This is a genomic window from Acetobacter senegalensis (assembly GCF_001580995.1).
Lineage (GTDB): Bacteria > Pseudomonadota > Alphaproteobacteria > Acetobacterales > Acetobacteraceae > Acetobacter > Acetobacter senegalensis.
Window position 1 is genome coordinate 1 of the sequence record NZ_LHZU01000132.1, and the last position, 57,671, is coordinate 57,671.

Annotated in this window: 48 protein-coding genes (1 of these 48 running past the window's edge); 22 read left to right on the forward strand and 26 right to left on the reverse strand. The window is 58.1% G+C overall.

The genetic code is table 11. From position 1 onward, the window contains the following. Window positions 1-120: 120 nt before the first annotated feature. The 3 genes from AD948_RS09380 to AD948_RS09390 form a co-directional block, all read right to left on the reverse strand. On the reverse strand, window positions 121-564 hold the full coding sequence (locus AD948_RS09380) for a hypothetical protein (protein ID WP_248845983.1): 444 nt from the start codon (window positions 562-564) through the stop codon (window positions 121-123). 265 nt (window positions 565-829) lie between these two features. Then, a complete protein-coding gene (gene mfd, locus AD948_RS09385) occupies window positions 830-4,312 on the reverse strand; it encodes a transcription-repair coupling factor (protein ID WP_061471642.1) in 3,483 nt (1,160 codons plus the stop codon). After that, window positions 4,309-4,632 (reverse strand): FAD assembly factor SdhE, encoded by a 324-nt coding sequence (locus tag AD948_RS09390; RefSeq protein ID WP_035381754.1) that lies wholly within the window; start codon window positions 4,630-4,632, stop codon window positions 4,309-4,311. The genes mfd and AD948_RS09390 overlap by 4 nt, the downstream gene beginning before the upstream one ends. A 68-nt stretch (window positions 4,633-4,700) precedes the next feature. Between AD948_RS09390 and recG the strand changes: the two genes are divergently transcribed. Next, window positions 4,701-6,842 carry an ATP-dependent DNA helicase RecG gene (recG, locus tag AD948_RS09395; RefSeq protein ID WP_061471690.1) on the forward strand — a complete coding sequence of 714 codons (2,142 nt, stop codon included), beginning with the start codon at window positions 4,701-4,703 and terminating at the stop codon, window positions 6,840-6,842. A gap of 297 nt (window positions 6,843-7,139) precedes the next feature. Here recG and AD948_RS09400 read toward each other — a convergent pair whose 3' ends face one another. The 5 genes from AD948_RS09400 to AD948_RS09420 form a co-directional block, all read right to left on the reverse strand. Further along, window positions 7,140-7,763 (reverse strand): thiamine phosphate synthase, encoded by a 624-nt coding sequence (locus AD948_RS09400; protein ID WP_061471644.1) that lies wholly within the window; start codon window positions 7,761-7,763, stop codon window positions 7,140-7,142. After that, a complete protein-coding gene (locus tag AD948_RS09405; protein ID WP_061471646.1) occupies window positions 7,760-8,536 on the reverse strand; it encodes a thiazole synthase in 777 nt (258 codons plus the stop codon). The genes AD948_RS09400 and AD948_RS09405 overlap by 4 nt, the downstream gene beginning before the upstream one ends. 3 nt (window positions 8,537-8,539) lie before the next feature. Then, window positions 8,540-8,737 (reverse strand): sulfur carrier protein ThiS, encoded by a 198-nt coding sequence (gene thiS, locus AD948_RS09410; RefSeq protein ID WP_006559437.1) that lies wholly within the window; start codon window positions 8,735-8,737, stop codon window positions 8,540-8,542. A gap of 210 nt (window positions 8,738-8,947) precedes the next feature. Continuing rightward, a complete protein-coding gene (gene thiO / locus AD948_RS09415; RefSeq protein WP_061471649.1) occupies window positions 8,948-9,934 on the reverse strand; it encodes a glycine oxidase ThiO in 987 nt (328 codons plus the stop codon). A 116-nt stretch (window positions 9,935-10,050) separates the two neighbouring features. Then, on the reverse strand, window positions 10,051-10,527 hold the full coding sequence (locus AD948_RS09420) for a DUF3429 domain-containing protein (protein WP_045541984.1): 477 nt from the start codon (window positions 10,525-10,527) through the stop codon (window positions 10,051-10,053). A 182-nt stretch (window positions 10,528-10,709) separates the two neighbouring features. Here AD948_RS09420 and eno point away from each other — a divergent pair, with 182 nt between their 5' ends. Beyond that, complete coding sequence (eno, locus tag AD948_RS09425) at window positions 10,710-11,987, forward strand: phosphopyruvate hydratase (RefSeq protein ID WP_035382013.1); 1,278 nt, start codon at window positions 10,710-10,712, stop codon at window positions 11,985-11,987. A gap of 170 nt (window positions 11,988-12,157) precedes the next feature. After that, the gene (locus AD948_RS09430) at window positions 12,158-12,487 is read left to right on the forward strand and encodes an FtsB family cell division protein (protein ID WP_039904995.1); all 330 of its coding nucleotides are present in this window, start codon (window positions 12,158-12,160) and stop codon (window positions 12,485-12,487) included. Window positions 12,488-12,536: 49 nt separating this feature from the next. On the opposite strand, the gene AD948_RS09435 is transcribed toward AD948_RS09430, so the two are convergent. Next, window positions 12,537-13,427, reverse strand: coding sequence for an AraC family transcriptional regulator (locus AD948_RS09435; RefSeq protein ID WP_248845984.1), 891 nt, complete (start codon window positions 13,425-13,427; stop codon window positions 12,537-12,539). A 440-nt stretch (window positions 13,428-13,867) separates the two neighbouring features. Next, complete coding sequence (rpmG, locus tag AD948_RS09440) at window positions 13,868-14,035, reverse strand: 50S ribosomal protein L33 (protein ID WP_003623017.1); 168 nt, start codon at window positions 14,033-14,035, stop codon at window positions 13,868-13,870. Between the two features lie 141 nt (window positions 14,036-14,176). Here rpmG and AD948_RS09445 point away from each other — a divergent pair, with 141 nt between their 5' ends. After that, window positions 14,177-15,376, forward strand: a complete 1,200-nt coding sequence (locus AD948_RS09445; RefSeq protein WP_061471653.1) for a molybdopterin molybdotransferase MoeA — start codon at window positions 14,177-14,179, stop codon at window positions 15,374-15,376. 20 nt (window positions 15,377-15,396) lie between these two features. Here the strand turns inward: AD948_RS09445 and AD948_RS09450 are convergent, their stop codons facing one another. Further along, window positions 15,397-16,659, reverse strand: coding sequence for a carbohydrate porin (locus AD948_RS09450; protein ID WP_248845985.1), 1,263 nt, complete (start codon window positions 16,657-16,659; stop codon window positions 15,397-15,399). Window positions 16,660-17,022: 363 nt separating this feature from the next. Between AD948_RS09450 and lexA the strand changes: the two genes are divergently transcribed. Beyond that, window positions 17,023-17,688 carry a transcriptional repressor LexA gene (lexA, locus tag AD948_RS09455; RefSeq protein ID WP_006559428.1) on the forward strand — a complete coding sequence of 222 codons (666 nt, stop codon included), beginning with the start codon at window positions 17,023-17,025 and terminating at the stop codon, window positions 17,686-17,688. Between the two features lie 354 nt (window positions 17,689-18,042). On the opposite strand, the gene bioD is transcribed toward lexA, so the two are convergent. Genes bioD through AD948_RS09470 form a run of 3 tightly spaced genes read right to left on the reverse strand, consistent with a single transcriptional unit; the run spans window position 18,043 to window position 21,330 of the window. Continuing rightward, window positions 18,043-19,455, reverse strand: coding sequence for a dethiobiotin synthase (gene bioD, locus AD948_RS09460; RefSeq protein WP_248845986.1), 1,413 nt, complete (start codon window positions 19,453-19,455; stop codon window positions 18,043-18,045). A gap of 1 nt (window position 19,456) precedes the next feature. Then, window positions 19,457-20,146 carry an alpha/beta fold hydrolase gene (locus tag AD948_RS09465; RefSeq protein ID WP_061471655.1) on the reverse strand — a complete coding sequence of 230 codons (690 nt, stop codon included), beginning with the start codon at window positions 20,144-20,146 and terminating at the stop codon, window positions 19,457-19,459. Further along, entirely contained in the window at window positions 20,143-21,330 is a 1,188-nt protein-coding gene (locus AD948_RS09470) for an aminotransferase class I/II-fold pyridoxal phosphate-dependent enzyme (RefSeq protein WP_061471698.1), read from the reverse strand. Before AD948_RS09470 ends, AD948_RS09465 begins: the two co-directional genes overlap by 4 nt. Before the next feature lie 60 nt (window positions 21,331-21,390). On the opposite strand from AD948_RS09470, the gene AD948_RS09475 reads away from it, so the two are divergent. Further along, window positions 21,391-22,686: an adenosylmethionine--8-amino-7-oxononanoate transaminase gene (locus AD948_RS09475; protein WP_248845987.1), complete on the forward strand. Its 1,296-nt coding sequence runs from the start codon at window positions 21,391-21,393 to the stop codon at window positions 22,684-22,686. A 370-nt stretch (window positions 22,687-23,056) separates the two neighbouring features. Here AD948_RS09475 and AD948_RS09480 read toward each other — a convergent pair whose 3' ends face one another. From AD948_RS09480 to AD948_RS09505, 6 genes are all read right to left on the reverse strand, one after another. Then, entirely contained in the window at window positions 23,057-23,509 is a 453-nt protein-coding gene (locus AD948_RS09480) for a molybdenum cofactor biosynthesis protein MoaE (RefSeq protein ID WP_039904161.1), read from the reverse strand. A 3-nt stretch (window positions 23,510-23,512) separates the two neighbouring features. Beyond that, entirely contained in the window at window positions 23,513-23,773 is a 261-nt protein-coding gene (gene moaD / locus AD948_RS09485) for a molybdopterin converting factor subunit 1 (RefSeq protein ID WP_061471657.1), read from the reverse strand. A 46-nt stretch (window positions 23,774-23,819) separates the two neighbouring features. Further along, window positions 23,820-24,350 (reverse strand): hypothetical protein, encoded by a 531-nt coding sequence (locus AD948_RS09490; protein ID WP_006558423.1) that lies wholly within the window; start codon window positions 24,348-24,350, stop codon window positions 23,820-23,822. Between the two features lie 177 nt (window positions 24,351-24,527). Next, window positions 24,528-25,097: a CDP-diacylglycerol--glycerol-3-phosphate 3-phosphatidyltransferase gene (pgsA, locus tag AD948_RS09495; protein WP_006558424.1), complete on the reverse strand. Its 570-nt coding sequence runs from the start codon at window positions 25,095-25,097 to the stop codon at window positions 24,528-24,530. A 98-nt stretch (window positions 25,098-25,195) separates the two neighbouring features. Next, the gene (gene uvrC, locus AD948_RS09500) at window positions 25,196-27,118 is read right to left on the reverse strand and encodes an excinuclease ABC subunit UvrC (protein WP_081473554.1); all 1,923 of its coding nucleotides are present in this window, start codon (window positions 27,116-27,118) and stop codon (window positions 25,196-25,198) included. 265 nt (window positions 27,119-27,383) lie between these two features. After that, window positions 27,384-28,466, reverse strand: a complete 1,083-nt coding sequence (locus AD948_RS09505) for a dipeptidase (RefSeq protein WP_061471700.1) — start codon at window positions 28,464-28,466, stop codon at window positions 27,384-27,386. 269 nt (window positions 28,467-28,735) lie between these two features. Here AD948_RS09505 and AD948_RS09510 point away from each other — a divergent pair, with 269 nt between their 5' ends. Continuing rightward, a complete protein-coding gene (locus AD948_RS09510) occupies window positions 28,736-29,542 on the forward strand; it encodes an exodeoxyribonuclease III (protein ID WP_061471658.1) in 807 nt (268 codons plus the stop codon). Between the two features lie 433 nt (window positions 29,543-29,975). Here the strand turns inward: AD948_RS09510 and AD948_RS09515 are convergent, their stop codons facing one another. Beyond that, on the reverse strand, window positions 29,976-34,367 hold the full coding sequence (locus AD948_RS09515) for a translocation/assembly module TamB domain-containing protein (RefSeq protein ID WP_061471660.1): 4,392 nt from the start codon (window positions 34,365-34,367) through the stop codon (window positions 29,976-29,978). Then, window positions 34,367-36,292 carry an autotransporter assembly complex protein TamA gene (locus AD948_RS09520; protein WP_039904179.1) on the reverse strand — a complete coding sequence of 642 codons (1,926 nt, stop codon included), beginning with the start codon at window positions 36,290-36,292 and terminating at the stop codon, window positions 34,367-34,369. Before AD948_RS09520 ends, AD948_RS09515 begins: the two co-directional genes overlap by 1 nt. 295 nt (window positions 36,293-36,587) lie before the next feature. Here AD948_RS09520 and AD948_RS09525 point away from each other — a divergent pair, with 295 nt between their 5' ends. From AD948_RS09525 to AD948_RS09560, 8 genes are all read left to right on the forward strand, one after another. Then, a complete protein-coding gene (locus tag AD948_RS09525; RefSeq protein ID WP_061471662.1) occupies window positions 36,588-37,667 on the forward strand; it encodes a lysophospholipid acyltransferase family protein in 1,080 nt (359 codons plus the stop codon). A gap of 164 nt (window positions 37,668-37,831) precedes the next feature. Beyond that, complete coding sequence (gene miaB / locus AD948_RS09530) at window positions 37,832-39,253, forward strand: tRNA (N6-isopentenyl adenosine(37)-C2)-methylthiotransferase MiaB (RefSeq protein WP_061471664.1); 1,422 nt, start codon at window positions 37,832-37,834, stop codon at window positions 39,251-39,253. Next, the gene (locus AD948_RS09535) at window positions 39,250-40,359 is read left to right on the forward strand and encodes a PhoH family protein (RefSeq protein ID WP_006558436.1); all 1,110 of its coding nucleotides are present in this window, start codon (window positions 39,250-39,252) and stop codon (window positions 40,357-40,359) included. The genes miaB and AD948_RS09535 overlap by 4 nt, the downstream gene beginning before the upstream one ends. Next, a complete protein-coding gene (ybeY, locus tag AD948_RS09540; RefSeq protein WP_061471666.1) occupies window positions 40,343-40,882 on the forward strand; it encodes an rRNA maturation RNase YbeY in 540 nt (179 codons plus the stop codon). The genes AD948_RS09535 and ybeY overlap by 17 nt, the downstream gene beginning before the upstream one ends. After that, window positions 40,879-41,814, forward strand: coding sequence for a hemolysin family protein (locus AD948_RS09545; RefSeq protein WP_039904173.1), 936 nt, complete (start codon window positions 40,879-40,881; stop codon window positions 41,812-41,814). The genes ybeY and AD948_RS09545 overlap by 4 nt, the downstream gene beginning before the upstream one ends. An 84-nt stretch (window positions 41,815-41,898) precedes the next feature. Continuing rightward, window positions 41,899-42,522, forward strand: a complete 624-nt coding sequence (locus AD948_RS09550; protein ID WP_039904184.1) for a thioredoxin domain-containing protein — start codon at window positions 41,899-41,901, stop codon at window positions 42,520-42,522. Between the two features lie 41 nt (window positions 42,523-42,563). Then, window positions 42,564-47,117 (forward strand): AAA family ATPase, encoded by a 4,554-nt coding sequence (locus AD948_RS09555; RefSeq protein ID WP_061471667.1) that lies wholly within the window; start codon window positions 42,564-42,566, stop codon window positions 47,115-47,117. Further along, the gene (locus tag AD948_RS09560; protein WP_006558441.1) at window positions 47,104-47,862 is read left to right on the forward strand and encodes a hypothetical protein; all 759 of its coding nucleotides are present in this window, start codon (window positions 47,104-47,106) and stop codon (window positions 47,860-47,862) included. Before AD948_RS09555 ends, AD948_RS09560 begins: the two co-directional genes overlap by 14 nt. A 482-nt stretch (window positions 47,863-48,344) precedes the next feature. Here the strand turns inward: AD948_RS09560 and AD948_RS09565 are convergent, their stop codons facing one another. Beyond that, the gene (locus AD948_RS09565) at window positions 48,345-49,862 is read right to left on the reverse strand and encodes an acetyl-CoA hydrolase/transferase family protein (protein WP_035381715.1); all 1,518 of its coding nucleotides are present in this window, start codon (window positions 49,860-49,862) and stop codon (window positions 48,345-48,347) included. Between the two features lie 286 nt (window positions 49,863-50,148). Here AD948_RS09565 and AD948_RS09570 point away from each other — a divergent pair, with 286 nt between their 5' ends. From AD948_RS09570 to gltA, 4 genes are all read left to right on the forward strand, one after another. Next, a complete protein-coding gene (locus tag AD948_RS09570; protein ID WP_035381710.1) occupies window positions 50,149-50,877 on the forward strand; it encodes a metallophosphoesterase in 729 nt (242 codons plus the stop codon). 69 nt (window positions 50,878-50,946) lie between these two features. Beyond that, window positions 50,947-51,264: a chorismate mutase gene (locus tag AD948_RS09575; protein ID WP_006558973.1), complete on the forward strand. Its 318-nt coding sequence runs from the start codon at window positions 50,947-50,949 to the stop codon at window positions 51,262-51,264. Next, window positions 51,261-51,788 (forward strand): SixA phosphatase family protein, encoded by a 528-nt coding sequence (locus tag AD948_RS09580; protein ID WP_061471668.1) that lies wholly within the window; start codon window positions 51,261-51,263, stop codon window positions 51,786-51,788. Before AD948_RS09575 ends, AD948_RS09580 begins: the two co-directional genes overlap by 4 nt. A gap of 150 nt (window positions 51,789-51,938) precedes the next feature. Further along, entirely contained in the window at window positions 51,939-53,249 is a 1,311-nt protein-coding gene (gene gltA, locus AD948_RS09585; protein WP_006558971.1) for a citrate synthase, read from the forward strand. Window positions 53,250-53,432: 183 nt separating this feature from the next. Here the strand turns inward: gltA and AD948_RS09590 are convergent, their stop codons facing one another. The 3 genes from AD948_RS09590 to AD948_RS09600 form a co-directional block, all read right to left on the reverse strand. Then, the gene (locus AD948_RS09590; protein WP_039904665.1) at window positions 53,433-53,831 is read right to left on the reverse strand and encodes a hypothetical protein; all 399 of its coding nucleotides are present in this window, start codon (window positions 53,829-53,831) and stop codon (window positions 53,433-53,435) included. A gap of 94 nt (window positions 53,832-53,925) precedes the next feature. Beyond that, window positions 53,926-54,162: a hypothetical protein gene (locus AD948_RS09595; RefSeq protein ID WP_035381706.1), complete on the reverse strand. Its 237-nt coding sequence runs from the start codon at window positions 54,160-54,162 to the stop codon at window positions 53,926-53,928. A 116-nt stretch (window positions 54,163-54,278) separates the two neighbouring features. Next, window positions 54,279-55,202 carry an ELM1/GtrOC1 family putative glycosyltransferase gene (locus AD948_RS09600; RefSeq protein WP_157765210.1) on the reverse strand — a complete coding sequence of 308 codons (924 nt, stop codon included), beginning with the start codon at window positions 55,200-55,202 and terminating at the stop codon, window positions 54,279-54,281. A gap of 101 nt (window positions 55,203-55,303) precedes the next feature. On the opposite strand from AD948_RS09600, the gene AD948_RS09605 reads away from it, so the two are divergent. The 3 genes from AD948_RS09605 to AD948_RS09620 form a co-directional block, all read left to right on the forward strand. Beyond that, a complete protein-coding gene (locus AD948_RS09605) occupies window positions 55,304-56,056 on the forward strand; it encodes an orotate phosphoribosyltransferase (RefSeq protein ID WP_006558967.1) in 753 nt (250 codons plus the stop codon). A 13-nt stretch (window positions 56,057-56,069) separates the two neighbouring features. Then, on the forward strand, window positions 56,070-56,921 hold the full coding sequence (locus AD948_RS09610) for a glutamate racemase (RefSeq protein WP_061471670.1): 852 nt from the start codon (window positions 56,070-56,072) through the stop codon (window positions 56,919-56,921). 561 nt (window positions 56,922-57,482) lie between these two features. After that, window positions 57,483-57,671: the 5' portion of an MFS transporter gene (locus tag AD948_RS09620; protein WP_061471674.1), read on the forward strand. 1,044 nt of this gene lie beyond the right edge of the window; the window shows 189 of its 1,233 coding nt (coding positions 1-189); the start codon lies at window positions 57,483-57,485; its stop codon lies beyond the right edge, outside the window.

Sequence of the window (57,671 nt, forward strand, 5' to 3'; positions counted from 1 at the left end):
CTTCGGGGCAGACACGAAGTCCAAGGGCCGAGGGAGAACACCGCCGCTACTGGTGACGATGGCCACCGGCACCAGCCAGGGCAACTTACAAGAATACGGTGGCGGCCACCTTATGCACCACTACCACCCAATCGGCCCCATGCCCGGGTCCCAGTTCCCCCATGCGGGGTTCCAGGCTCCCCATGCGCTCCAGTTCCATTGGGCATCATCATACATCTGAGCCGTCATTTCCTGCTCATCAGCTAACGCCTGTGCCTGCACATATTGCTGGTAACGGCTATAGGCCGCCTCATCCCCCACATACAGGCAATCACACACCAGCGGGTCTGAATACACGTAGAACACGTGATCATTCTTCACGCGCCTTACAAAATGATGAGCGGGCAAACGGTTCAGCATGGCCTGCCGTTCAGGCGTATCTGCCGGTTTCTGAAAAAAGCCCGCCGCGGCCAGATGGTCTTCCTTCCCTTCAATCTGTTGGGACGCCGTCTCACAAGATGGAAGCATCATCAGGAGCCCAAAAGACAGAACAGCCAGAAATCCGACAGGCGGGCGATGCATCATCCTGTTTCCTTTTCCTTTGGCAGACCCAAAAGATCTGATAGGGCCGCCCCTTGCCCCACATCTAAAGACGGAAATGAGCCCCTGTGATACAGGCTGGAAGGCCGCATGGTCGTCTGGCGGCCTCTTTATGCCTAACAGCCCCCTGCTTTTGTGCCAGAAAACTCTTTTTTAAAGATGGTTTGAAGCAATCAACACGTCAGCCCCATCAAGCCATCCAGCAGCTTCTCCTGTTTTCCCGCCAAAACCTTGCCGGAGCAGAGAGGACTCAAACCCTCTCTGCTACAGGTGCTCTCTCCACCAGCTTGACCAGATCACGCAATACCCGGCGTGCCAGATCAATACGCTGCACATTCGTCAATTCGCGCACCACCGCCAGTTTGTGGTCTGGCCGTAACCTGACGGCACCATCTTTCCAGCGGCCCATCCATTGCACCAACCCAGCGGGGTTCTTGAAGCTATTCTGACGGAACTGAAGCACCATTCCTTTTGGCCCAGCTTCCAGACGCTCAATGCCCGCCGCCCGACACAATCTTTTAAGATCAACAATATCCAGAAGGTTTTTTACCTCTGGTGGCACTGCGCCAAAGCGGTCTACCAGTTCGGCTTCCATGGCTTCCAGTTCCGCATCGGAAGCAAGCCCGCTGATGCGCCTATACAATCCCAGCCGCACCGGCAGGTCCGGCACATAATCAACGGGGATAAGTACAGGCAAACCGACAATGATGTTGGGGGTCCAGTCTCGGTCCTCGGCACGTCTGCGGCTGGCGTCCGCACGCAGATCTGCCACGGCGTCTTCCAGCATCTGCTGGTACAGTTCAATGCCAACTTCGCGCACATGGCCAGACTGCTGATCTCCCAGCAGGTTACCCGCCCCGCGCAGATCAAGATCATGAGACGCCAGCGTAAAGCCAGCGCCCAGCGTATCCAGAGTCTGCATGACTTCCAGCCGCTTTTCGGCTGAGGCCGAGAGAGCATGGGTTTGCGGCCATGTCAGGTAGGCGTAACCGCGCTGCTTTCCACGGCCAACGCGCCCGCGTAGCTGATACAACTGCCCCAGCCCGAACATGTCAGCCCGATGGATGATCAGCGTGTTCACCGCAGGCATATCCAGCCCGCTTTCCACAATGTTGGTGGAGAGCAGGATGTCATATTTCCCGTCAGAAAACTCGGTCATAACCCGTTCAAGTTCTGTGGGAGTGAGCCTGCCGTGGGCTTGAATCAGCTTGGCGTCCGGCACAATGGCTGTCAGCCGTTCCGCCAGCCGGTCCAGATCTTCAATACGCGGGGCCACACAGAAAATCTGCCCACCCCGGAAGCGTTCACGTTGAATGGCCTCCCGAATCACCACGCTGTCAAACGGCATAATGAATGTCCGTACTGCCAGCCGGTCCGTCGGCGGCGTGGCAATCAGGCTCATCTCCCGCACACCGGAGAGAGAAAGCTGCAACGTTCTGGGCAACGGCGTGGCAGAAAGCGTGAGTACGTGCACATCATCGCGCAGCGCTTTCAGTTTTTCCTTATGCGCCACACCAAAATGCTGCTCTTCATCAATAATCAGCAGTTCAAGGGCCGCGAACTGGACCGTCTTGGCCAGCAACGCGTGCGTGCCGATCACCACATTGATGGACCCATCAGCCAGCCCTTTGCGCACGGCTGTAGCATCCTTGCCCGTTACCATGCGGGAAAGCTGGGCTACCTTGATGGGAAAGCCCTCAAACCGGGCAGCAAAAGTGCGGTAGTGCTGGCGCGCCAGCAAAGTGGTCGGCACCACCACGGCCACCTGCCCGCCAGACATGGCAGCAACAAACGCAGCCCGCAGCGCAACTTCCGTCTTGCCGAAGCCTACATCCCCGCACACAAGCCGATCCATCGGGCGGCCAGAACCCATATCCTCAAGCACATCAGCAATGGCGCGGGCCTGATCATCCGTTTCCACAAACGGGAAGCGGGCACAGAATTCATCCCACAGGCCCTCCGCCGGGGCCAGCACTGGCGCTTCCTTCAGCGCACGGGCCGCAGCCGTCTTGATCAGGTCGGACGCCATATCGCGGATGCGCTGCTTCATCCGGGCCTTACGGCCCTGCCACGCAACACCGCCCAGCTTATCCAGCGGCACCCCGGCCTGATCCGAGCCAAAGCGGCTCAGCAATTCAATGTTTTCAACCGGCAGGTAAAGCTTTTCATTCCCGTCATACAACAGGCGAAGGCAGTCATGCGGCGCCACGCCAACACTGACGGTTTCCAGCCCATCATACCGGCCAATGCCGTAATCCTGATGCACCACCAAGTCGCCCGCCGTAATTTCTCCGGCCTCGGCAATCAGTTCATCGGCACGGCGGCGGCGGCGTGGTGGGCGGCCAATACGCTCCCCAAGCAGATCCTGCTCAGAAACAAACGCCATGTCCTCCGCAACAAAGCCGCGTTCCAGACCCAGCGTCAGCAAGCCAACAGAACCGGGATTGGCCTTTTTCGCCTGCTCCCAGTTCTCATAGCTCTGGGTCACTACCCCGTGTTCGCGCAGCAGGGTGCCAATGCGCTCGCGTGAGCCCTTGCTCCACGCCGTCACATACGCGCGGCGATTGACCTGCCCCCAATCCCGCACCTGCTCGCCCAGCAGGGTGAAGACCTTTTCACGCTCGGCATTGGGCACGATCTTGGCGAACATCTTGCCGGGGCGTCCCCCCACATCCATACCACGGGCCCCATCGGGCTTGGCATAGGGGCTGAACGCCACAACCGGCAGCCGGCTGAGGATGGCATTCCATCCTTTGGAATCCAGATACAGAAGATGCGGCGGCAGAGCCCGATATGGCGTTTCTCCCTCCCGCGGCGGCTGACGACGCGCCTGATAGTGGTCATCAATCATTTCCAGCCGGGTTTTGAGCACCTCTTCCGCCTGATAATCGAGCGAGACCGACACGCCGGGCAGATAGTCAAATACCGTTTCCATCTCGGTATGAAAAAGCGGCAACCAGTGTTCCAGCCCCGGATACCGGCGGCCGTCGCTTACATGTTCATAAAGCGGGTCCGCTGCAGCGGCAGGCCCAAACACGTCCCGCCAGCCCGTGCGGAAACGGGAGATACTTTCGGGATCAAGCGAAAACTCGGAAACGGGCCGCAGGGTCAGTTCCTGCAGGCGCGATGTGGACCGCTGGCTACCCGGATCAAAGGCCCGGATATTTTCAACTTCATCACCGAACAGATCCAGCCGCACAGGTTCTGCTGCCCCGGCGGGATAAAGATCAAAAATCCCCCCACGGCTGGCAAATTCACCGGCTTCCATCACCGTATCTGTACGGGTGTAGCCATTGGCCACCAGAAGTTCGATCAGAAATTCCTGATCAAGGCTTTCTCCCTGCCGAATGGTCAGGGACTGGCCTTTAAACGTGCTGCGGGGGGCCACGCGCTGCACAACCGCCGCCACCGTTGTCAGAATCAGGCGCGGCTTGCCATTGGCTGGCTCCAGAAGCCGGGTAAGTGTCGCCACACGTTCGGCCACAATGGTCGGGTTGGGAGAAACCCGATCATACGGCAGGCAATCCCAAGCAGGGAAGCGAAGTGTCTCAACATCAGCCCCCATATAGGCCAGCAAATCTGCCAACCGTGCGGTAGAGGCATCATCCCGGGCAATATGCAGCACCGGTCCCTTATGCTCACGCGCTCTGCGCGCCAGCAGGAAGGCATCATACCCCTCCGCAACACCCCATATGGAGGCTATGCGGTCCTCGACACTCGCTTCTGCCGTCATTCCGTCTTCCCGGCTCCTTTGGCGCGGCTGGCTTCCACCATCCGGCGTAACATGGGGGTGGCTTTTTCCTCGGGCAATGGCAGGCGGCCAAACAGCCAGTCTGTCAGTTCCGGGTCCGGCATCTGCATGATGGCTTCCATATCCGCCAGATCAGCCTCGCTCATGGTTGCCACGTTGGCCTCCACAAACCCGCCGATCAGAATATCGGTCTCAAATGTACCACGATGATTGGCGCGGAACACCAGCCTGCGGCGGCGGGCGGCAAGCGGATCATCCTCGGATACGGCGGAAGCGGGGGCACTACTAAAATTGTCTTGCATGGCGTTACTGTCCTATAGCCTTGGCATTCCTGTCTGTCAGCCGCCAAACAGAGGCTTATGCATCTTCGGTGTCCAGTCCCTTTTCCATCACATCCTCTCCGGCTACGGAGCAGACGGATCTTTCACCCCTTTCCGCAGTGCTGGCCCCACTTGACAGCCTGCCCGGCGTCAGCGCCGCGCGTGCAAAGCTGCTCAGCCGCATAGCGGGCGGCTCCCGCGTGCTGGACTTGCTGTTCTGCCTGCCGGAAAGTGTAACGGACCGCCGCGCCCGCCCGCCGCTTGCGCAACTCAGCCCTGACAGCATTGCGACAGTCACAGGCATGGTTCTGGATATCCGAGCCCCCGCCCCCCGCACGCGCCAGCCGTGGCGTGTCACCATTGAAGATTCGACCGGACGCCTGGAACTGGCTTTTTTCTCCCCGTGGCAGGCCAAGCAGGTCGTGGTTGGCGAATCTATTGTGGCCTCAGGCAAGGTCGAGCGGTTTCATGACAGGCTGACCATGACCAGCCCGGACTATCTGCTCCCCGCCCGCTCGGCAGACCGCATTCCACGTCTGGACCCGGTCTGGCCCCTTACCGCCGGACTGTTCACTGGGCAGGTAAGACAGGCCATGACCGCCGCACTGGAGCGCCTGCCTGCCACCCTGCCTGAATGGCACGCGCCTTCCATTCTCAAGCGCAGACGCTGGCCTGATTTTGTCACCGCCCTGACCTGGATGCAGTTTCCTGACCGTATTTCCGGCAGCGAAGCAGGCGAGGAATGGCGGAGCGAACAAACCCGAGCCCAGGCACGACTGGCCTGTGACGAACTGCTGGCAGATCAACTTGCCACCCGCATTGCCCAACGTGCCTCCCGCAGTCGGCCCGGCCGTTCATTGAGCGGGGATGGCCACCTGCAACAACAGGCGCTTGCCACGTTTGGCCATACGCCCACGCCCGGCCAGAAAAAAGCCCTGTATGAAATTGAAGCTGACATGGCGGCCCCTTACCGGATGAGCCGCCTGTTGCAGGGCGATGTTGGCGCGGGCAAGACGTTGGTGGCCCTGCTGGCCATGCTACGGGCAACAGAAGCTGGCGCACAGGCGGCCATCATGGCCCCCACGGAAATTCTGGCCCGCCAGCACGCCGTGACATTTGAACGCCTCTCCCCCGTGCCGGTGGTTTATCTCTCCAGCTCCGTAAAGGGAAAAGCCCGCAAGCAGGTGCTTCAGGCCATTGCGGATGGCTCTGCTCCTCTGGTGGTGGGAACACACGCACTGGTTCAGGAAACCGTGCAGTTTGCAGACCTCGGCCTCGCCGTAATTGATGAGCAGCACCGTTTTGGGGTGGAGCAACGTCTGGCGCTGGTTGAAAAAGGCCATAACGCGGACATGCTGGTCATGACCGCCACACCGATCCCACGCACCCTTTTGCTTACCCGCTTTGGTGACATGCAGATCAGCAAACTGGAAGGCAAACCAGCAGGGCGCAAACCGGTGCGCACATCCCTGCACAGCATTGGCACAATGGACGACGTGCTTGCCGGCCTTGACCGTGCCCTTGCCAAAGGCGCACAGATCTTCTGGGTCTGCCCTCTGGTGTCTGAAAGCGAAGCACTGGACATTGCAGCAGCAGAAGCCCGCCATGCAGACCTGACAGAACGATTCGGCCCCATAGCCGGACTGGCCCATGGGCGGCAGGACGCCGCAGTGCGGGAAGAAGCGCTTCAATCCTTTGCGCAAGGCAAAACCCGCATGCTGGTGGCAACCACGGTGATTGAAGTGGGGGTGGATGTGCCAACCGCCACCATCATGGTGATTGAACATGCAGAACGCTTCGGCCTTGCGCAGTTGCACCAGCTACGCGGCCGCGTAGGACGAGGCGCAAAGGACTCGTTCTGCCTCATGCTGCATGATGATGGGCTGGGCCACACAGCCCGCCGCCGCCTCACCTGCCTGCGCGAAACCGAAGATGGCTTTCTGATTGCCGATGAAGATTTCCGCCTTCGTGGCGGCGGAGACGTAACAGGCCGCAGGCAGTCCGGCCTTCCGGATTATCGTATGGCCTCGGAGATCCTCGTGGATATGCTGCTGGATGCCGCGCACGAGGAAGCCGAACAGATCCTGCCCGATACGGCCCCAGATCAGAATGCGCCATTGCCCCCGGCAGCACAGGTGCTGCTGGCTCTGTTCAACAAGACCGATGCTGCCCGTATCTTTGCTGGCGGCTAGATGGTGCGTTCCGAAGTTTGAGAACGCACTGCCTTTTCACGGGAGCAGAAGGATGCGCCATGCGCCAACTTCACCACAGGAGCCGGGGCGCCCACGCGAACACATACCTACCAAGCCCTCCGTCCCGTCGCCATTTGAGCAGACGACAGGAGAACGGGCTGGCTCAAAATTTTCGAGAAGTGAAACGCCCACATTTTAAGAACGAAAGAGAGTCGCCCTACTACCAGAATTTTTTCAACAACATTCTGGTGGCGGTTTCAGATGATCTCTTCGTGACGACGCTTTACAAGACGTGCCTCAGACGGCGGCGCGTGTCTCGGCGTCCGCTTCCGCCAGCCAGCGCTTCACCTGCCCTTCCGAATCAGCGTGCAGCGTAAAGTCAGAGACCGCGGCCACGCTATCCGCACCGGCGTCCAGGCAGGCCCGTAGCCGCTCAAACGTGATGCCGCCGATCGCCACCAGAGGCAGATCACCGATCAGCTTTTTCCATTCTGTCAGCTTTTCCACACCCTGCGGGCCAAAGGCCATCTTTTTCAGGCGCGTGGGCCAGATGGGGCCAAGGGCAACGTAATCCGGTGCGCAGGCCAACGCCCTGTCCAGCTCTTCATGACAATGGGTGCTAATACCCAGCCGGACACCAGCCTTCCGGATTGCGGCCAGATCTGCCGTATCCAGATCTTCCTGCCCCAGATGCAGGTAATCAATGCCTTCATCCAGCGCGATCTGCCAGTAATCGTTCAGCACCAGACAGACGCCATGCTGCTTGGCGTAAGTGTGAGCCTGACGAATTTCAGCCACCAATTTCTCAGGCGAATAATTTTTTATTCTCAACTGGATAAAGCGTGCGCCTGCCCCACCGAGCCTGTTGACCCATTCTGCTGTATCGACAACCGGATAAATTTTCTGAGGGAGTGCACTCATGCCAGCATGGCCTTTCCTGCAACAGGGGTGGAGGGAACAGCCATATCGCGCTCTTCCATAGGGTCGGCCACGCAGGCCAGCACGCCAGCTTCTACAGCCAGCCGGAACGCCCGCGCCATCACGGCAGGGTCACCCGCCTTGGCAACTGCGGTGTTTATCAGCACGGCATCATAGCCCAGCTCAAGAGCCTGCGCCGCATGTGATGGCACACCGATCCCTGCATCCACCACCAGCGGCACATCTGGAAAATGCGCACGCAATGCCCGCAGCCCGAAAATATTGTTCAGCCCTTTGCCGGAGCCGATAGGCGCCCCCCAAGGCATCAGCACGTCACACCCCGCCGCAAGCAGCCGCTCAGCCACCACCAGATCTTCCGTGGTGTAGGGAAAAACCTTGAATCCGTCTTCACTGAGAATACGGGCGGCTTCAACCAATCCGAAGACGTCAGGCTGAAGCGTATCAAGCTCACCGATCACTTCCAGCTTAACCCACTCGGTACCGAAGACCTCACGCGCCATATGCGCCGTTGTCACGGCCTCCTTGACCGTATGGCAGCCAGCCGTATTCGGCAGCACCGGCACACCCAATTCGCGAATAAGGGACCAGAATGCCTGCCCGGCCCGCTCACCCGCAGATTCGCGCCGCAGGGAAACCGTCACCACTCCCGGTTGGGCTGCCTGAACCGCATCCCGCAAAATATCAGGGGACGGATACTGCGCCGTTCCCAACATAAGGGGAGAGGAAAGTTCAACCCCATAAAAGTGTGCTGTCATACGTCAGCCTCCCTGCATCGGGGCAACAATTTCTACCTGCGCACCATCATTCAGCGCAGTTTTATCGCGTAGCGGCACGGGCACAAAGCTACCATTCATTGCCGTGGCAATGCGGGCGCCACCGTAGCCGAGCTCATCAATCAGCGCCGCCAAGGTGGTGGCGGATACTTCATGAACTTCATCATTGACCACGATCTTCATGCGGGCGTTCTCCCTGTTTCTCTTCGGCACGTAAGCACAGCATCCCGATCACGCAACCTCTTCAAGGCTGTCAAAAAACTCTCTGCATCACCCTGCCCAGGGAAAGCGCGGGCTTTTCTGCTCCGTTTTTTCCGGAGGGATGGTGGGGTGAATTTTCTTAGAGCCACTTGGCCCTCACAGCCTCACCTCTCCGCTTGTGAAGGGCCCTAATTACCCAGCATTTCCTACGGAATTACCAAAAATCATGTCCGCAGCTTCCCGCGCGCGCGCCGGGGAAAGGAGGAAGCCGTGACGGTACATACCGTTCACAAACACATGGTTCCCTTCCCGCACCACACGGGGCATGTTGTCCGGGTAGGACGGGCGCAAGCCGGTCCCCATCTCCAGAATTTCCGCTTCCGCAAAGCCGGGGTGCAGCACCCATGCCGCATTCAACAGTTCCGTCATGGAGCGCACAGTCATGCCGCCTGCGTTTTCGCTTTCAATCATGGTGGCCCCGACCATGAACACATGGTCCGCACGCGGCACAATATAAATGGGAATACGCGGATGTAGCATCCGCACGGGGCGATGCAGCACAACATCCGGGCAACGGAGCAGCAGCATTTCTCCACGCACCCCACGCAGAGTAGGCAGTTCCTGCCGCACATTCAGGCCCGTACAGTCAACAATCCAGTCAAATGCAGCGTCATCGGGCGCATCTGCGGCTGAAAAGACAGCTTTGCCCCCCAGACTTTCCAAGCGGGCCAGCAAGGCAACAAGCGCCCTACGCGGGTCAACATGGCCTTCATCAGCAAAGAACAGACCTTTATGAAAACGGCCTGCCAGATCAGGTTCCAGCCGGGCAATTTCCGCACCGTCCACGGTCTCGAAATGCGTGGTGCGACGGCCAAAGCGGGCAATTTCCCCGCTGTCACGCGGGGGAGCCAGAACAAGGCTGCCTGCCCGCACCACATTGGGCACGTGCGCTTCCCACCAGTCAACCGAATCTACGGATTGTGCGGTCACTTCTGGTGGAGCGGATTCCGCTTCACACCACGGGGCAAGCATTCCCCCAGCCATCCATGATGCGCCAGCCCCCACACGGCCGCCGGGTTCATAAAGCGTGACCACGCCGCCACGCTCCGCCAGCGTAACTGCGGCCGTCATGCCTGCAACACCAGCCCCTTTTACCAATATGCGGGGAGTATGGGTCATGATGTGTTGGCCTCCTGCCACCCGATCCTGTGTATGCTGCCGAGCGTCTCGAATTCTGGAGATATGTTATAACGCACGCAGCAGCCGCGGCCACCCCTTGTCCGGTCACCAGCCCGTCAGAAAGCGCGCGCCAGAAGCACCACCACCAGACAACATTCCATCACCGCCGTGGCAATCCAGCGCAGCCCCATATAGCCACTGGGCAACGCGCCGCGCCGCCAGCCTTCGCGCTCAACCAAAGCCAGAATGGGCACAGCCACGGCCAAAGCCGCCACGCCAGCAACAGGCTGCCATGCAAAAGCCAGATAGGCCGCCAGCCAGCCCGCCAAGGCAGGCACCACACCCAGAAGCAGCCGAAAAACATCCATACGGTCTGCGCCAGCCGTAATAATGGAGGGCGAAGGGTCCAGCGCCAGGCCCCATTGCACCGCCCCCCAGAAGCTGAGGGTCACTGCACCATAAAACACAAACGCCATAAGCAGATTGGGAACGGGCACGCCCGAAGAGAAGAACACGATACAGCACGCGCCGAACAAAAAGGGCAGTAATCCGGCCATTGTCAGCACCACGGCTACAAATGGAAGTCTTTTCATGAGCGTTCGGCGTGCCTCCTTTGCACGGTTTCCTGCAATAGATTGGTTGACAGAAAAGCCCAAGAGGCTGCCACTAGCAACCACACGGAACATTGGCTTCCATGTTTCGTTACGCTCGAAAACAAGAACAAGACACCGCTGCCGGACGCATAGCCGGCGCCAGAAACGGGAATGAAAAAAGTATGAGTGCCATTGTCGATATCATCGCGCGCGAAATCCTCGACAGCCGCGGCAACCCAACGGTTGAAGTGGATGTAGAGCTGGCTTCTGGCGCAAAAGGCCGGGCAGCCGTTCCGTCCGGTGCGTCCACAGGTGCGCATGAGGCAGTGGAACTGCGTGACAAAGACCCCAAGCGCTACAACGGCAAGGGGGTGCTGCACGCTGTTGAAAATATCGAAAACGAGATTCTCCCCACCCTGCAGGGAGCCGAATCCTCCGATCAGATTGATATCGACAACGCGATGATCGATCTGGATGGCACCCCTAACAAAAGCCGTATGGGTGCCAACGCCATTCTTGGTGTCTCGCTTGCGGTGGCCAAGGCCACGGCAGCAGAACTTCAGGTGCCGCTCTATCGCTATGTTGGCGGTGTTTTTGCCCACACGCTTCCCGTCCCCATGATGAACATTGTGAACGGGGGCGAACATGCAGATAACCCCATTGATATTCAGGAATTCATGATCCAGCCGGTTGGTGCGCCCACCGTGGCCGATGCCATCCGCTGGGGAAGTGAAATCTTCGCGCATCTGAAAAAAGCGCTACAGGCTGCGGGGCTCAACACCAATGTTGGGGATGAAGGCGGATTCGCTCCGGCCCTGAAATCTGCTGATGAAGCACTGAGCTTCATTTCCCGTGCCGTCGAATCCGCAGGTTACCGTCTGGGAGAAGACATCACCTACGCTCTGGATTGCGCTTCCACCGAATTTTATCACGATGGCAAGTATGATCTGAAAGGCGAAGGCAAGGTTTTTGATGCAGGCGAAATGGTTGCCTACCTTGAAGATCTGACCAAACGGTACCCCATTGTCTCCATTGAAGACGGCCTTGCGGAAGATGACTGGGAAGGCTGGAGCCTTCTGACCGAAACCCTTGGCCGCAAGGTCCAGTTGGTTGGGGATGATCTGTTTGTCACCAATCCCGAACGTCTGCGCCGTGGCATTCAGGCGGGCGTTGGCAACTCCCTGCTGGTGAAGGTCAACCAGATCGGCACGCTGACGGAAACGCTGCAGGCCATCGAACTGGCTCACAAGGCTGGTTATACCGCCGTCATGAGCCACCGTTCTGGTGAGACGGAAGATTCCACCATTGCGGATCTGGCTGTCGCCACCAACTGCGGGCAGATCAAGACAGGCTCCCTCTCCCGCTCTGACCGTACCGCCAAATACAACCAGCTCATCCGGATTGAACAGGAACTGGCAACGGCTGCCCAATATGCGGGCCGCACCATCCTGAAAGTCTGATCCCGCACTCAGCCTTTCCTGAAACAGGAAAACCAGAGCCGCATGGGGAACCGTGCGGCTCTTTTTTTACATTATCAGGCCGCCTTTTGCTTTTCTGTCCCGGTGTTCATGGTTTAGACATACTGTTCTGGGAAAATTCATTTTCTGATGGCAAAAAGGACAAGAACAACGTGCAGATAGGCCGCATGATCAGACGCGCAGTACGAGCCGTTGTTCCCCCCATGATTTTTCTTGGTATCGCAGGTTATTTTGGCTGGAACGCGACCCAGGGCGATCATGGCATGAAAGCCTATCAGCAACAGCTTCTTCTGCTTGATCAGGCCAAACAGTCCCAGCAGGACGCCGTTGCCGAGCAGGCAGCGTGGCGTCGCCGCGTTAATGGCCTGCGTGAACAGTCTCTGGATACAGATACGCTGGATGAACGGGCGCGTGCCATGCTCAATCTGGCCGACAAAAACGATATCGTCGTACCCTATGATCGGCGTGATCCGCTTTACTAAAAGGCTATTTGATCAGGCTGCAACTTGACGCATGCTCTGCGCTTCTCCCCTATTTCAGGGGCAAATAAAGATCCGTAATCGATTCATGCTCTGGCACGTCGGGAAAAAATTTCACACGTTGGGCATAGAACGGAAAATCTCTTAGCTCCTCGCCACTGGCAGGCAACCATTGGCCATAGAGAAATTGCGCCGCATGCCGCAGGTTCTCACTCTCGCCAACAAGACGAAGCACCGCACAGCGTCCCGCTGGAATCTGCCCTGCCTCCACACCCTCATCGGCAAGCGTAATCTTACGGGTGGTCGCTGCGGCCAAATCGATTCGGTAGTCCTGCTCCGGCACATGATCCGGATCTGTATGGAAGATTGTATAAGTTGCATGTGTGGCAGCCCTTACACCGTTCGCCTTCCGCCAAGATATGAAACGCCGAATTGTTTCACCCAGCCTTTCGGGTGCACCGCGATGCGTCATAAACGCGACAGGAATGGCCACTTCCTCACGTATCGTCACATCATCTTGAGAAAAATTCTGTGTCATGATCCGGTTCCTTGCTTCGGCCAGCGGCCCAAGTGCCGCAGCCCACGCCACCCAGTCAGGATTTTCCCGAAAAGCCTTTGGAGCCTGCCCAATTCTTTGATGAAAAGCCCGAGCAAAGCCATCCGGGGTTTCATAACCTGCATCAAGAGCAATCTCCGTAACCGAAACATCACCGCGATAGGCAAGCCGCCACGAAGCGCGCTTCATCCTGATCAATTGGACATAGCGATGCAGAGAAAGACCAAAAACAGCGCTAAATTGTCTGTGAAAATGGCAGGGTGAAAACGCAGCCACGGCGCTCAATGCTCTCAGGCAAAGATCCCCATCCAGATTTTGGTCGATATACGTCAGAACACGCTGCATCCGTGCCTGATAGTGCCTATAATCAGCAGACCGCTTTGACACGATAACGTAGTCCTTGTTTGGTGGCTCCCACAGCCTAAGCCACTGGACGCACGATACGCTCGGCCAATCTTGCGGTTTGCAGCCCTGCCTCTGGCAACCAAACAGGGCAGCAAAGTGTGCGGATGGAATGGGGTAAATGCAGGCGGCTCCTGAGGACCATTTCCCTCAAGCCTGCGCTCCTCCCCCAGATGAAGGGGATATTCCCCGTTTCATGAATGATTAAGCACCCATCCCGGTCAGACTGGCCGGAAATGCCGCGCGCCATATTGCGGGGAAACCATTTTATAGCGCCCAGCAAACCCTGATCAGGGAAGCCCTTCCGATGCTCCCCGAAAGCGTTGCTCCTGCCAAAGCAGCCAACACAGAGTGAAGGCAAACGCCACAAACAAAAAACGGCGCCCTGAGGCGCCGCATTTGCATCATCCACACAGGGAGGATGATTATTTGATCTTTGCTTCGCGGAACACAACGTGCTTGCGGGCAACGGGATCATACTTTTTCAGTTCCATTTTACCGGTATGCGCACGAGCGTTCTTCTTCGTGACGTAGAAATAACCAGTGTCCGCCGTGGAAACGAGACGGATCTTGATAACATTGGTCTTGGCCATGGCTTCCTCAGCAGAGCATCATGAGTCCGGACAGAAGGCCCGGGTGGTGTTCAAGTGGGCGCAAAATGCGCATACAAGAGCCAAAGGTCAAGTATTCTTCCATCAATCAGGCGTGGTAAAAGCCAAAAGGAGTAAAAAAACATGCTGGATGTGGCTGTTGCGCGCGCCCGAATCCTGGAAAAACTCTCTCCGTGCGGTCTGGAAACAGTTTCCGTGGCACACGCCTGTGGCCGCGTGCTCGCCGCTCCCGTGGTCGCCCGTCTCTCAAATCCGCCCGTTTCCGTGTCATCAATGGATGGATACGCCGTCGGGATAGACGATGCGCAGGAAGGAGCCACGCTCGATATTATCGGCGAAGCGCCCGCAGGCCACCCATCCAGCCTGACGGTAAAGAAAGGCCAGTGCATCCGTCTGTTTACCGGCAGCCAGATTCCGGCAGGTGCGGATACGGTGCTTATTCAGGAAAACATGCGGCGAGACGGGAACGCCGTAACGTTGCTTTCCGGCGGCAAGGCAGGACAGTTCATCCGCAAACAGGGTCAGGACTTCCAAAAAGGGGAAACGCTTCTTCCGGCAGGAAAGGTTCTGACAGCGCGGGATATTGGGCTGGCCGCCGCCGCAGGGCATGTCTGGCTGACAGTCAGCCGTCGTCCCCGCGTTGGTATTCTCGCAACGGGAGATGAGATCGTGCTGCCCGGAGACCCGGCACAACCTGATTCCATTGTGAATTCCGGCGCATTCATGGTGACGGCGTTCCTGCACTCCATAGGCGCCGAAGCCATTTTATTGCCGGTAGCCCGCGATAATGTGGAGTCTCTTTCCGCCGCCATCGCGCAAGCCGATCATCTTGATCTTTTGGTTACGATCGGCGGAGCCAGTGTAGGCACCTATGATCTGGTGCGCGAAGCCTTCAAGCCCCATGGCCTCAATCTGGATTTCTGGAAAATTGCCATGCGGCCCGGCCGCCCCCTGATGTCTGGTCAGCTTGGCAAAACCCCCATGATCGGCCTGCCAGGCAACCCCGTGGCCGCCATGGTGTGCTCCGTGGTGTTTGTTGCAGCCGCAGTGCGCACACTCATGGGGCTTCCCCAAGGCGCTGAGCTTGAAACAGAAACAGCCATTCTCGGCGCTGACCTGAAAGAGAATGACCAACGGCAGGATTTCCTGCGCAGCACCCTGCGTTCTCAGCCCGATGGGCAGCCACCCATCGCCACGCCCTTCGCCTCGCAGGATTCTGCTCAGATGAACATTCTGGCGCAAAGTGACGCTCTGATTATCCGCGCACCCCATGCCCCTCCCCAGAAGGCGGGTACACTTTGCCGCATTCTGCGCCTTCCATGAAAATACTTTAAAATCAGAGACTAAAAGTCCACGCTTGAATGAAGACCAAAGATCGCTTCATCCTTCACGCGGCGGCCATTATCCCCCACCACGCCGCCGCTGGGGGAAAGGATGCCCTGAATATCGGGCTGAACCAGCAACCAAGGGTACGCCTGCCATTGGTATGTCAGTTCCAGATGATATTCGTTCCCCTGTGCGATTTCATGAGACCGACGTTCTGAACGCGCCAGAATTTTACTGGGGGCACCCACACCAAAGCCTAGACCGAGAGAATCATCGGCGCGCTGAAAAGGGGCATTAAGAACAAGCCCTGCATCTACGGAATACACAATCTGGTTGCGATCAGCCTCCGCCGTGCCGGTGCCTCGCGCAAAGGCGGAGAGACTTTCACGCCCTGGCAGCTTTGCTATCACCTGATCCACCACGGCATAGAGGGCCCAGTTCCCCTTGTGCCGCATTTCAAGAGTCGCCTGATCCGGAAAACGGCCGGTATCGCCATATCCCCCCAGCTTGAACGTACCCGCATAAACCGGAGCCTGCGTGCGATACTGGGCCTCCAGAAACATCAGAGCCCCCGTCCCGAAATGAAAGCGCGTGCCCCCCGGGTCCTGATTCTGGTTCCATGGATCATTTTCGTTAATGAACCCAGCACCAATAGGGTTGTCATCCCCTACGGACGCCAACACCGTCCAATGGTCATCCGGATGGTATTTCACCCTTACAGCAGGCGTAGCTAAAGGGGATGAAGGCCCTTGATCATAAAGGTTATTATCAGGAACCATCGGCCAGGAAAAAGACGCGTTTAAAAAAGTCTGGGCCGTATCGCTCCCCATAAAATCCCGGCTCAAATCCAGCTTACCAATACGCACATCCACCCGATCATGGTCGAACGTCTGATCATAGGCGAGTTCATACAGGCGCAGGTTATCGTCTGCCTCAATGCCGGAAACCTGATTGAACACGTAAAGCGGCTGGTTGCTGAACGGTCTGCCCCGAATATCGACCCCGCTGATACTGAATGTTCCCAATTTCAGCCCGGTCATACGCCTCAGATCAAGCGAGAGGGTTGCCGTGGTCATTCCCACATAGTTGTTGGATGGCTGGCTGCCCCCCACTGGCACACCCCAGAATTCATTTTGATCATTTACTTGAAAATCAACGCCATGGGCCTTCAATGTTGTGCGTATCCCACCCCATTGGCCAGTCAGCTTATCCGCAAACGCCCCGTCCTCGGCCAACGCAGGCCCCGCAATCATCCCTTCTGCAAATGCAAGTGCCGCCAAACCAAACAGACACGCCCGCCCAAAAAAGGTGTGGTGACAGGAAATCGATCTTCTCCGCAGAGCGCCCACCAGCAGCACTGAAAAAAGGAACAAACTTCCTTCCCAGCAGAACAAAGCAGGTCAACATAACCAAACGCTCTGCGCACCTATCCTGAATTGGAGAGGATGAAAACATCCGTCCCCCGGACCCTGCCCCTCACGCCGAACTGTACTTTCGCGTCACACCATACGATGACCACAGGCGTCCTTCCGGCCTTGAGGAGAATAAGGCTTAGGGGAATAACACCTTGACCTCAAAAGAGAACTTATATAGAACAAATTCTTTAATAAGGCCGTCTGAATTCCACTCCGAGGTGACACCCGATGCTGACCCGTAAACAGCACAAGCTCCTGCTTTTTATTGATGCGCACCTCAAGCAGACCGGCTTTTCTCCCTCCTTTGATGAGATGAAGGAAGCCATGGGCCTGAAGTCCAAATCCGGCATCCATCGGCTTATCTCCGGCCTGGAAGAACGTGGTTTTCTACGCCGCCATCACCACCGCGCCCGCGCTTTGGAAGTCATTCAGCTTCCCGAAATGGCGCCTGCTCCTGCCGCGCCCTCTACAAACGTGGTCCATGCTGATTTCTCCCGCCCGGCGGCTCAGACACTCAAGGTTCCCCTCTACGGGCGAATTGCCGCAGGCCTGCCGATTGAGGCCATGGCAGAAACGGACTCGTTTCTGGATGTCCCCCTCACGCTGGTTGGCACTGGTGAGTATTACGCCTTGGAAGTGACCGGCGATTCCATGATTGACGCAGGAATCATGGATGGAGATTTCGTGGTTATCCGCCGCACAGAGAGTGTGGAAAATGGCCAGATTGTCGTTGCGCTGATTGATGACAATGATGTCACACTCAAGCGCCTGCGCCGCAAAGGGAACGCGATTGCCCTTGAGCCAGCCAACCCGAATTATGAAACGCGTATTGTGCCTGCCGAACGCCTGAAAATTCAGGGAAAACTAGCAGGCTTGATCCGCCGCTACCATTGAGCCGCGACTTTACAGTTTTATAGACCCTAAAAAGACCTCCCCCTCTAACGGAGAGGTCTTTTTTTGTTTGGATGAGCACCTTGGTCACATCCGCCAGATTATCCGTTCCAGTAACAATTTTGCTTCTCACGTGAGGCTTCCATTGCCCCTTATTCGAGGCTGGTGACGGAACGATAAAAACCAATACCCCACCGTAGAGAGGCATGCCGGACCGGTGGTGAAACGCGCTTATTTTGCGTCGTTTCCAATGTCCCGCCCCTCGCAAATCTTTCCAAAGAAAATTTTTTAATATCAAAAGAATATTCATTATTCTTGAAAATATCTATCAATCGCCAGCGGCCTTAAATCCGCCCGCTAACGTGACGTATCACTCACTTCTGCCCATGATGGTAACTGCGCCGCTATCTGCTCTACGCTTTTTGCCGAAACCTCAGGCTGAAACGGAATTTCAGCCAGAATACGAACCTGCCCTTTATCCGCGATTGTCTTGCGGTTTTCCTCGTTCGGTGGACCATTCAGCACCACGCCTGTCACGGCAATACCCCGCCGCCGCAATGCTTCAAGGCTCAATAACGTATGGTTCAATGTCCCCAGGCCGCTTCGCGCCACCAGCACGACTGGTAACCCCCACTGGGCGGCGAGGTCACACATCATCAATGTGTCCGTCGCGGGCACCATCAGGCCACCGGCCCCTTCAACCACCATCGGCCGTTCGGGCGCCTGCATCCGCAGGGTCAGGCTGGCAGGATCAATACTTACGCCCTCCGCACGAGCAGCCGCCTCAGGAGACAAGGGGGCCTGAAAAGCGCCAGCGGGCGGCAAACAGTCCGCTGGGTTACAGTGCGTCAAAGACAGGATGGTCGGTGTATCCCCGGCCTCTTCAGCCAGCCCGCTTTGAAGAGGCTTCCAGTAAAGCGCGCTCCATGCCTTGACGAGACACGCGGAGACAAAAGTTTTCCCAACCCCCGTATCCGTCCCGGTCACAAACACACCCGCGCGCGGGGCCTTTGCAAAACACCCATATGCCAGACGCCACGTAATCACACTCCCCTGCGCTTCAAACCGAGCCAGACTGCGCATCAGCGCGGCAGAGGACATCGGATGATACCCAGCGCGAGGTAAAGATGCCCCCGTTTCTTTCAAGTGACGCAGAAACGCGCGGCCGTTGTCAAAGGTCTGCACACAGGCCTCACTATCCCACATGCCGCTCAGCAGAGGCGCCTGCCACTGCTGGATCTCGACGGCTGAAGGATAATCAGGGGTGCCACTCCCTTCCGCCTCCATTGCGCAGGCATGACGCCATTCCTGAAAGGTGCCTTGCATCAGCGTGGAAAGCGCGAGAACGCCTGCGGGTGCCAAAAACCCCTCAAGCGTCTCCATCGCCTTTTGCGGCTGTTCCAGCCATTGAAACACCAGATTGCCGCAAATCAAATCAAACGGCCCGCTTATGTCGGGACTTGCCGCATCCATAACGCGGTAACAAATATCCTCACCAGCACGCTGGCGCGCCCGTTCCAGCATGTGGGGCGCAATATCGGTGGCAACAATCTCCGCCTCCGGCCATGCACGGCGCAGCTTTTCTGTCAGAAAACCCGTGCCGCACCCCAGTTCAAGAATACGCGCAGGTTTACGCCCCCTTAGTCGATCCTGAAGTTTTTCAAACAGACGCTGCGCTGCCACCCGCTGCACTGTGGCGGCTCTCTCATAGCCCACTGCCCTGTCAAAACGATCACGAACCAGATCCCGCCGTGCCATATCCTGCCCCATTCTAGACAGCCTCCGTCATAAGGCGCTGGATGTGTGCCACACAAAATTCCGGGTGAGTCAGCGGCATCATATGCCCACCATCCTCATGCCAGACTTTCTCTACATTTGAAGGGAAAGCAGCCTCTGTCATGCGCTCCGTCACAATAGGGTCCTGCTTGCCCGCCAAGGCTACCATGCGTGTAGAACCGTGTGCGACCATCTGCTCCATGTGGGAATAAACATTGCCAGTCGCCAGCAAAGACAGTCCGTCCTGCAAGGCTGAAACAAGGCAGGTTGCCGGATCAACGGCATCCAGCCCACACCGGGCACGAAAGCTGTTTACAACCGCTCCAGCATCACGCCCCAGACCAGTTTGCATCCGGGCCAATACGCGCGCAGCCACTCCCTCGGGAAAATCTACCCCCGCCGCAAACCGTCCAAAAGCATTGATCCCCACAAAGCGACTCCCCTGCGGCCATTTCCGTTGAGACAATAGCCACATCAATCCCAGTGAATGACCAACACCAAGGATGGGACGGTTCATGTCCAGTCCGGTCAGACAAGAGACAGCCGACGAGCCCTCCGACCGGCCAGAAAAATATCCCTGATCAACCACGCATGCATGCGGCATTTTCAGATGTGCAAGCACAGCGTCCCATATTTCCGGGCCGCAGGCCCATCCATGCACAAAAACCGGCTGTAAGGCTGTCATGGAATATCCTGCACCCCGGAGAAGATCGCCTCCGCAAGTGCATCAACCTGCTCCACGGTATGCTGCGCATGAAGAACCACGCGCAGGCGGCAGGCTCCCGGTGGCACCGTTGGGGGACGAATGGCAATGGCCAGAAACCCCGCAGCCTCAACAGAGCGGGAGAGAGCAAGCGCAGTTTCCTCACGCCCCACCACCACCGGCACAATCTGGGTAGAAGATGGTCCGGTATCCAAACCGCCTGCCTGCATATGCCGCCTGAACCGCTCAGCCAGATCGGCCACCCGCACGCGAACACGTTCCATCTCCGGGCGGGGTAGCAGATCAAGCGCTGCCTCTACGGCCCCCAGCACCATGGGGGACGGCGCGGTAGAATAAATATAGCCCGAACCGCTATTTTCCAGCCAACGGCACACGGCTGAAGAGGACGCAACAAACGCACCCATTCCGCCCAACGCCTTACTGAACGTGCCCATCACCAGATCGGCCAGCCCATCCGCCAGACCTTTCCCCTCTTCGCCAAGAATGCCGGTTGCATGGGCCTCATCAACACAGAGAAACGCGCCGTTTGCGCGGCAGACTGCCGCCAGCGCGACCATATCGGCCCGATCTCCATCCATGCTGAACACGCTTTCCGTCAGCACAATCTTCAGACCGGGGCCTTCCACCTTGTGAAGCAGAGCTTCCAGATGACTGACATCATTGTGCCTGAACCGAACAGGGCGCACACCCGCCGCCGCACACCCATGATAGAGGCTGGCATGAATCAACTTGTCCACCAGCACTGTGGGCGGCGCGCCTGTAACCGCCACAGAAAGACGCGCCAGCGCCGGAACCAGCGTAGCGTTGGCCTGCCACCCGGAAGAAAGAATACAGGCGGCCTCCATCCCCTTGAGGCTGGCCAGCCGATTTTCTAGGGCCTCCGCGCCAGAGCACGTTCCCGTCACCAGACGGGACGCGCCAGAACCCGTGCCAAAGCGCTGCCCCCACTGGGTTGCGCGCTCCAGAAGCAACGGATGCGTGCGCAAGCCGAGATAATCATTTGAGGAGAAATCGACCAGAACATTACCGTCCGCCCGTTCCAGAAGACCATGGCCTGCCGGATTCAGCGCACGTGGCGTGCGAAGACGCCCCTGCTCAGCCAATTTCTCCAGCCCCTGCTGGAAAAGATGATCAAACCGCGTCATGAGAAGACTGGTGCCGGAGGCCGGGCCGCCGGTCAATCACCCAGCAGGAGAAGAACCAGAATGTCTGCGTCCGCCAGCCGTCCCAACCCGTCCACACAGCAGATGCCACAGTGGTACGAGGACGGCCTGCCCCACATCTGGCTCCCCTACTCCCAAATGAAGACGGCCTCGGCTCCGCTGGCTGCCGTCCGCACCCATGACACACGCATAGAACTTGCAGATGGCCGGGAACTGGTGGATGGCGTTGCAGCATGGTGGACGGCCTGCCACGGCTATAATCACCCCCATATTCGCGCAGCGGTTAGCGCTCAGCTTGCAGCCATGCCGCACATCATGTTCGGTGGCACGGTGCATGAACCCGCTCTCAGGCTTGCAGCGCGCCTCTGCGCCATGCTGCCAGGGGATCTGGAACGGGTTTTCTTTACCGATTCCGGGTCAGTCTCTGTAGAAGTCGCCATGAAAATGGCCATTCAGTATCGGCTAAACAAGGGCAAGACGGGCCGCACCAAGCTTCTGGCCTTCAAGGGTGGCTACCATGGAGACACTTTGGCGACCATGGCGGTCTGTGACCCTGAAGAAGGCATGCACCACCTCTATGGCTCCGCGCTGGCCGAGCATATTATCGCCCCTCTGCCACAGGATGAGGCCAGCACCGCTGAATTTCTGCGCCTGCTGAAAGACCATGCTCACGAGCTGACAGCCATCATGACCGAACCTCTGGTGCAGGGGGCCGGAGGCATGCTGTTCCACAGTCCGGAGGTGCTGCGCACCCTGCGCAAGGCCGCAGATGACCACGACCTGCTGCTGATTCTGGATGAAATCTTCACCGGGTTCGGCCGCACAGGCAGCATGTTCGCCTATGAGCAGGCCGGAATCGTGCCGGATATTGTCACCCTCTCCAAAGCGCTGACAGGTGGCACACTGGCGCTGGCCGCCACCGTGGCCCGCCGCCACGTGTTCGAGGCGTTTTTGTCTGACAACCCGGAACATGCGCTGATGCATGGTCCCACCTTCATGGCCAACCCCCTTGCCTGCGCCTGCGCCAATGCGTCTCTTGACCTGTTTGAAACCGAGCCCCGACTGGAGCAGGTTCAGGCTATCAATGCGTTCCTGACAGATGCGCTTGAACCCTGCCGCACCCTGCCGGGCGTGAAGGATGTACGCACCATGGGCGCTATTGGCGTGGTGGAACTGGAAAAAATCGCTAACCCCGACGCCCTGCGCCAGCGTTTTATTGCAGAAGGCGTATGGATACGGCCGTTCCGCTCCATCATTTACCTGACCCCTGCCTTCACCATAACGCAGAGTGACCTCAAAACCTTGACGGACACCATTTATCGCGTCCTCTCAGCCTGAGAAGACCAGCGCACACAGCCGCGACATTCTTACGGTTTTTGGGCTCCGTTGCTCCACCGTCCCTTTTGGAGAGAGAGAGAGAGAGAGAGAGAGAGAAAAAAAAGCTCCCTCCAAAAGGGAATGGCCGAAAGGAACGAGAGACGGCCTGAAAAGACGGGGAGACTTTTACGTCTGACAGAAGAGGCGAACAGAGTATGGAGTGGCTTTCAGCATGATCACTCTGCAACGAATGTTTCTTCCGGAGTGCAGCTACACCCACAGGATGGCACGCGCTGCCAACTATCCAGGCAGGAAGCCACTCAGGGCAGCATCCTCTCAGAACGACAAAAATCAGCTTCTCGTGCAGGAGGCTTCCTGCTGGAGAGAAAGGTTAATCCCACAAAGCCGCGGCATCATCATCCGCTTCACGGGCTTCCACCCATGTTGTGCGACCATCCGTAAACCGCTCACATTTCCAGAACGGCGCGCCCGTTTTCAGACGATCAATCAGAAACGCGGTTGCTTGGAGCGCCTCAGCCCGATGTCCGGATGCTGTACCAACAAAGACAATCGGCTCGCCCACCCGCATCGTGCCAACGCGGTGAATAACCGTGCAGCCTAACAGGCTAAAGCGGGCTGTGGCCTCTTCCGCTAAGCCTATGAGCACTTTTTCAGTCATGCCGGGATAATGCTCCAGCGTCAGGCTTTCCAGCCCATCACCCTGTCCCCGCACCTGCCCCATGAAAACGCTGATGCCGCCCACGCTGTCAGAAATGTGGGAAAGACGCGCCATCTCGCCACCCAGATCAAAAGCGTCAGTCTGGACCAGAACCCGTATCATCAGGGATCATCCCCCCGTCATTGGTGGGAAGAACGCCAGTTCATCGCCCGGCCTGACCGTATCCTGAAAACTGGCCAGTGCCTGATTGATCGCCACCCTGATACGCGGTGTCCGTTCAAAAAGGGCATTCAGGGCAGAATCCTGAGCGCGGAGAGCCGAAAGAAGGGAGGTCACACTCTCTCCTTCAGCAGCCACAGCCGCCGTCTCGCGCTCACGCCCCAATTGTTCACGCAGGGAAGCAAAATAGAGAATGGTCACGCTGGCCACTCTGCTTTCTCCTTTTCCACAATCCTCTACCCCAAGCCCAAGCGGCCTAATGAGCAGCAGAAGGTGTCGTTTTTCTGGCCTGAACGGTGCTGACAGACCCATCAGGGTGGATAAGCGTTACCGTGCCATCACCGTTTGGAATTTCAATGGTGGAGGCAGTTCCGCGCTGCACACCATATTTATCTGCAGCATCTGGCTCGGCTTCCGGCAGTTTGCCATGCGGTTCTTTAGCGGGCGTAGCGTTCTCAGACCCGCTCACGCTCATTTCGCCGCCATCCTGCAACTCCGGCCCGCTCTCACCGGCGCCGCCACCCAGCACTGTACCAATCCGGTCTTTTTCAACATCTTCAAGTGTTGGCAACGGTGCCGGAGGACCCGGCCAGATATCACCGCCCTGCGGCAAGATGGGTGTGGCCGCAGTGGAATAGCCGTGCACCCGCCTCATGTTCAGATCTTCTCCTGCCGGAGAATTGGGATTCTCTCCCGGCAGAGTCGCAGTATCGGAAATATATTTCCCAAACCCGGAACATCCGCTCAAAACCAGACAGGCTCCCAGTAGAGCAGCTTTCCGCATCATCTGACTCCGCTAACCATGACGTTGCACAGGCAAATCAGCGATGCCCGCTGTAGCGACACTGTGCCAGAGAAAGGTAAATAACGGTTTGCGGAGGGGATACAAGCCAATGCCTTCATTTTGAGACAATTATGCAACAGGCCACCCTTGGTTGAACCAGGTATCACCCACAGTCACCCGTTACAGGTCCACATGCCGCAAACCTGTGGTGAGATAATCCCAGCCGGTAATCAGGGTCAGGGCTGCGGCAATCCAGAGCAGAACGGAGCCAATCAGCGCCACGTGCAGCCATGGCATACCAAGCAGCATACCCGTGCCATCCCCAGCCAGCAAAAAGCCGATAGCGGTCATCTGGAAGCCGGTTTTCCATTTTGCCAGCCGCGTTACCGGCAGGCTGGCCCGGCGCTCCGCCAGATATTCCCGCATGCCGGAAACCAGAATTTCCCGACACAGAATAACAATGGCGGGCCAGAGGCTGAGGTAGGGAAGCCGGGCAAAGCCTGCCAGAACCATCAGGCAGGCCCCCACAAGAAGCTTATCGGCAATGGAATCAAACATTCTGCCGAAGTCTGAAAGCTGGTGCCGTGAACGCGCCAGCTTGCCGTCAAAATAATCCGTAATGCCTGCCAGAATAAACAGCACGCAGGCCGCAGCATCAGTCTGCGGCGTTCCCCATGCGGCAAAAACCACCACTATGGGAATCGCCACAATGCGCGATATCGTCAGAACATTCGGCAAATCTGTCAACATTGGCGGGAGACTAGCCTATTTCCCGCCCGGCTGAAATGGTTTCTGGCACCGCGTTCATGCCACTCACCCAGAAACGTAGCGCAGCCCTGCCCTTCACGTCAGTTTGGCGTCCAGTCCGGATGAAAATGCCCATACACGGCCCGCGCTGTTTCCCGATTGATGCCGGGTGCCGATTCGAGTTCAGATAGCCCAGCCTGCTTTACGCCCCGGGCCGAACCAAAAACATTCAGCAGCATGCGTTTCCGCGCTGGCCCCACTCCCGGAATATCATCCAGCTCGGATGTCACCAGCGTTTTGGAACGCCCCGCCCTATGGGTTGTAATGGCAAAGCGATGCGCTTCATCGCGTAGCCTCTGCAGGTAGTACAGAACCGGGTCACGTGGATCGAGCTGAAACGGCTCGGCATCGCCAGTATGAAACCACTCGCGCCCGGCATCCCGATCCGGTCCCTTGGCAATGCCCACCAGTTTCACGCCAGTCACGCCCAGATCATCCAGCACGGCCCTTACGGCTGAATACTGCCCGGCTCCGCCATCAATCAGCAGCACATCAGGCCAGTTGGATAGATCTCCCTCAGCGGCTTCCTTCAATGCACGGCCAAAGCGGCGCTCCAGCACCTCACGCATCATCGCAAAGTCATCCCCCGGCGTTACCGGGCCTTTGATCAGGAATTTGCGATAGGCTCTGCGATCAAACCCTTCCGGGCCGCCCACAATCATGACCCCGTAAGCATGAGACCCCATGATGTGGCTGTTGTCATACACCTCAATCCGCTGGGGCGGCGCATCCAGCCCGAAGACCGTCGCAACACCCTCCAGCAGTTTGGCCTGCCCTGCGGTTTCGGCCAGCTTGCGGTGCAAGGCATCCCGTGCGTTCGCCACGGCATGATCCAGCACCTGCTTTTTCTCGCCACGCTGGGGAGAGAGAATTTCCACCTTCCGCCCCCGCTTGAGGGAGAGCGCCTCACTCAGCAGGAGTTCTTCTGGCAAGGGATGATTAACCAGCACCTGCGCCGGGCATGGCTTGTCATCATAAAACTGCGCAATAAAGGCAGAGAGCACATCTCCTGGCTCCTCATCCTTGGTGTGAGCCGGAAAGAACGAACGGTTTCCGTTGTTTCTACCACCCCGGATAAAGAACACCTGAATGCAGGCCTGCCCCGCCTCCTGCCAGATGCCAAACACATCCGCATCATGCAGGGATGCCGGGTTAATCACGCTCGATTCCTGCATCTGCGCCAACGCCCGAATACGGTCCCGCAGCATGGCAGCCCGTTCAAAGTCCAGCGCTTCCGCAGCCTTGTGCATCTCGTTGCTCATCTCTTCCCGCAAGGCCATATCCTTGCCGGAGAGAAACTCCCGCGCCTGTTCCACCAACCTGGCGTAGGAGGGCTGGTCAATACGATCCACACAAGGGCCGGAACAGCGTTTGATTTGATACAGCAGGCAGGGCCGCGTCCGGCTGTTGAACACCGCATCCGTGCAGGAGCGCAGCAGAAACACGCGCTGCAACAGGTTGAGCGTCTGGTTCACAGCCCAGGCCGAAGCAAATGGGCCCCACAGGCTCGCCCCCTTCACGGGCTTTCCCCGGTGCTTGGCCACCTGCGGAAAAGGATGTCCGTCTGTCAGCATCAGCCACGGATAGCTTTTGTCATCCCGCAGCAGAATATTGAAGCGGGGCTTCATGCGCTTGATGTAGTTGGCCTCAAGCAGCAGGGCCTCGGCCTCGGTATGGGTGGTGACAATCTCCATGGAGGCTGTCTCGGACACCATACGCCGCAGCCGTTCAGGCAGACGCGCCACCTGAGTGTAAGACGTTACACGCTTTTTCAGCGCCAGCGCCTTACCGACGTAAAGCACATCTCCTTTCTCGCCCAGCATACGATACACGCCCGGCGAAAGCGGCATGGTCTTCAGGGCATTCCGGATCACCTCCACACCTTTGGGTCTGGCAGCCGACACCTCCACAGCCGCAGGCACGCCTACGGGCACATCATTTGAAGAAATGTCAGTTGTCATCAGGCGCTCTTCCGAGAAATCAATTTCATCCACCGTTTCTGTGGATAAGTTTGTGGAGTACCGGGCTCATCGCCCCTGAAACCCGCAGATTTCCAGCCCCCTCAACGCTTTGCATATTTTTTAGACACACAACCCAAACCCTTGATTTACAAAGGGTTTATAAAAGGACATTTGAGGAGGAAACGTGCGTTTCAGAGATTTTGTTGAAAATAAAGGAAGTCAAGGGAGGAAGTGGACAAATTGTGCAGAAATCTGTCCACCGTGCTTTTTACGCAGTGATCGCGCTTTGTTCCGCAACCTCTTCCGCCTTCTTCAGCAGCCGCATGAAGTTTCCACCCCAAAAAGCCGCGATCTCGCTGCGGTCATAGCCGCGACGCAGCAATTCTTCTGTCACGTTCACGCCCTGCGTGGCGTTCTGCCAGCCTTCAATTGCGCCACCACCGTCAAAATCGGAGGATATCCCCACATATTCCGGCCCAATGCGCTTCACCACATAGTCAATATGGTCCACAAAATCCGCAACATTGGCGGTACGCGGGCCATCCCCTTCCCGTGACTTCAGGAACGCAGGCATAGCCGTGATCTGAATCACACCGCCGCTTTCCTTCAACGCATCAAGCTGCTCATCATCCAGATTACGCGGATGATCACACAACGTGCGTACACAGGAATGGCTGGCCACAACCGGCACAGCGGACACCTGCACCGCCTGCAACATAGTGGATTTGGCAGAATGTGACACGTCCACCAGCATCCCCAGCCGGTTCATATGGGCGATGGCGTCCCGCCCTACGGCAGAGAGGCCACCGTGCCGCTCCGGCTTGTCGCCCAGACTGGGGCGATGCACGGCCGCATCGGCCAGCGCATTATGCCCATTATGCGTAAGCGTAACGTAACGTGCGCCCTTCGCGCGGAACTGCGCCAGTAGCGCGGGGTCGTCTCCCATCGCGTAGCCGTTTTCCACGGCAGGCACCACCGCCAGCACGCCCGCTGCCTGCGCCGCAAGCATGTCCGCCACAGTCGAGCAGACACGTGCTGTCACACCATTCTGCGTGCCCTGCATACGGTTGATGGCATCCAGCATGGCCAGGCATTGCGCCTGAGCCTCGGCGTGACCTTTTTCCGTCACCGGCCCCTGCCCGATATAGGCCACAAAACACCCGGCAGACATGCCGCCCTGCTGCATTTTCGGAAGATCAACCCTGCGGGTTTCCGTGTCCACAAAGGCATCACCCTGATCCGGCCACGGAATATCAATGTGGCTGTCCAGCGTGAAAAGCGCGTTATGAAGCGCACGCGCAGCAGAAGAAGCGGAAGGTTGGCTCACCGGAGCCGAAGAAGGAAGCGTCATGCTGCAGAAATGGTCCCATATGCGATAAATGCAAGGCGCACGCCCTGCCGGTTTTGTTTCCAAAGGCTGTTTGAAAGTTCAGCAGCACAACGGCTGGCGCGGAATGATACACGCCAGAGCACAGTGGTTTGGAAGGCCCGATACGGCGGCATCGGGGTCCTCATCACCCTGTTCTGGCGCAAACCTCCGCCAGAGAGACCTGACAGACTTTTCAAACACCTTGCCTACTATGTGCCGAATTTCACTTGCCCCGCAAACCGGGATGCGCAATGCCGTTGGGCATGCGACTTGTAACCTGGAACATCAACTCCCTCCGCCTCCGCCTGCCAGTGCTGGAAAAGCTGGACGCCACCCTCGCGCCAGACATCATCTGCCTGCAGGAAACCAAAGTGCCAGACCCTCTTTTTCCGGCAGATGCATTGCGGAACATGGGGTTTGAGCACCTCCACTACAAAGGGATGAAGAGCTACAATGGCGTAGCCATCCTCTCGCGCCATCCTATTACGCCGCTTGAAAAACTGCCGGACTGGCATGGCAAGGAAGACTGCCGCCACATAAGCGCGCAGGTGCACCTGCCAAGCGGCCCTGTCGAACTGCACGATTTTTACGTGCCGGCAGGCGGCGATATTCCTGATCCGGAAACCAATCCGAAATTTGCCCACAAGCTTGCCTTTGTGGAGGAAGTGACCGAGTGGTTCACCACCCGCAAACGGGACCGGACTGTGCTGGTTGGGGATTTCAATATTGCCCCACTGGAGCATGACGTCTGGAGTCACAAGCAGCTTCTGAATGTGGTCAGTCACACACCGCCAGAAACGGAACGCCTGAATGCGTGGCTGAATGTGGGTTTTGTTGACGCCATGCGCCACTTTGTCCCTGCCAGCGAGAAGCTTTACACATGGTGGTCCTACCGTAACCGGGACTGGAAGAAATCCAACCGTGGCCGCAGGCTGGACCATGTCTGGATTACGCCTGACCTTGTGCCAGACCTCACCGGCATGACCGTCGTGCGTGAAGCCCGAGACTGGGATACCCCGTCTGACCATGTGCCTGTGATTGTCGATTTCAGTCTGTAGCCATTGCTTGAACGCCTGCTGATAGGGATTGGTGCAGGATTTCGAGGGAGACAAAGCGGACATAAAGGACACGGACCAAATCTGCCGGGAGGAAAACCTCGCGCAATTTTAACCGCCAAACGCATTCAACAGCCCAGAAGACCCACCGCGCCGTCGTCTGGGCTTTTCAAGCAGTCGTTCACGAGGCGCATTGAAAAGTCAGACGTTGAGGGAGCGCGTTCCTGTGCACGTCTGACTATGTTGTCTTTAGCCATCCCCGTCACACGCTACCTCGCGGCGGAAAGCCCGCTTGTTTTATCCTAAAATGCCGTGGCAGCCTTTATCTGCATACTTTTGAAACAGGCTCCAAAAAGAAAACAGGGCTGCTGGCAATCAAGCCACAAGATAAAACTTCTCTGCCAGTTTCGCTCTGCTTTCCAAGCAACTGCCTCGCTTAATAACGGTACTGCCAAAGCAGGCCCACGCTGCTGCCCGGATCATTTTCCGGCGTGGTAAAGCCCGTTACGTTTCCGCCGGTGCCGACGGTGGTGTTCAGCTTGAGGTGTTTTGTCAGATCCACCTGCACCTGTGCCTGCGTGCCTGAGCCAGAGGTTGCCTGCTTGGCCCCCACATAAACACCCTTCATTACGTATTTCCCGGCTTCCACCGTTGTTCCACCGTTGCCCACACCAGACCCGCCGCCAATAGCCAGACGGTCCAGATGCAGGGTTTTCCGCAATGTGCCCATCGGATCAAATGAGGTCATGCCAGTCAGCGTCGCCAACGCTGTTCCCAGTTCCACCATCTGCGTGGAAGAAAGGGAGTGGGCATCCGTGCCAAACAGCAACATGGCCAGCACCTGGTCCTGAGGCAGCGGCGGGTTGGAGACAAAGCTGATCTTGGGGGCGCTGGCGTATCCCCCCACCTTGAGCATGGCGGTCTCGCCATTCACCACACGGTCGGCTTCAAAATCCAGAGTGGGGTCAAGCTTGTGGCTCACGCCACTCCCGTTGAAAGCCACGCGCCCCTTGGTGAAGTTAAGAGAGATCCCGGCAAGGTCAAAGTTACCGCGCTTCAGGTCAAACCCGCCGGTAACCTGCGGTGCCTGCGCTGTGCCATTCACTTTGAGCTTGCCCGCCATTTCGGCATCAAGCCCATGCCCGCGGACGAAGAATTTACCCGGCGATGTCACTGTCAGGTCCAGCCCGATGACGGCTGCCTTGGTGTTGGCTGTAGCCTCCTTGGGTTCCGGCGGTTTGTCACCAGGGCGAACCACATCAAGACGCGCCACGGAAGACGGCAGGGAGTTGGGGATGTTAATTTCCACCCGTGGCAGGGATATACCTCCCACAACATCCATACGGGCACTTACCTGCCCGCGTATGGCGATATCCGCGTTCATGACGGCTGTCAGCAGATCGCTGGAAATGGGCCGTGCGTTCTTGGCCGTAATATGCATGTCAATTGGCATGCCCGGCGCCATGACACCCACAGACCCTGTAACGCCGAGCGTGCCTTCACCCGCTTTGGCTGTCAGGTTCTGGATGACGACGTTCTCGTGCGAGCCGACAACCCGGCCATTGATCTCCGCCAAATGAACGCCCTGAGCAAAATCCTGAAAATCCGCATTATGCAGATCAACTGTGCCCGTCACGTTGGGGGACGCCATGGTGCCAGCCACCTGCATGGCAAGCTGCACATCGCCTTTGGCCTGCCGCGCCTGCGCACCCAGAACACCGTTGGCGATAGCCAGATCAAGATGCCCGTCAGACCGCAGATTGATCGGCCCTGTTTTGGAAAGCGGAGCCGTGCCAGCCACAGTCAGCGCCAGCTTCGGCCCCGCCGCTGCCTTTACGTTCACCTTCGCTGCTGTCCCGGCCAGATCAGCCTGCGCATCCACACTTAACGCCGGAATGGAGGCTGCTGCACTGCTGCCGTCCATTCTCAACCCGCGCCCGGTCAGATGCACCTGTCCGGTCGGCCGATCCATGCTGCCCGCAACCTTGGCCTGAAGGGAAAGATCACCCTGCGCATGCACATCTGGCGCAAATGGACGCGCCAGAGCAGGCGTCACGTGCCGGATATCTGCCGTAACGGACAGTGTGGGCTTGATGCGCCCTGCCACATCCAATGTGGCGGGTTCGGCCCCACGCGTGCTGAGAGTAGCACGCAGACGGTCCACCCCCATTGTGTCGCCAAAGGAAACCAGCGCGGGCGCCAGCAGCTTGAGGGATTCTTCCTTGGCGGTTGCCGCCAGTTTCTGCACCTTCACCTGCTTTGCAGGCAGATTAAGCAGTGCCGCCGTATCCAGAGACAACGGACTCCCTGACCAGCTTGCCGGACCAATCTGCGCTGTCAGCGCCATAGCGCTGTCTGGCCCTTTGGCCGTTACCCGTGCCTGCCCTGTAACACCCGCAGCAGAGAGACCGGCCAGCTTCAACGTCAGATCTGCATCCGGATGCGCAGCAGGGTCACGCACTGTGCCCGCCAGCGCCAGAGACCCGATTTTAACCTGAGCAGTTGAGACATTGCCGTCCAGCTTCAGCGCTACCTGAGGTTTCTCGCCCACCTGCGTGGTCTGAACAGACGCCGCCAGTGCTCCGGCAATCTGCTGACCAATCAGGTTTCTGAAATCTGCCAGCCGCCCGATTTTGAGGGTTAAATTCCCCAACGGCACAACCTCTCCCTGCGGCAGCGAGAGGTCACCCTCCCCTTGCAAGCTGTTCCAGGAGAGTTTTTTCAGATCAAGCTGGCGCGCGCCTTTTTCATCCTGCGCAAAGGTCGCATCCAACAGCAGAGGCGCTTTATCAACTGAGCCGTTTGCCGTCAGCGCGCCCGTGGGCGCGGAGGGAAGATGCGTCAATGCCGCGTCCAGCACGACGGGGCCACGCGGCATGGTGGCAGTGCCGGGATCACCTTCCATATGGAGGGTGGCGGCAAAGTCCTGCATCAGCCCTTTGGCGTTCAATGCAAGGGTCAGTCCGCCACGCAGTGAGGGCAGTGCCTTGCTCAGGTCCGGCAACGCCAAGGTGGAGGCAACATCCATATCATGGCCGGTATTCACCCGCCCATGCGCTGCCAGATGGAACGCCTGCCCGTCCACAGCCAGCTTGGTGATATCCACCTGTTGCCCGCCAGAACTTTCTGCCTTTTCGGCCTTCGCTGTGGCTTTGTCTGTTTCAGGCTTATGAGGCGTCTCGTCAGCAACCTTGCCAGCCCCATGATTAGTTGCCGCAGGCTTCACACCGTTCTGCGGCGCAGCCAGTTCCGGGCCATTATCCTTCTTGGGAACCGTTTTTTCCGAACTCCCTTCCGGCTGCACCATTCCGGGTTCCAACGGGCGAAGCGTTGTGACAAGCGAGAACGTTCCCTTCGGGCCGATCAGCCCGACTGCCTGTGGCTGGCCACCCGTAATAGCCAAGGTGCCATCCGCACTAACATGCGTATCACCCGTTGCTTTGGCAGGAAGATCAAACGCGGCTTTCATGCCCATCTGCCCCTGCAGGGGCATATTGCCCATCTGCCCGAAAGGACGCAGATCAGGCAGTGCCAGTTCCAGCGTGCCGCGCTGTGGCGCGGCTGTCATCACATTGCCGGTCAGATGCAACAGCGGGTGCGACACATCCAGTACCAACGGCCTGCCATCCGCCTGCGGAGAAATTGTAGCATCCAGTTGCACCGGGGCACTGGCCAGCAAGGTGGGGGCGGAACCCGGAAGCCTTACACCATCCGCCGTCATGACCAGATGCATCTGGTCCGCCGCGCCGGGGTGACCGCTCTGCCCGGTAAAGGCAGCCTTCAACGTGCCAACTCCCGCGCCAGATGCCACAAGCCGGTCTATCTGAAGGGAGCCGGTCCCATCCGGCTGGCTCATCTTGCCTTTTAGCTGTGTCACCAGATGAATGGCGTCCCACCCCAGATCAGGACGCAAGGCCAGCTTGGGCGCATCCAGTTGCGCCCTAAGGCTGCCCAGTTTTTCACCCAGCAGATCAAGCACGCCGTCCGCCTTGGCGGTAATCGGCCCTGCTCCGGCAGAAAACGCCAGAACCGCAGCGTTTGTTGGCCCCTTGATATCCAGAGAGAGCGCAAGCGGGGTCAGTTGCGGCATTTGCAGTTTGGTGGCTGCAAAGCCATCTTTTCCTTCCTTGGCGTCCAGATGCAGGCCCAGCTTGCCGCCGCCCGTAGTGGTGGCCAGATCAATCTGCCCTTCTGCATCAAGCCGCTTCACACTCAGCGCGATGTCCGATCTGGGCAAGGATGGCAGCGTCAGCCCATTCAGCACCGGATCAATGGACGATAACCGACCGTGCCCTCCCAGCGAGAAACTGGCTGCGGTTCCCGCCAGTGGGGCACCCACGTTGATCCGCCGCACGGCAAGATCCTGAATATCGATCCCCAACCCCAGACTGGATTTACTGGTGGATGGCTTGGCAGGGACTGCCTGTGTGTCAGACACCGGCAGACGCGGGATATCCAGTTGATCCGCCTTGATCGCGTAAATGCGGGCCGTACGCCCAACCAGACTTAAAGGAGACCAGTTAAGGTCAATATTCTTCAGCGACAGCCACACGCCCTGCTTATCGTGCAGCGCAATGGAATCCAGATGGAAATTATCCGGAAACCGGCCTGAAAGCCCGGAAAGCGCCACCATCCCCCCTGTAAGGGAAGTTGTCTGCTGCATCAGCAGCCGTCGGCCCGGCCCGGTATTGGCGCCAACCAGAATAACCCCAACCGCCAGACCTGCCACGCCAGCCAGAACGCCAACTGTCAGCCCGGCAATGCGCCCTGCACGCCGCAAAGCGCTGCGGCGCGGCGGTGCGGGCATATCCCCATCCTGCCCCGCCATCAGAACGTTTCTCCCAGCCCTATATAAAGGTCCCACTTGTCTCCACGATGCGGACGGTTGAGCGGAACCGCCACATCCACGCGCACTGGGCCAATAGGCGTGTAGTACCGAACGCCACCGCCCGCGCCCACGCGCAGAGTGCCTGTAAAGGGAGAACTGCTGCTGCCCACCTGCCCGGCATCCACAAACCCGGCCATACCAAAACTCTTGAACAGCCGCTGCCGGTATTCAACCGTGCCTGCATCCAGCGAAGTACCGCCGATGGCGTAGCGGGTACGGCCATATTGCGGCCCCACGCCCTGCCAGCGATACCCGCGCACGGTAGCACTGCCCCCCGCATACATGCGCTGATCTGGTGGAATATCGTAGGTTCCAGCCCCCTGAATACTGCCAATGGTTCCGCGAATAGCCAGAATACTGCGCCCGGGCTTGCTGATCCCCAGATGTTTGAGGTCAAAATAATACGAGGCAGACGCATTCATGATCGTGAAGAAAGACGTGCCACTCCCCTTGCTCCCCAAGGAGATGGAAGGCGAAATATTCACGTTGGCACGCACGCCATGAGTGGCAGGTTCAATGGGGTTCCCAACTTCCGTATTATCAAAGGTCGCGCCCAGAGGCAGAGAACCGATGGTGTAATCACGCGTCACGCCAAACTGTTCAATCTGCTCCTGCTCTCCGGCCACCCCGAAATTGACATTCCAGTAGCGGTCAATCTGGCGCGTAATCCCGGCGCGCACCAGAAAAGCCGTCTGCCGGTAGGACCAGAACAACTGCCGCAAGGCCTCAACACGCACGCTCAGATTCTGCTTGCGGCTGTAAAAACCGGGTTTGAAGAAATCTGCATACACATCATACCCCAGCCCCTGCTGGGCCGACCCACCCAGACCGGTAACCAGTGCCGTCAGCTTCAGCCGTTCCGCGTTGCCCAGCAGATTGTAGTGGGTCCATGTCACGCCGCCACGCACCCCCAGATCTGTTGAATACCCGGCTTCCGCCCCTACAGAACGGCGCTTGGCTTCCTGAAATGTAAAATCAAGCGGCATGGTGCCGTTTACTGGCTGCGTTGCCCCATCCTTGACCGCCACGTTGGAAAACACGCCCAGAGAGGTCAGATCCTGTCGGGCTGCATCAATTTTGGATGGCTGGTAAAGCTGGCCTTCTTTCAGCGTCAGTTGTCGCCTTACAAAAGGCTCCCGCACCCGTTTGAGGCCAGACACATCAATCCGGCCCACATTCAGCACCGGCCCGGGTGAGACAGGATACACAACATCCAGCGTGCGAGTTTGCGGGCGCAGATAGGCTTGCGGCTTTTCCACCTGCGCCAGCGCATGGCCATCTTCCCGCAGGGCATCCAGCAGCGTGCCTCCGGCCCCCAGCACCGTCTCCGCTTCGGCCGCATCCCCTGTTTTCAGGGTGAACGCGGCTTTCTGCTCAGGTGTCAGCTCCGCCGGACCATTGGTTTTTTCGTCAACCAGCTTGACCGAACCCAGATGATACAGAGGGCCTTTTTCTACCGAGATATCGGCAGTCACCTTCTCATTGGCGGGAACCGATTCAATCCAGTTGGAAAGTGCCGGAGACTGGCCATCCATCACCACTGCGTCTTTGTCCTTGGCGCGGTGAAGGGTGATTTTTACCGTTCCTTCATAATACCCATAGCTTTCCAGCGCGGATTTCAGGCGGTCATACTCATTGCGCACGCGCCCGGCGAGGGCAAAAGGCCCCACAGCATGCGTCCCCTGAAGGCCCAGCAGATCAGAAGATGATTTCAGCGCCGCATCCAGATCAGCCTGCCCGGTGGGCTTCAGGTTGGTCACATAAGCCTGCGTTTCCGCCGCCCAGGACCAGCCGCCCGCCGCCACACCCCACAGGGAAAAACCAACAACCACACGATTCGCCGTCAGCACGAGTCCGTTCAGGATGCCTCTACCGCTCATCCTCACCCGTTTCTTTCCGCCTGCCGTTGCACCGTTGCCGCCACTTTCTCATCTGTGTTTTTTCAAGGTCTGCATTGCTCCATGCCGTATCACCATGACGAAAATACGGTCAGTCGCACAGCACAGTCCAACAGAATGGGTCTTTTCGCCTTTGTGCCATCTCTGACACGGATTGCGAAGCACGATTGTCCACCTCCATAAGTTCGCGTTATGAAAGCCGCATGGTTTTTCATTCCTGTTGCCTGAGCAAAACCTGCCACGCTGTGGCAGGGGCAAGAACATGACCCGCGCTCGCCCTGCGCCAAAGCGCTCTTCTGCTCCTTCCGGCCCTACCGATCCCGCCGCCCTTTCGCCCCTTCCTGTCTGGGCGGAACGGCTCTGCACGCTCTCTGCCAACATCCGTGGCAGCCTGCGTCTGGGCGGGATCGTGTTCTGGGTGCCGCTTTCAGTCGGGTTTGAAGCGTGCCTGCTTCTTGTTCCGGGCACGGCAAAAATCAGATGGACGCGTGTCATCTGGGGCGTGCTGTGCAAACTGCTGGGTGTGCGTATTCGGGTAGTGGGCAAACGGGCGGGCACGGTTGGCGGCCTACGCGCCCGCAAAAGGGGTGAGCGACCCGTCATATACATCTCCAACCATTCTTCATGGCTGGATGTGCCCATTCTGGGGACGATTCTGCCTTCCGTCTTCGTTGCCAAAGGCGACATTGAAAACTGGCCCATCATGGGGCTGGTCTCCAAAATCGGGCGTACCATTTTTGTCAGCCGCCAGCGCAGCACAACAGGCCGCGAACGCGATCAGATGATTCGTCGCATGGTGGATGGTGACAATCTGGTGTTGTTTCCAGAGGGCACATCGTCTGATGGATCACGCGTACTGCCCTTCATGTCCGCCTTCTTTGCCATCGCCAAACTGCCCAAACTGCGTGATGGTATGGACAAATCACTCCTGCCCATCACGTATGAACCGGGCATGACACCCATTATCCAGCCCGTGTCCGTGGTGTATGACAGGCTGGAGGGTTTGCCCGTCCAGCGCCTGCGTCGGCCCGTGTTTGCATGGTATGGAGACATGGATCTCGGCCCGCACCTCTGGCAGATGGTGCAATGGAAATCCCTTCAGGCCAGCGTGATCCTGCACGAACCGCTAGACCCGGAACTGTTCCCCAGCCGCAAGGCTCTGGCTCAGACCGCGTGGCATGCAGTGGCCAATGGCGCGGCAGAACTCCGCCAGAATGAAGAAGGCAGCACACAGCCCGGTCGCTGTGATCCTGCCGAGCTTCCGTGCAATAAAACAGGATTTCTCAAACGTCAGCTTGACAGAGTGGCCTCCAGTTTTGCTTCATACAGAAACAGGCACTGAGCAGACGAAAAAAAACGGCTGCTCCACATGCAGGAATACCCTGCGGAAGGAGGTCTCTCCTGTCGGTTTCAGAACACAGAACTCTGGCACGGATATCCTTGATGTGAGAAAAGAGGCTTGACCTCGGACGCTGTCCGCCTGATTTCCTCCCCCTGCCGTATGGAATGGGCCTGCGGCACGCCGGAGCCCCTGTTGTCATGACTGGATCGACCACCGCCCTGTCTCCCTCTCGCCGCGGCCTGCATGTCATCACATGGGGCTGCCAGATGAATGTGTATGACAGCGCCCGCATGAGCGATGTGCTGCGCCCGCTGGGTTACCAATCCGTGGATGCGCCTGAAGCTGCGGACATGATTATCCTCAATACCTGCCACATCCGTGACAAAGCGGCGGAAAAGGTATTTTCCGAGCTTGGCCGCCTGCGCAAAATCAAGGAAGCCCGCAAGGAAGAAGGCGCGCAGACCATTATTGCCGTGGCTGGCTGCGTGGCACAGGCCGAAGGGCAGGAAATTCTGACCCGTGCCCCTTACGTGGATATCGTGCTCGGCCCGCAGACCTACCACCGCCTACCGGAAATGGTGGCCCGAGCCGCCCGTGCTGGCGGTGCGGTCATTGATACCGATTTCCCGGCAGAACAGAAGTTTGACTTCCTGCCAGATGCAGCCGCACCGCAGACACCGGGCAACTACACAGCTTTCCTCACCATTCAGGAAGGGTGTGATAAATTCTGCTCCTTCTGCGTGGTGCCTTACACCCGGGGCGCCGAAAGCAGCCGTTCCGTGGCCTCCGTTCTGGCGGAAGCCCGCCGCATGGCGGAAAGCGGCGTGAAAGAAATCAGCCTGCTGGGCCAGAACGTGAACGCCTATCATGGGGAAGGACCGGATGGGACTGTCTGGGGGCTGGCACAACTTGCGAACGCCCTTGCAACCATTCCGGGCCTCTCGCGTCTTCGGTACACAACATCGCACCCGCGTGATATGGATGACGCCCTGATCAACGCCCATCGTGATCTGCCAGCGCTCATGCCGTTCCTGCACCTGCCAGTGCAGTCCGGCTCCGACCGCATCCTGCGGGCGATGAACCGCGGCCACACGGCTGACGAGTATCGGGACATTGTCCGCAGGCTGCGTGACGCCCGGCCAGATCTGGCCCTTTCCTCAGATTTCATTGTCGGTCATCCGGGTGAAACGGATGAAGATTTTGAAGCCACCATGCAACTGGTGCGGGATGTCACGTTTGCGCAGGCCTATTCCTTCAAATACTCCCCGCGCCCCGGCACGCCAGCAGCCGGTGCGCCGCTACAGGTGCCAGAGGATGTGAAGGATGCCCGCCTGCAGGCACTTCAGGCCCTGCTTCGCCAGCAGCAGGATGCCTTTAACGCTGCCTTGGTCGGGCAGACCATTCCCGTGCTCTTTACCGGGGAAGGCCGCAAGCCGGGTCAGATTGCAGGGCGTTCCCCCTGGCTTCAGCCCGTTCATGTTTCTGGCCCGCGTCATCTGATCGGTCAGGAACTGCCTGTCAGAATTACTGAGCGCCTGACCAATTCACTGGGGGGCGCTTTGGTAGAGGAGACCGTGTACGCTTGAACACAACGCACCAGCCCCTTTCAGCCCCGCCCCCTGTTTCCGGCTCTGGTGAACCGGAAAAACCGCTAACGCTGTTGTTTGAAGACAATACGCTACTGGCCAGACTGGTGGGAGATCATGACCGCCACCTGCGGCATCTGGAAGAAGGGCTGGATGTGCAGGTGGCACGGCGCGGCAACCGAATCTCCATAAAAGGCGCCGCACCCCACACAGCATTGGCCCGCACAACGCTCAGCACCCTGTATCAGAAACTCGCCTCCGGTGGTGCTGTAGACGTTAGCGCAATAGATGCGGTTATCCGCATGACCCGCCTGCATGAAACCATAAGGCAATCTCCTATGCGGCCATCCGATACAGAAACCATTGCCCCTGCATTCCTCCCCACTGAAGGGCTGCCAGCCCTTAAAATGCGGCATGGGGTGATCGAACCCCGCTCCGCCGGGCAGGCCACCTACATGAAGGCGCTTGCCAACAAGGAACTGGTGTTTGGCATCGGCCCGGCGGGAACAGGTAAAACCTATCTGGCCGTTGCGCAGGCTGTGGCCATGCTTCAGGCTGGCTCGGTCGATCGCATCATTCTCTCCCGGCCTGCGGTAGAGGCTGGTGAACGTCTTGGCTTTCTGCCTGGAGATATGAAAGACAAGATCGACCCGTATCTGCGCCCGCTTTATGATGCCCTGCACGATATGCTGCCGGGTGATCAGGTGATGCGCCGCATGGCGGCGGGTGACATTGAGGTCGCCCCCCTCGCCTTCATGCGCGGCCGCACGCTCTCCCACGCTTTTGTTATTCTGGATGAAGCACAGAACACCACCATCGCGCAGATGAAGATGTTCCTCACCCGCCTCGGCCCAGGCTCCCGCATGGTTGTGACCGGAGATCTGACCCAGATTGATCTGCCCTCCGGCACCACTTCCGGGCTGAAAGACGCCATTGAAACACTGGCGCATGTGCGGGGCGTGACCATATCTCGCTTTGAAGCAGCAGATGTTGTGCGGCACAGACTGGTCGCCCGCATTGTTGAAGCGTATGATGCGAAAGCGACGGCTAACAGGGAGACCTCCCGCAATAAGGGCCGTCAGGAGAACAATGGAACCGCCCAGTAGCAGCAGTCACGTCCAGCCTCAGGACGTGACTTATAGGGAAAGCTCTGTTTTTGCAGAGTCTTTCCCCTCCTCCGCCTTTGAAGACGCGCCTGAAGTCCTTGTTGAGGACAGGCGCTGGCGGAGTTATATCGCCTCCCCCGAAAAACTGGTCTGGCGCGCCCTTGCCGCCTGCACGGATTACGGCAAGCAGCCCAGCAGTGTGGTTTTATCCACAGATCGGGTGGTCAAACGCCTGAACGGGGAGCATCGCGGCAAGCATCGCCCCACAAATGTGCTTACCTTTGAACCGCCACCCGGCATTCCGGGCGGGGATATCATCCTTGCGCTGGAAACCGTGGTGCGGGAAGCGCACAAGGCAGGCAAACCGGTCTGCCACCATCTGGCGCATTTGATCGTGCATGGCAGCCTGCATCTGGCAGGGTACGACCATCACCATGCGGGGGAAGCCCGCGAAATGGAAATGCTGGAATCCCGCCTGTTATCCCGGCTGGGTGTTCCCAATCCGTGGAAGCCCCGATCATGAGCGAATACGAGTCCACGCAGGACCCCCAGCAGGGGCGTGGCGGCGGCCTGTTTTCCTTCTTCAGCCGCAAGAAGAATGCCCCCGGCCTGCGCAGTTCCATCGCGGCCCTCGTGCAGCAGGCCGCAGATGAATCCGAAGAAGAAACGGCAGATGGCGAAAAGCCGGAACTGGATCGCCAGGAACGCGCGCTGATTGCCAACATTCTGCGCCTGCGCAACATCTCCGCTGATGATGTGATGGTCCCGCGCCCTGATATTGTGGCCATGTCCGTGTCCATCAGTCTGGACGATGCGCTGGCCATGATGCGGCGCGAAAACCATTCCCGCATGCCCGTCTATCGGGACCAGTTGGATGACATTGTGGGCATGATCCATGTGAAGGATCTGATTGCCTATGTGGGCACCAGTGAAGCCTTCAATCTGGAAGCCCTGCTGCGCCAGCCCCTTATGGTCGCGCCACAGATCCCTGTGCTGGACCTGATGTTGCAGATGCGCCAGCGGCAGACCCATATGGCGCTGGTGATTGATGAATATGGCGGCATTGATGGTCTGGTCACCATTGAAGACCTGATTGAAACCATTGTGGGCGACATTTCTGACGAGCATGACGAGCCCGCCGCCACCTTGATTGTGGAACGGCCCGATGGGTCATTCGATGTGGACGCCCGCTGCCCGGTGGAAGAGTTTGAACGCCAGATTGGCCCGATTCTCACGCCCTCGGAAAAAGAAGCCGAGATCGAAACCATTGGTGGCCTTGTGTTCCGTATGGCGGGGCATGTGCCCACTCGCGGCGAAGTTCTGACGCACGAGAACGGCTATGTCTTCCGCGTTCTTGATGCGGACGCCCGCCATATCCGCCGAGTAAGGCTGCGCAAGCTGCCAAATGCGCCGGAAAAGCCCGCTGGCAACGGCCAGAACACAGCGCAAGAATAAAGAACGGGTTGACGGCAGCATGGTTCTGCCGTCATGCCTATTTTTCTGGATCAGTCCCAACTAGTTCACGGAGCCCGGATTTCCATGGCCTTTTCTCGCCGCTCACTTCTTGTCACAGCAGGTACCGCACTCGTTGCAGGTGCAACTGGCGGTCTGGCGCGCGCTCAGGGCACAACCACGGACACCCGGATAACCCCCCGTGAACTGGGTGACCCCAAAGCCAAGATCGTGGTGGAGGAATGGTTCTCCCTCACCTGCATTCACTGCGCCCATTTCGCAGAAAACACCTTCCCGCTGGTCAAGAAGAACCTGATCGACACGGGCAAGATCCGCTACGTGTTCCATGATTTCCCCACGGATCAACTGGCTACGGTTGCCGCCATGGTGGCCCGCACCCTGCCGCCGGAACGGTACGAAGCCTTCGCCATTTCCCTCCTTTCCAGCCTTGATCGCTGGGCATATGTGCAGGATGGCAGCCCGCTTGAGGCCCTGAAGAAAATGGCGGCCTTTGCTGGCATGCCGGGCGAAACGTTTGATAAAACGGTGGCAGACCAGCAGCTGATGCAGTTCATCCTGGCACAGCAGACGGAAGCGCAGGACAAATATCATTTTGATTCCACCCCCACCTTCCGCTTCAACAATAAAATTCAGGTTTCAAACGATATGGACTATGAAACCTTTGCCAAGAACGTGACGGACGCAAGCTGAGCATCCGCACGGCACACGTGTTCGTGCAGGCCCGTTCTTAAATGACCGTCCGTTTTGTTCGTCTGCGGATTGCCGGTTTCAAGAGCTTTGCTGATCCCGTAACGGTGGAAATCCTGCCCGGTCTCACCGGTATTGTGGGGCCAAACGGCTGCGGAAAATCCAACGTAGTGGAAGCTCTGCGATGGGTCATGGGGGAATCCTCCGCCCGCTCCCTGCGTGGTGGAGAACTGGATGACCTGATTTTTGCTGGCACAACGGGCCGGGCTGCCCGGTCTCTGGCAGAAGTCACCGTAACGCTTGAAGGTACAAAAGGCCTTGGGCCTGCCGCCTTTACGGATCTTGATGAACTCCAGATCAGCCGCCGAGCCGAGCGTGGCTCCGGCAGTGATTACCGTATCAACGGCAAACCCGTGCGTGCGCGTGATGTGCAAACCCTGTTTGCCGATCTCGCCTCCGGCGCACGATCTTCCGCCATGGTCAGTCAGGGCCGTGTGGCCATGCTGGTGGGCGCCCGCCCGGAAGAGCGCCGCACCATTCTGGAAGAAGCCGCCGGAATCACCGGCCTGCATGCCCGTCGGCATGAAGCCGAACTAAAGCTGCGGGCAACTGAAAATAATCTGACGCGCGCAGAAGATCTTCGCCAGCAGCTTTCAACCCGGCTGGATGGTCTGGCCGAACAATCGAAAGAAGCAAGCCGCTACCGGGAACTTGCATCCGCCCTGCGTGAAGCGGAAACAGAATTGCTGGCCGTGCTGCACGCCCGCGCCCGTCTGGCGGTAGAACGCGCCATTGATCTGGCCGCCCGCGCCCGCACTGCGCTGACCGAGCATGAAGAAGCCGCCGAAACAGCGGTTATTGTTGAATTTGAAGCCAATCAGGCGCTTCCCGCCATCCGGGAAAAAGCCGACACGGCCCGCACACTTCTGGAGCGGTGCCGCGTCACGGCTGAAGGCATGGCGCGAGAAGAACAGCGCGCCACGGCACAGGCACAGGCTGCCACAGAACGCCTGAACCAGCACGAGGCCGATTTTGCCGCCGCACAGACCCGTGCGGACGATGCCGCCGCCACGCTGGAACGCCTGCAAACAGAACAGGCAGAAGCACAGGCTGCCATAACCTCCCTGCCCACGCGTATGGCGGAAGCCGAGGCACAGCAGGCACAACTCACCGCAGATCTGGCCCAGGCTGAACAAACCCTTACCCGACTGACAGAAACACTGACCGCCGCCCGCACCCGGCGAGACCGGGCTACGGAAGAACTTGAAACAGCCAAGGCGCTACATGCCCGCACCTGCGAGGCCGTAACTGCGCTTCAGACCGAACTGGACAGCCTGCAAACCCGCATGCCGTCCGAAGAGGAACGGGCAGCAGCCGCCTCCACGCTGGAAGCCGCGACCAAGGCGCAGGCGGATACGCGGACGGCACTGGAAGAGGCTGAACGCACGCGGTCTCAGGCCAGCGTGGCGCTCTCGATCGCCCGCAATGATGCGGAAAACGCACGGCAGACACAGGCCGAAACCAGCAAGACGCTGGACCGTGCACGAAGCCGCCTTCAGACATTGCGCAATGATCTGGCAAATCTTGAAAAGCGGCATGCAGATACACAAGCAGCTTTGCTGGCCGACTCCGCACTTCAGACCTTGCGCGATCAGGCAGCCCACGCCAGCAAGACCCATCAGGCGGCTGCCCGCACTCTTGAAGAAAGTGAATCGGCACGCCGCACAACCAGCGCGGCCCTGACGGACGCCAGCCGTCGCTTTCAGGCGGATGAGGCTCAACGTAAAAGTGTAACGGAAGCCCGGCGCACGGCAGAAACCGCCCTGCAACGCGCGCGACAGGAAGAAGAAGCCCTCACCCGTGGCCTTGAACAGGCCATGAAGGAGGCGTTACCGGATACCGTTTTGCTCGAAGCCCAGCAAAAACGCGGTGCGCTGGAAGAGGATCTTCAGAAAGTCGGCACAGCACTCACACAGGCCGATACGCACCTTACGGACCTGAAAGCAGCGCAGACCGAAGCCTTCCGTAATCATGATACGCTGCGCACGGAACTCACGCGGTTAAAGGCGCAGGCGGATGGTCTGGCACAGGCTCTCGGTCAGGATGAGACAACGAGTGCTGAGCCCGTCTCTGCCCAGATTGATGTACCAGAAGGGTACGAAGCCGCTCTGGCCGCTGCGCTGGCAGAAGGACTGGACGCACCCGCCGCTGATAACCAGCCGCGCGGCTGGCATCTGCTGACAGGCGCGGAAGGTACCGCCCCCACACTGCCCGGCAATGCCACGCCGCTTAAAACACATATCAAGGCTCCGGCGGTGCTGGACAGGCTTCTCGGTTTTATCGGCCTGTTGCCTGATGGGATTGATGGCGCAGCGTATCAGGCTTTGCTTCTGCCCGGGCAAAGTCTTGTCTCACTCAAGGGTGATCTATGGCGGTGGGACGGGTTCTATACCCGCGCAGGCGAGCCGGATGCCGCAACGCGACGCCTCGGCCAACGCCGTATTCTGAAAGAGACCGAACAGCGCATCACTCTGCTGGAACAGGATGCGCCTACCGTCGAACAGGCTGCCAAAGCGGCAGTGGAAGCCGTGCAGACTGTTGAACGGCAGGTCGCAGAATACCGCACCCAGCGGGCGCGGCTGGAGCAGGCACTGCAACAGGCCCGCGCGCAGGAAGCGGATATTGAACGTCGCCATGCTGCGTCCCGTGCACGGCTGGATGGCTTGCGCCCCCAGCAGGAACGCGCGGCTGGTGCCCGCACGGATGCTGAAACCGCTCTCGCTGCTGCCCAAGCCGCAAGCGAAGCGCTGCCCTCCGCCGAATCGCTCCGCGCCGCACTGGAAGACGCACGGCAGCAGGACACCACAGCACAGAATGCCGAGCAAAAAGCCCGCTCGGCCCTCAAAGCCGCCGAACACGCCCTGCGTACCGCCAACGATGCCCTTACCCGAGCCGAAAATCAGCAGGCGGCGGCCAATGCCCGCATGGAAACCCTGCTGCCTGAACGGGAACGTCTGCGGCAGAACGTAGCGACGGAAGAAAACACACTGGCTGAACTGGAAGCCCGCGTAAGTGCGGGGGCAGCCAACAAACAGTTTGAAGACGCCCTGCGCGCAGCGCAGACCCATCAGACAGAAGCGGAAGCCGCTTTCCGTAAAGCAGAGCAGGATGCCGCCGCTGCCGAAAAAGCGGCACAGGAAGCCAATATTGCACACCAGCAACTGCAACAGCAGGCACTGGAACTTCGCTCCCGTCTGGAAGCCCTGACGCCGCGCCTTCAGGAACTCACAGCAGAAAAAGCTGAGCGGGAAGATCTGTTGGCCCGTACAACTGCGGCGCTGGAAGAGGCCTCTGCCTCCGTGCCGGAAAATGCGGATGCCGAAGTCACCCAGCTTCAGGATCAAAAAACCACGCTGGCCACCCAGCTTGAACAGATACGCGACTTACGTGCTGCGCTGCTGGCTGAAAAAGCCACACTCGCCACCCGTCAGACCACTCTGGCCGCTGGCATTGAAGAATGGACCACCCGCGCCGCCACAGCCCGTACGGATCTGGACCACGCCCGCCTGCGCCTTGAAACAGCCCAATCAGAACACCAGACCGTTTCTGAACTGCCGGCAGAAGCCGAACGCCAGAAAAAAGAGACGTTGCGTGCGCTGACCGAAGCAGAAGAACAATATGCCGCGGCTGATAAAGCCCGCGCGGATGCAGAAGCCGCCCTTGCCGTGGCCAACGAGCAACGCCGCAAGACCGAAGGCGAACTGACCACCGCACGTGAAAACCTCCTGAAAGCCGAGGCCAAGAGCGAACAGGCCCAAGCCATTCTGGACCAGTTGCTAACGGAAACGCCTGCCCCACCTCGCCCCCCGATGGGGGACCTGACAGAAGCCGCTGAAACCTCCCTGCGGCGCAAGATCGCCCGGCTGACTCGGGAGCGGGATGATATGGGGCCGGTCAACCTGCGCGCGGAAATTGAAGCGGAAGAAGCCTCCACTCAAGCGAATACCTTGGCTGCTGAAATTGCAGACCTTGAAGCGGCTATTGCCCGCCTGCGCGGGTCTATCGGCGCGCTCAACAAGGAAGGCAGAGAGCGGTTAATGGCCGTTTTCACACAGGTCGATCACCATTTTCAGTCGCTCTTTTCACGCATGTTTGGCGGTGGCCGTGCGCATCTGGGGCTGGTTGGCAGTGATGATCCGCTTGAAGCAGGCTTGGAAATCTACGCGCAGCCCCCAGGTAAGAAGCTGGCAACACTCTCCCTGCTTTCCGGGGGTGAACAAGCTTTAACCGCTCTTTCATTGATTTTTGCCGTCTTTCGCTGTAACCCAGCCCCCGTTTGCGTCCTCGACGAAGTTGATGCACCTCTTGACGATGCCAATGTCGGGCGCTTCAGTGCTCTGCTTGGTGACATGGTAACAGAAGCAGGGACTCGCTTTCTGGTTGTGACACATCATCAATTGACAATGGCCCATATGGACCATCTGTTTGGCGTGACCATGCAGGAACGTGGGGTGAGCCGCGTACTGTCTGTTGATCTTGCGCGTGCGGCGGCTATGGCTGGCCAGCAAGACAGGGAAACCACACATGTCTCATCCTGAAATGACGGTGGACGCCCCTAAACTTGAGGGGAACCCACTCAAACGATGCCTGGGCAAGGCCGCGCTGGCTATTGGCGTCTGTGCGCTGGCCGGGTTCGGGTTGGCACTCCATCATTCAAAAGCCTATGGGCTGATGGCCCGCATTCATCATGGGCTTGTTATCTGCACGCCGGGCACCGGGCTGAGCATGACTCCGGCCTCTACCGGGCTACTCAGCGGCGCAACCTCCCCAGCCATGATCCGCTTGGCGCTTGCCACGCAGGATGATGGCCGCGTCATTGTGGTGCCAGGCTCCAATCAGTTGAGCGATGTTCTGGCCTCTTCCCGTCGGGCACATACTCTGCTGATGCTGGATCTGAACGATACCAACCCGGTAGATGTGGCAAAACTGGTGCGCAAAGCCAGAATGCGTGACCGCGTGGTGCTGGTGGCTCCCAATCATGACGGTATTGAAGCTGCTCTACAGGCAGATTCGGCCATGATGGTGGCTATTCCCATCAATTCCACACGGGATGCCTACGCAGCGCATAAGCTGGCTAGACACCATCCTTACGCAGCCTATCTCTCTCCCACGGCATCACCGGGCCTGTTTACCTTGGTGCATCGTGATGCTGAAGCGATCATCACGGAAAATCCTGCCACCCCCTCTTTCTCGGCTTCCCAGTTTCTCTCGGAACGTCCAGTTGATATCGTGGTGACAAAGCAGCCAGCGCAACTCACACAAGACCTGACGCTACACAACTAACCGGCCTCAGCCCTCCGTTCAGTGTGCGAGGAAGCTGTTTTGAAAGCCGACACCAGCTACCGATGGGGAAAGTGTGGAACATGAGCATGGGTGTGTCGGTCTAATCCGTAGGCCACATACCCCAAAATGGCGGTCATCGAGAAAAAACTCTCGCCAGAGCGCACTGTCATGCTTTTCCGCGCAGCTTCTCACTCTAAAACAACAGTTTCAAAAGTACCCCGCTCAATCGGGCAGCCTTTTTACCTGAGCGCTGTTGTCTTTATTGCCCCACGCCACCGTCCCGGGCAGCAAAACGCCTTTTCAGCCGTAAAGCATCCAGCTGAGCCGTTACCTCCAGCTTTTCGGAGCGCTCGGAACGCCCTGATCAAGGCGCGGCCTTGCACCCAGCGCTGGTACCTACTTTCATGGCGAAACAACAAAAGGCCGGGCAACAGAGGTTTCCCCTCTGCGCCCGGCCTTTTCCTGTCTGCAAAAAAGCCAGATCAGGCTTTGAGCATGCTGCCCGTTTCAACAAAACGCTGATGCCATGCCAGCGCTTCATCAAGCAGATGCGGCGTGTGCTTACCAAACGAGTCTTTCAGCGCACGGTCCAGATAATCCTGAAGCATCGGCTTATAATCAGGATGCGCACATTTGGAGATAATCTCCTGCGCGCGCTTGACCGGAGACAGTCCACGCAGATCAGCCAGCCCCTGTTCGGTCACAAAAATCTGGGTGTCCTGCATAATGTGGTCAACATGCGCGGCCATCGGCACAATGGCGGAAATCTTGCCGCCCTTAGCCGTGGACGGAGACAGGAAGATGGACAGATAGGAACTACGGGCAAAGTCGCCTGAGCCGCCGATCCCGTTCATCATCTTGGACCCCATCACGCGGGTGGAGTTCACGTTGCCGTAAATATCCGCCTCAATCATGCCGTTCATGGCAATACAGCCAAGACGACGAATCACGCCTGGACTGTTGCTCACGTCCTGCTGGCGCAGAATGATCTTGTTGCGGAAGAAATCCATCCGGTTGTTGATTTCTTCGGCAGCATCCGGACTCAGTGAGAAAGACGTGGCCGAGGCGATACGCATCTTGCCGGAATCCAGCATGGACAGCATGCCATCCTGAATGACCTCGCTGTAACCAACCAGATTTTCAAACGGCCCTTCGTTCAGCCCGTCCAGCACCGCGTTGGCCACGTTGCCCACACCGGACTGAAGCGGCAGCAGGGACGGTGGCAGGCGGCCCTGTTTGACTTCATGCTCAAAGAAATCAAGCAGATGCTTGGCAATGGCCTTTGCTGTATCATCCGGCGCGGCAAACGGCGCATTCCGGTCCCGATCGTTGGAGCGCACAATCGCCACGATCTTATTGGGGTCCACTTTCAGGGAGTGGCCACCAATGCGCCCATCAGCTTTGGTCAGGGGGATGATGTCACGCGGCGGAATCCCGCTGATATTGCCATCCCAGATGTCATGAATGCCTTCCAAACCCGGATGCTGCCATTCATTGACTTCGATGATGACCTTCTCGGCAATATCGAGAAATGTCTGGGAGTTACCAACAGAAGATGTTGGCACAATGCCGCCGTCTTCCGTAATGGCGGTGGCTTCCACCACGGCAACATCAAACTTGCCGTAGTTGCCCTGTATGGCGCGGCCAGCAACCTGCCCCAGATGGTTATCAAAATAATCTGTCTCACCCGCGTTGATACGGTTGCGCATGCCGGCATCCGTATTGAAGGGTGAGCGGAAATAAACGCCATTCACCTTGGCCAGCGCGCCATCAAGCTGCGGGCCGGTGGAAGCGCCGGTAATCAGGCTGATACGATAATCTTCTCCCTTGCCGTGCGCTGTTTCCATCAGCTGGGCCAGTGCTTCCGGCACCGCCTTGGGGTAACCAGCCCCGGTAAAACCGCTGGTACCAACCACATCGCCCGGACGAATCAGTTCTGCTGCGGCTTCTGCCGGGCGGACCTTGCTGCGCAGGGAGGCATTACGAATGCGCTCTGTCATGAGAGGCTTTCCTGTTCCTGTTCTTACTGTTCTGAAAAAAGGCCGAACGAAGAGAGGGGACACATATACTGCATGTGGGCATGCAGCTACCGCCCTCTATATCCAGCCTTTTTCCCACCGACACCGTCCCGGCGCCGGGTAATGGCGTAACCTAGGCAGAAAAACTTCTCTCTGGCGTGTCACATGCTTGTGCACAAAAAGCCGAATGCAAAAAAATATCGCCATCCCCTTCCCTGTCCAGACTAGTGAAGCCTACATGGAAGGAAGGAATGGTGGACAAACGCGGATGGACAAAGGCTTCTTCCTTGACGAAAACGTGAAAAAAGCAATGCGGAAAGGACTCCGCGTTGTGGGAGATGTGCACGGTGATCTTGACGCTTTCCGACACGCCGTCGCCACAGAACGTTTCATCATCCAGTTGGGAGATCTTGTCGATTACGGGCCAGACAGCGCAGGTGTTCTGCGACTGATGATGGAGGTCATGCAACAGAAGCGTGGCCTGTTTCTCATCGGGAATCATGACCGCAAGCTGGGCCGGGCGTTGCTGGGCCGTAAAGTGCGGCCGGATCCGCCGCTTGAGGCAACGCTCTCTCAACTTGCCCTGCCCGAAAATGCCGATATCGCCCGTGCCGCACTCTCCTGCCTAGAATCAGCCCCCGCATGGCTGGTGCTGGACCGCAAGATTTTTGTACATGGTGCCTTTGATGTCCGCATGCTCATGGAACCACCGCCACCACCGCTGGAACGGGTGACATTCCTGCTCTCACGCGCATTGTTCGGTGAAACCACCAACCGCATGCAGAAAGATGGTTACCCCGAACGGTGCCTGAACTGGGTCAACCATATTCCCGGTGGTTACACTGTTTACTGTGGGCATGATCAACGCTCCACCAATGGGTGCCCCCTTACCATTCCCGGCCGCGCAGGGGGGCAAGCCATCTTTACAGATACCGGCGCCGGCAAAGGCGGCCATCTTGCATGGCTAGACCTGCCGCCGGTTTCCATGGAAAACTGAACCGGAGCCGTATAAAAAAGCGCTGAAACCCGGCCTCTTTGACCTTCAACCAAGAGATACCATACCACCGTGACAGACCAGACTTCTCCCGCAGATGCTCTTCAGGACCTCCGCCGCAGCATTGACAATATTGACGCAGCCCTTGTTGCCATTCTGGCAGAGCGCTTTCGTTGCACAAAAGCTGTTGGAGCCCTCAAGGCCCGCTATGGCATGCCGCCTGCTGACCCCGCGCGTGAAAGCCGGCAGATCGCACGGCTGCGTACCCTTGCAGAAGAAGCTCATCTGGACCCGGATTTTGCTGAAAAATTCCTGAACTTCATTATTCACGAAGTCATCCGGCATCATGAAGCGATTGCCAGACAGTCTTCAGACTCGGCAAACACATGACACGCCGCCTGCTGCTGCTAAGGCATGCGGAGGCAGCCCCGCCCCCTGCAGGTGACTTCAGTGAAACGGCTGATCTCGCCCGCCCCCTGACGGCAGCAGGCCGCGCCGCCGCCCAAAGATGCGGTGTCTGGCTGCGGCAGCATACGCTCTCGCCAGACCTTGTACTGTGCAGCCCCTCCGTTCGCACCCGCCAGACTCTGGAAGGGCTACTTCCCTTTCAGCTGCCTCCAGCTTTCCCTACCCGCTTCTGCCCCGAAATTTATGAAGCGCCACCAGAAGCACTGCTTGCCCAGATTCGTACCGCACCGGTTCAGGCACGCACCGTTCTTCTGATCGGCCATAATCCGGGCATCTCCGCATTGGCCCGCCTGCTGGATCAGCAGGCCATTGCACTTGATCAGGGATTCGCAACTGCGTCCCTCGCGGTCTTCAGCATGTGGGGGTCAGACACAGGAACCGACACACCAAACTGGGCGCAATGTGACGGACAAAGCCTGACTTTGGACACATTCGCGCGACCCTAGCGCGGAAAAACAGCGGTTTTCCGGCGGAGAGCTCCCAAGATAACGCGCGGTTTATCGGCACACTTCTTCCTGTTTCTCACGGGATCGGAGACAACACTCAAACAGCAGGCCGCAACAGGGCTGCGGTCTCTAAATGCAGAAGGAAACATCATGAGCGCGTCGCAGAACGAAGGTAAGCAGAACACCGCCAGCCTTTCGCTGGGTGGAAAAACTGCCGAATTCCCTGTTCTTTCCGGCACCCTGGGGCCGGATGTTGTCGATATTCGCAAGCTTCCGGCTCAGCTGGGCGTTTTCACCTTTGATCCCGGATACGGTGAAACAGCATCCTGCAACAGTAAGATCACCTTTATTGATGGGGATAATGGTGTCCTTCTGCATCGGGGTTATCCGATCGCCCAACTGGCAGAACAGGCATCTTACGAAGAAGTCATTTACCTTCTGCTGAATGGCGAACTGCCGAGTGATGCTGAATACAAGAAATTCACGCACACCCTGACCAACCATACGCTGCTCCATGAGCAGATCCGCAATTTCTTCAATGGCTTCCGGCGTGATGCTCACCCCATGGCCATTCTGTGTGGCACCGTTGGGGCGCTGTCCGCGTTCTACCCCGACGCCAATGACATCGCGGTTCAGGCCAACCGTGATCTGGCCGCCATGCGGTTGATTGCCAAGATCCCGACCATTGCCGCGTGGGCTTACAAATATACGCAGGGTGAAGCCTTCATCTACCCGCGGAATGATCTGAACTACGCCGAGAACTTCCTCTCCATGATGTTCGCGCGCGTTTCAGAGCCATACAAGATCAACCCTGTTCTGGCTCGCGCCATGAACCGTATCCTGATCCTGCATGCGGATCATGAGCAGAACGCCTCGACCTCCACCGTTCGTCTGGCAGGGTCAACGGGTGCCAATCCGTTCGCATGTATTGCCGCTGGTATTGCCGCCCTTTGGGGACCGGCTCATGGTGGCGCGAACGAAGCCGTTCTGAAAATGCTGGCTGCCATTGGCAAGAAGGAAAATATTCCTGACTTCATTGCCAAGGTGAAAGACAAATCCAGCGGCGTAAAGCTGATGGGCTTTGGCCACCGCGTGTACAAGAACTTTGATCCGCGCGCCAAGATCATGCAGCAGACATGCCATGAAGTGCTGACCGAACTGGGCATCAAGGATGATCCGTTGCTGGATCTGGCGATCGAGCTTGAAAAAATCGCCATCAATGATGAGTATTTCGTGCAGCGGAAGCTGTATCCGAATGTGGATTTCTATTCAGGCATCATTCTGAAAGCCATGGGCATTCCCACCAGCATGTTCACCGTGCTGTTCGCTGTGGCCCGCACCACCGGCTGGGTCAGCCAGTGGAAAGAAATGATCGAAGAACCTGGCCAACGCATCAGCCGCCCCCGCCAGCTTTATACTGGTTCTGCAAAGCGGGATTTTGTTCCGTTCGACAAGCGGTAATCACCAGCTTCGGGGAAGGTTTTTCCGCCTTCCCCGGCTTTCCTCTCCAGACGTTCTCAAAACGAGTCAGCGCAGCGTTTCTAGCGCGCCCTCTCGTTTCTAATGCGCCATCTGGAAGCAACTATTTCTTTTTAAGCGAACAGACTTTCCTCAGCATTTCTGTCTGATGAACAGACGCAGCTTTCAGACCTCGGCTTCCACCAGAAGCGCCTCGTCCTGCGTAGCCTGTCCTTCCCGAATCATCAGAAACTGGCCAGACCAGTTACCCGATATGGACCATGTTCCGCTGATTTCCGTCGCATCGTCATTGACCGTGCCGCTGTAATGCACGTCATGCGCGCGGACTGTGCCTTCATAGGTCTTCACAAACACAACCTGCCGCCCTGTATGATGACCGCTCAGAACAGCATATAGAATGGAATGGTCAGGCGTTGTTTCAGTCGCCTTTTCCGTAATGGCACCAGACAGCATGCCTGCTTGATCGAGTAGAGAAGCCGTGAAAAATTCTGGTGCATACCCGCGCGGATACGTGAACTGCCCCTGCCATAATCCTGTCAGGGAGGATGTATCATGCTGTGTCATGACGCCTCTGAACAAACAAAAAGCCAGACCGGAATACCCGATCTGGCTCACACTCTTCCACAGAAGAATTTGAAACCTCGATAGACCTCAGCCGTTAGCAGTCACAACCTTTGGTCGGTCCTTCAGATTTACGCACAACGTGATGATCAATCCATTCAGAGACCAAACGACGTGCTTCGTTCAGAGACGCTTCAGGATGATGAATGCGATAAAGCGTGGTGCAAGCATGAAACGCGGTTACGTCTTCAGTGCCCACCTCACGCAGCTCCTGATACGCCGTGATAACAGCACGCTCACATTTACGTGCGATCCGACTTAGTTCAACAGCCACAGCACCATCCTTAAGTTAATAATCAATCTCAACAAGTTCAGATTAAACGCCTCTTCCCTCCCCTACGCAAGTAGGAATGTCCTTTCTCCTGTTCACAAGTTTTTTCAGTGACATTTTTACAAGGCCCAACGCGCCTTCATAATGTCCGCCACACGGCCTGCTTCATCCAGCACAGAGCGGGGCCACGGCACAAAATCATCTTTCAGAATCCGCAGATGCCTGTCTTCAATCAGTCTCAGGGCAATCCTGCCGCGGGCTCCACGCAGGTCCTGCTCCCGCTCCATCAAAAAAACCGGCACATCCACAACGCAGGCTTCCACCAACATCGGGCTCTCGCCTCCGGCCACCACAACGCAGTCAGAGCAAGCCATAAACCCCAAGGTGGGGTCCTCATCCGGCTCGCCCTTGCGCCAGACGAGCATAAATGCGGACGAAAGCCCCGTAATAAAGGCATCCGTCAGGCTCCTGCGGTTTTCCCCCCGCACACTCAGCAGAACGGAACCCCCGTAGCGGTTCACCATCATGGCCAGTTTCTTGCCACTCAGCAGGGCTTCTTCCTCGGTGCGGAACGCGCCTTCACCCACGGCAACGGCAACCCGCGGATGAGGCAGATGCTCCAGCCGCTCCTGCCACGCTTTACCAGCACGCGCCACAAGATGAGGCGACACAATACTCAGGGGCCCCAATGTCGGGCAGAATCGGGGGGCAACCGCTGCGGCGGAAGACGCCACCACCAGATCAAACGGAAGAGAACGGAGCATGGGGGCTGTACGGGCCTCTCCCCGCACACACCAGACCACCGGGCATTCTGCTTTCCGGGCCGCCCGCAGGGCCGCGTAGCCGCTCCGCACGCCCGATGTCAGAATAAGCCCCGGTGCGCGCCGTCCCTTAAGGTCCGAATCGAGCGCCAGATCATCCACACTGATGCGCCTGAACAAACACCCAAGCCGGGACGCCAGAATATAGGCGGGCCCAGCTTCTCCTGCTGCGGCCTTCTCCACCACCCATACCGGGGCCAACTGCGTCACAGACAACATCATTTTTTCATTCCGCCGCCGAAGACTGAGATGAAGCATAGATTTTCAGGCTGCCTGAGGCTATTGCAAAGCAAATTCCAACCGCCAATTCAAGGAAACGCTTCATGACGTCACCCGCAAACCTGGCCGCCCCCCATTCTGGCGAGACCAGCGATTGGGACCGCGATGCGGCTCTGAGCACGGCACGTCTGTTGCTGGAAATCAAAGCTGTCAATTTCCGCCCGGAAGAACCCTATACCCTGACCTCCGGCTGGAAATCCCCGGTCTATATTGATTGCCGCCGCATTATTTTCTTCCCGCGTGCCCGCCAGAAAATTGTGGAACTGGGTGTAGAAAAAATCGGCCGGCACGTTGGGTATGAAAGCCTGGATGCCGTGGTTGGCGGAGAAACAGCCGGCATTCCCTTTGCTGCGTGGATGGCGGATCGCATGCTGCTGCCCATGGCTTATGTGCGCAAGAAGCCCAAAGGCTTTGGCCGTAATGCCCAGATTGAAGGCGATGTGCCCGAAGGCATGCGCACCCTGCTGGTGGAAGACCTCACCACGGATGGCGCATCCAAAGTACGTTTCGCCAACGCCCTGCGGGATGCTGGTGCGCTTGTAAACCACGCATTCGTGGTCTTTTACTACGGTGTGTTCCCCGGTGCGCAGCGCACGTTGTCTGAAATGAATGTTGCCCTGCATTCGCTCTGCACCTGGTGGGACGTTCTGGAAGCCTGCTCAACCCGTCCTTATTTCTCGGAGTCTGCTGCGGCAGAAGTCAGGCGCTTCCTTGAAGATCCGTGCGCATGGTCTGCCCGCCACGGCGGTGTTGGCAGCCTGGAAGAAGCCGCAGAATACAAAGCTAAACAAGGCTGATCTTCGCAGAAAAATGACTGCTCCCGCACATTCAGGCACACACCATCTTCTGGCGTTTGATTCCGGAATCGGTGGGCTTGGCATTGTGCGGGCCTTACGCACGCTTAATCCTGCACTGGCCATAGAGTATCTGGCTGATACAGCCGTCTTTCCTTATGGTGAGCAGGATGACGCGTTTCTGGTTGAGCGTATTCTCACCCTCGTTTCCGAGGCCATCAGCAGGCTACGCCCACAGGCTGTTGTGATTGCCTGCAACACAGCCAGCACGCTTGCGCTGGATGCGTTGCGCGCAGCATGGCCAGAGATCCCCTTTATCGGGTGCGTGCCCCCCATCCGCTGGGCCGCCCGTCTCACCCGCTCTCACGTTATTGGCCTGCTGGCCACCCGCGCCACCATCCGGCGGCCCTATCTGAACCGCCTGCACGCCCTGTATGCACCGGATTGCACCCTGATCGCCCATGCAGCACCGGGTCTGGCCGCCTGCGCGGAGCATCTTTTCCGGGGCGAGGACGTGCCGCCAAGCGCTATTCAGCGGGAAATTGCGGGCCTGTTTGATCGCGATACCACGGGTAAACTGGATGCCGTAGGCCTAGGATGTACGCATTATACATTCGTGCTGGAGCAACTCCGGGCTCTTTCTCCGCCTCGTATCACATGGCTGGACCCAGCAAATGCCGTGGCGCGCCACACGCTCACCCTTCTTCAGAACCAGCCGGAAGCGACATCTCCTTCGGTCCAGCCCCGTGCCTGGTTTACCTCCATGCCTCCTGAAGCAGAGGCACTGCGGCGAAAGCTGCCCGATTTCGGGTTTGATGAGATAACGCTCTGGCCAAGCCTGCCCGCATCACAAAAAATAACGGCCTAGCCCAAACCAAGCAGCGTAGAGGCCCGCGACAAAATACGTCCCAAGGGCGGCAGACGTAAAAGCGCACCCAGAACAACAGCGTGGCAAAAAATTATCGGCTGTTTCTCCGTCCACGCTCTGCACCTCCTCTTCCAAACCCGGTTAGCGCCTTTTTCCGGGCTAACCTGACTGGCCACGTCGTACAGCGGCAGAGCGGCACCTGAGCGGCTTTTTCCAAAATCACTCAGGCCAATCTGTGGTTCTTTTTTGCCTGAATGTGGTGCCTCTTTGCCTAACACAGCCACCATCCTAACGGCAACCCAGCCTTTTCAGCCCTAAAGTGATCTGGCCGCCTTAACCTCCAGATTTTTGAAACCACCTCACCCTTTCGGGATAAGGCTTCACCGCCTCGTTATAACAAGCGCGCGTGACAAAGCCTGATCCGCAGAGCTAGGCTTCTGTCAAATGGGCCAGCGATACCAACAACGGCCCTCTTTTTCCGAAAGACGCACAAAAGGCTGTTTCAGGCTCCCTGACAGGAAGACCTCCAACAGCTTTAAGAAAAATAACAAGGATCGTCTCGTGAGCCAGTCTGTCGTCGGCCGCCCCGTCCGCACCGCGTCCACCGTGTTTCCGGTGTTGGGGGCTATCAGTTTCTGCCATTTTCTCAACGACACCATGCAATCGCTTCTTCCAGCGCTCTATCCGGTTCTGAAAGGACATTTTGCGCTGAATTTCGGGCAGATCGGCTTCCTGACTCTTACCTACCAG

What these genes read in the sequence shown, in the direction of transcription:
- AD948_RS09380 (WP_248845983.1), bottom strand. Translation starts at nt 564, where the DNA reads ATGATGCATCGCCCGCCTGTCGGATTTCTGGCTGTTCTGTCTTTTGGG.
- mfd (WP_061471642.1), bottom strand. Translation starts at nt 4,312, where the DNA reads ATGACGGCAGAAGCGAGTGTCGAGGACCGCATAGCCTCCATATGGGGT.
- AD948_RS09390 (WP_035381754.1), bottom strand. Translation starts at nt 4,632, where the DNA reads ATGCAAGACAATTTTAGTAGTGCCCCCGCTTCCGCCGTATCCGAGGAT.
- AD948_RS09400 (WP_061471644.1), bottom strand. Translation starts at nt 7,763, where the DNA reads ATGAGTGCACTCCCTCAGAAAATTTATCCGGTTGTCGATACAGCAGAA.
- AD948_RS09405 (WP_061471646.1), bottom strand. Translation starts at nt 8,536, where the DNA reads ATGACAGCACACTTTTATGGGGTTGAACTTTCCTCTCCCCTTATGTTG.
- thiS (WP_006559437.1), bottom strand. Translation starts at nt 8,737, where the DNA reads ATGAAGATCGTGGTCAATGATGAAGTTCATGAAGTATCCGCCACCACC.
- thiO (WP_061471649.1), bottom strand. Translation starts at nt 9,934, where the DNA reads ATGACCCATACTCCCCGCATATTGGTAAAAGGGGCTGGTGTTGCAGGC.
- AD948_RS09420 (WP_045541984.1), bottom strand. Translation starts at nt 10,527, where the DNA reads ATGAAAAGACTTCCATTTGTAGCCGTGGTGCTGACAATGGCCGGATTA.
- eno (WP_035382013.1), top strand. Translation starts at nt 10,710, where the DNA reads ATGAGTGCCATTGTCGATATCATCGCGCGCGAAATCCTCGACAGCCGC.
- rpmG (WP_003623017.1), bottom strand. Translation starts at nt 14,035, where the DNA reads ATGGCCAAGACCAATGTTATCAAGATCCGTCTCGTTTCCACGGCGGAC.
- AD948_RS09445 (WP_061471653.1), top strand. Translation starts at nt 14,177, where the DNA reads ATGCTGGATGTGGCTGTTGCGCGCGCCCGAATCCTGGAAAAACTCTCT.
- lexA (WP_006559428.1), top strand. Translation starts at nt 17,023, where the DNA reads ATGCTGACCCGTAAACAGCACAAGCTCCTGCTTTTTATTGATGCGCAC.
- bioD (WP_248845986.1), bottom strand. Translation starts at nt 19,455, where the DNA reads ATGGGGCAGGATATGGCACGGCGGGATCTGGTTCGTGATCGTTTTGAC.
- AD948_RS09465 (WP_061471655.1), bottom strand. Translation starts at nt 20,146, where the DNA reads ATGACAGCCTTACAGCCGGTTTTTGTGCATGGATGGGCCTGCGGCCCG.
- AD948_RS09470 (WP_061471698.1), bottom strand. Translation starts at nt 21,330, where the DNA reads ATGACGCGGTTTGATCATCTTTTCCAGCAGGGGCTGGAGAAATTGGCT.
- AD948_RS09475 (WP_248845987.1), top strand. Translation starts at nt 21,391, where the DNA reads ATGTCTGCGTCCGCCAGCCGTCCCAACCCGTCCACACAGCAGATGCCA.
- AD948_RS09490 (WP_006558423.1), bottom strand. Translation starts at nt 24,350, where the DNA reads ATGATGCGGAAAGCTGCTCTACTGGGAGCCTGTCTGGTTTTGAGCGGA.
- pgsA (WP_006558424.1), bottom strand. Translation starts at nt 25,097, where the DNA reads ATGTTGACAGATTTGCCGAATGTTCTGACGATATCGCGCATTGTGGCG.
- AD948_RS09505 (WP_061471700.1), bottom strand. Translation starts at nt 28,466, where the DNA reads ATGACGCTTCCTTCTTCGGCTCCGGTGAGCCAACCTTCCGCTTCTTCT.
- AD948_RS09510 (WP_061471658.1), top strand. Translation starts at nt 28,736, where the DNA reads ATGCCGTTGGGCATGCGACTTGTAACCTGGAACATCAACTCCCTCCGC.
- AD948_RS09515 (WP_061471660.1), bottom strand. Translation starts at nt 34,367, where the DNA reads ATGGCGGGGCAGGATGGGGATATGCCCGCACCGCCGCGCCGCAGCGCT.
- AD948_RS09525 (WP_061471662.1), top strand. Translation starts at nt 36,588, where the DNA reads ATGACCCGCGCTCGCCCTGCGCCAAAGCGCTCTTCTGCTCCTTCCGGC.
- miaB (WP_061471664.1), top strand. Translation starts at nt 37,832, where the DNA reads ATGGGCCTGCGGCACGCCGGAGCCCCTGTTGTCATGACTGGATCGACC.
- ybeY (WP_061471666.1), top strand. Translation starts at nt 40,343, where the DNA reads ATGGAACCGCCCAGTAGCAGCAGTCACGTCCAGCCTCAGGACGTGACT.
- AD948_RS09545 (WP_039904173.1), top strand. Translation starts at nt 40,879, where the DNA reads ATGAGCGAATACGAGTCCACGCAGGACCCCCAGCAGGGGCGTGGCGGC.
- AD948_RS09550 (WP_039904184.1), top strand. Translation starts at nt 41,899, where the DNA reads ATGGCCTTTTCTCGCCGCTCACTTCTTGTCACAGCAGGTACCGCACTC.
- AD948_RS09555 (WP_061471667.1), top strand. Translation starts at nt 42,564, where the DNA reads ATGACCGTCCGTTTTGTTCGTCTGCGGATTGCCGGTTTCAAGAGCTTT.
- AD948_RS09560 (WP_006558441.1), top strand. Translation starts at nt 47,104, where the DNA reads ATGTCTCATCCTGAAATGACGGTGGACGCCCCTAAACTTGAGGGGAAC.
- AD948_RS09565 (WP_035381715.1), bottom strand. Translation starts at nt 49,862, where the DNA reads ATGACAGAGCGCATTCGTAATGCCTCCCTGCGCAGCAAGGTCCGCCCG.
- AD948_RS09570 (WP_035381710.1), top strand. Translation starts at nt 50,149, where the DNA reads ATGGACAAAGGCTTCTTCCTTGACGAAAACGTGAAAAAAGCAATGCGG.
- AD948_RS09580 (WP_061471668.1), top strand. Translation starts at nt 51,261, where the DNA reads ATGACACGCCGCCTGCTGCTGCTAAGGCATGCGGAGGCAGCCCCGCCC.
- gltA (WP_006558971.1), top strand. Translation starts at nt 51,939, where the DNA reads ATGAGCGCGTCGCAGAACGAAGGTAAGCAGAACACCGCCAGCCTTTCG.
- AD948_RS09590 (WP_039904665.1), bottom strand. Translation starts at nt 53,831, where the DNA reads ATGACACAGCATGATACATCCTCCCTGACAGGATTATGGCAGGGGCAG.
- AD948_RS09600 (WP_157765210.1), bottom strand. Translation starts at nt 55,202, where the DNA reads ATGATGTTGTCTGTGACGCAGTTGGCCCCGGTATGGGTGGTGGAGAAG.
- AD948_RS09605 (WP_006558967.1), top strand. Translation starts at nt 55,304, where the DNA reads ATGACGTCACCCGCAAACCTGGCCGCCCCCCATTCTGGCGAGACCAGC.
- AD948_RS09610 (WP_061471670.1), top strand. Translation starts at nt 56,070, where the DNA reads ATGACTGCTCCCGCACATTCAGGCACACACCATCTTCTGGCGTTTGAT.